The following is a 56,748-nucleotide window of genomic DNA, read 5'->3' on the forward strand; positions in this document are numbered from 1 at the left end:
ATCTCGGAGAACGGCACGTCCACATCCGTGTCGAAGCCGGCGAGCGATCCACTGCCATTCAGCGAGGCGGCCCAGGCATATGGGCTGACGATGACTGCCCATTCCCTCTCCGGCTCCATGCGCTCAGCATCGAAGTCAGCAGCCCTGCTCGGTGAAAACGCTATCGACGACATGCAAAACACGAGGCCGAACAAACTCATCGGCACGCAAGGCGAGAATCGAAGCATTCCTAGCCTCCGCTACGGGACGCCTCGCACCTTACTATCTGAAAGCGCAAATTCAAGGGACGCACGAACAGGTAGCCGGCACGAAAAAAGTCCCCCGCAACATTGCGCGGGAGACTTTCGATGCGTCGTTAGCCGAGTAGTCAGGCGGCGTGGGACATCCGGCCCGCGGCACCGCCAGTGGCAGCGCGCAGTCTGAAGTTGGCGAGCAATGTGCTCAGCTGCCGGCTTTCCTCGGCCAGCGTCTGGCTTGCAGCCGTAGTCTCTTCCACCATCGCGGCATTCTGCTGCGTCATCTGGTCCATGTGATTGACCGAGGTGTTGATCTCGTTGAGCCCCGTCGCCTGCTCGCGCGCCGCTGTGGCGATCGACGCGACATGGTTGTTGACGCGATTGACCAGTTCCTCGATTTCGAACAGGGCGTCGCCGGTGGAGCGCACCAGCATGACGCCGTTGCCGACCTCGCTTGCCGAGGTGCTGATCAGCACCTTGATCTCCTTTGCGGCATTGGCCGAGCGTTGCGCCAACTCACGCACTTCCTGTGCGACCACGGCGAAGCCGCGTCCCGCCTCGCCTGCACGCGCCGCCTCGACACCGGCATTGAGTGCGAGCAGGTTCGTCTGGAAGGCAATCTCGTCGATGACGCCGATGATCTGACCGATACGGTTGGACGAATCCTCGATCCGGTTCATCGCAGTTACCGCATTGCGGACAATCTCACCCGACTTGCCGGCGCTGGTCTTGGTTTCCGCTACCATCTCGCGAGCCTCCGCCGCGCGTTCCGACGCCGTCCGCACCGTCGCAGTAATTTCGTCAAGAGCCGCCGCTGTCTCTTCAAGGGCGGCCGCCTGCTGTTCGGTGCGCTTCGACAGATTGTTTGTTGCTCCGCTGATATTGCCGGCGCTGTCGTTGACGACACGCGTCGATTCCGCGATCGCCTGGATAACCCCATTCAGCGCGCCAACCGCGGAGTTGAAGTCGGATCGCAGCTTGGCATAGTCGTCGCCGAGATCGTCGATCGACACGGTCAGGTCGCCGACCGCCAGTTTCTCGAGGCCGGCACCGAGCGACTGGATGGCAAGGCTCTGACGATCCGCCGCCGAGCGCAAATTGGCCTCGTTGCCCCGACGCTCCTCCTCGATCTGCGACTGATGCCGGCCCTCGCGATCCCGCATGACCGCGCGCTCACGGACGGAATCCCGCAACACAAGCAGGGATTTCGCCATCGCGCCGATCTCGTCACGTCTGTCGTGATCGACGATGTCGACCGCATCATGCTCATCGGCAATGGCGTTCATCGCGCCCTTGAGCCGAGCGATCGGCGACGTCACGCTGCGCACAATGCCAAAGGCAACCGCGATGATGACAATCGCGCCGACAAGGCAGGCGCCGCCCGCCCAGATCGCATTCTGACGATAAAGGGCCGCAAGATCGTCGGCATAGACGCCTGTGCCGACGACCCAGCCCCAAGGTTCGAAGCCGACCACATGCGAGTATTTCAGCACCGGCTCTGCCGCACCCGGCTTCGGCCAGTAGTAGTCGACAAAGCCTTCGCCGCTCTTCTTCACGGTGTTGGCGAACTCAACGAAGATGAATTTCCCGGTCGGATCCTTGTTCTGGGACAGATCCGTTCCGTTCAGCTCCGGCTTGATCGGATGCATGATCATCGTCGGATGCATGTCATTGATCCAGAAGTAGCCATTGCCGCCGTAGCGCATGGCCGAGATCACGTCTTTCGCCGCAGTTTGCGCCTGCTCTCGCGTCATCGCGCCGGACTGTTCCAGCTTGTAGTATTTCTCGAAGATGGCGATCGCCGTCGCGTCCATCTGCGCAAGACCATGCTTGCGCTCGCTCTCCAGCTTGGCATGCGAATAGTTCAGGAAGAAGGTGATGGCGAGCACCAGAATAGTCAGCGCCAGCCCCACAAGAGAATAGAGGCGGGTGGAAATCTTGACGTTACGCATTGAGCCCCAGCAGTTCAGAATTTGATCATAGTCAAATACTGCTATGCGGGCCTTACTGGATGGTGAATTTTAATTAGATCTCACTGAATTGCCGCAAGGTGATGATTTTCTCAAATGTCTCGCATATTCGCGCAAGTCATTGATTTATATTGACCGCCCAACATTGCACCAAAGCACGCTAGGTAATATCTCATAGAACTATAGTCTGAGTTTGGGAGAGGGACGCCTCACCTCCAGACATCAGCGCGTTTCGCTTCCAGGGCATCTGCGCTAGGGTCCCTCGGAATCGTTGTCCGTTTTTCTTGAACAGGAGCCTTCCATGACCGACGCCAAGCCGAATGGCGCCCTGACCCTTCGCACCGTGGCCATGCCCGCCGACGCCAATCCGGCAGGCGACATTTTCGGCGGTTGGGTCATGGCACAGATGGACCTTGCGTCCGGCATTACGGCATCGGAACGCGCAAAGGGTCGCGTCGTCACCGCAGCGGTCAAGGAAATGGCATTCGCTCTGCCAGTGAAGATCGGCGACACTCTTTCAGTCTTCACCACGATCGAAGCTGTCGGCCGCACCTCAATCACGCTCTCGGTCGAGGCATGGGCTACCCGTGCCCGCTACAACAACATGGAACAAGTGACGGCGGCGACGTTCATCATGGTCGCGCTCGACGAGACCGGAAAGCCGAAGCCGGTTCCAGCGGAATAGGCCATGGAATCGGTCAGCTCGCCCGAGGTCTTTCTCCACATCAAGGTCGTGATGGGGATGGTGATCTCGCTCAGCCTTGCGCGGCTGCTGACGGGCATCGCCGGCATCATCCAGCATCCGGGAAAGGGCAAGCCCTATGCCGTCCATCTCGGCTGGGCGGCATCGATGTTCCTCTTCATCATCCACATCTGGTGGTGGGAGTATCGGCTGCAGGCCGTGCCGGTGCTGCATTTCGGCATCTACCTGTTTCTCGTCTCGTTCTGCTGCCTGTTCTTCATGCTCTGCGCGCTGCTCTTCCCAGCCTCGCTCGACGAGTATGGCGGCTACGAAGAGTATTTCTATTCGCGTCGGCGCTGGTTCTTCGGCACGCTCGCCCTCACCTATGCCGTCGACATCATCGATACCGCGATCAAGGGGGCAGACCATATCCAGTCTATCGGCTGGGAGTTTCCGGCGCGCAACATCGCCTATGTCATCCTCTGCGTCATCGCCGCATGGACGGCCAACCGCCGCTTCCACGCCGTCTTCGTCTGGCTCAATCTGCTCTATCAGGTCAGCTTCATTTTCCGCATCTATGACGTCCTGGGATAAATGCGCAACTTTTTGGTTGCTATTTCGCCGCCACCATGAGACAAAAGGCAACCAGGAGGTTGCCGATATGTCTGATCGCATCGAGAAAATCATCGAACTGAACGCTTCGGTCGAGCGCGTCTGGAAGGCCATCACCGATCATCGCGAATTCGGCGAATGGTTCCGCGTCCAGCTCGATGGACCCTTCGTGCCCGGCCAGAACTCGACTGGCCACATCACCCATCCCGGCTACGAACACATTCGCTGGCAGGCCACCGTCAAACGCATGGAGGAGCCCAAGCTTTTTTCCTTCACGTGGCATCCCTACGGCATCGATCCCAACGTCGACTATTCCAAGGAAGAGCCGACGCTCGTCGAGTTTCGTCTCGAGCCGACGTCGTCGGGTTCGCGCCTGACGGTCACGGAATCGGGTTTTGACAAAGTCCCGCCGCATCGCCGCGAGGAGGCATTCCGTATGAACGACGGGGGCTGGGCCGAACAGATGAAAAACATCAAGGAATACGTCGATAGATAACGTCGATTTCCACCGCGAGAACGCGGCAATCCTGTTCGCCGCCTTGGGAGACCCGACGCGCCTGTCACTGCTGACAACCCTCAGCGACGGGCGCGAACGCTCGATCGCAGGGCTTTCGGTCGGCACTGTCCTCACCCGGCAGGCGGTGACAAAGCATCTGCACGTGCTGGAACAGGCCGGCCTCGTTCGCTCCACCAAGGTTGGGCGGGAAAGCCATTACGCTTTCCAACCCGATCGGATCGGCGATATGCGTGCCTATCTCGACAGCGTCTCCCGGCAATGGGACGACGCGCTCGAACGCCTGCGCGCCTTCGTGGAGCGGTAGACACATCAGCTAGCGAATGGGCCTAGCCGCGAAAAATGAAGGATGCACCGATCGCGATCAGGGCAAAGCCGATCGCATGGTTCCACGTCAGGTTCTCGCCGAGCCAGAAGACCGAGAACCCGGAGAAGACGAGAAGCGTAATTACCTCCTGCATCGTCTTCAGCTGCGCCGTCGAATAGACAGCCGAGCCGATGCGATTCGCCGGCACGGCAAGGCAATATTCGAAAAAAGCGATCGCCCAGCTGACGACGATGGCGATGAACAGCGCCGCCCCCTTATGCTTCAGATGGCCGTACCAGGCGAAGGTCATAAAGATGTTCGACGCGAAAAGCATGACGACCGGCCAGACGGCGGCTGGGCTGAGGGCAAAAGGCATGGGTGATTCCCGGAAATTGAAACTGGCGGCAGCATGTATCGCCAAATTTCCGCTCTGCAAGGGCCCGTGCGGACTTGCAGCCGCCTCTACGTCCGCAATCGAGTGTAACACCTCAAAGGATCACTCATTCAGCAATCAGTGGTTGATGTTAATTTGTGTGAATTTCTCAAAGGCTGTGCGCCTAATAGGAAAGGCATCCGCAGATTGACAGTCCGATACGCTGCAGCGGAACGAATTGCCCGCAACATCGCCGCGCGTCGCCCGTCCGGATCGCCTTCACCAGTCGTCTACCGGAGGGGACGCGCCATGGACACGATCACAGATATAGGCAAAACCAGCTTGGCCGGAGTGCTCGCCGCTCTGGCGCAGGCAAAAATGAAGATCGGCTCGATTGTCGACGCCGGCGGCACCTATTCGGTCACCTACGATCTCGCGTCGTCTTCTTCGGACGGAGCTAGTCTCAACGAGACCCTGCCCAGCACGCCACCCGTCGCGAACATGGACAGCCCTGCCCCGCCGCCCGCCGGCGCGCATGGACCGTTCGTTCACGCTCGAGCAATCGCACCTAAAACGATCCTCTATACCGACGCGAGTGGCCGCGACGAAATCCGCGAAGGCGGATCACGCTCCTGGCGCAACTGCAACGCGGGGAATATCCGCAAGGGTGACTTCTCGATCAATTGTGGCGCCATCGGCGATGACGGCAGCTTTGCAATCTTCCCTGACGAGGATACCGGAAAGGCGGCCATCATCGCGCTGTTGCGAACGGCAACCTATATCAAGCTCACGCTCAAGCAGGCGATTTTCCGCTACGCTCCGCCGGAGGAGAACAAGTCAGCTGAGTACGCTCAGTTCATCCACGATAAGACAGGCGTTGCGCTGACTGCGGTTCTCGCCGACCTGAAAATGGACGATTTCCGAAAGATCGCCAGGTTCATTCAGGTCGTTGAAGGTTGGAAGCCCGGCACAATCAGACCGAACGCACCGCCTGCACCGCTGATGGGAGCGGCGATTGGCGTGGCATCCTCAGCGGCATCGGCAACGCAGGACTGGATGACCATCGCCCGCCGCGAAGCAGCCCTCCCGGCGCATGAACGTAGCCAGTGGCCGGATCCCGGCGAGAACCCCCGCATCCTCAATTACTTCAAGGTCTGCGCACCATGGTTCGAGGTTGCCGGCGGCGACGAGGTCGATTGGTGCGCCGCCTTCGTCAATTACTGCCTGGTCAGTAGCGGCCACATGGGCACCGATCATCCCGGCGCCCGTTCGTTCTTCTGGAACAAGAAGAACCAGTTCCTCGTGCTCAAGGAACCGAAACCGGGCGCGATCGCGGTTCGTCGCTATGCGCCCTTTACCGATCCGAGCTGGGCAACCGGCAACGGCCATGTCGGTTTCGTGGTCTCCTGGACCAATACGACCATCACACTGCTTGGTGGAAACCAGAGCAACACGGTTTGCGAGAAAACCTTCCCCCTAATCGAAAAGAACGGAAACACCAAAGAATCCGAGTTCGTCCGTTTCCTGATGCCCGTGATCGTCTGAACTCGAACGGTAAGCGGGCGCGGACACACCGCGCCCGCTTCCAGCGGTTCGTTTGGCCGATCATGCACGCAGACCGCGTGGCTCCTCGGCCTCCTCCGTTCCGAACCGCACATCCTTCTTCTCGTAACCAAAGCCGGCGAGCAGCGCGACGACGATGGCAACGACGGCCGCGACCATAAGCAGCGCGTACGCATAGTCGCCGTCCCAACGCTCGGCCAGTCCCGCCTGCAGCGTCGCATTGCCTGACGCGAGCAGATTGCCGAGCTGGTAGGCAAATCCCGGGAACGTGCCGCGTACCTCGTCTGGCGACAGCTCATTGAGATGCACCGGCACGATGCCCCAGGCGCCCTGCACGAAGAACTGCATCAGGAACGCACCGATCGCGAGCAGCACCGGTCCCGGCGCATAGACCCAAAGCGGCGCCACCGGCACGGCGATCAGCGATGCGATGACGATCGCCTTCTTGCGCCCGATCCGCTGCGAAAGCGCACCGAAGAAGAGACCACCGCAGATCGCGCCGATATTGTAGACGATGGCAATCGCGCCGGTCGTATAGCTATCGTAGTTGCGTTGGGTCTCCAGGAAGGTCGGATAGAGATCCTGCGTTCCGTGGCTGAAGAAGTTGAACGCTGTCATCAGCAGCACGGACCACAGGAACAGCGGCACGTTTTCACGTAGCACTGTATGGAACGGTCGGCGTCCCTGTTTCTGCCGCTTGAGAAACGCCGGGCTCTCCTCGACGCTGCGCCGGATGTAGAGCACCAGCAACGCCGGCAGCGCCCCGACGAAGAACATGCCCCGCCAGCCGATGACTGGGAAGAGCAGGAAAAAGACGATCGAGGCGAGCAGATAACCAGAGGGGTAACCGGCCTGCAGGATGCCGGAGACAATGCCACGGCTATCTTCAGGGACGGTTTCCATGACGAGTGACGCGCCGACGCCCCATTCGCCGCCCATGGCGATGCCGTAGAGCGCCCTGAGCATGATGAACATGGTCAGCCCCGTCGAGAAACCGGTCAGAAACTCGAACAGCGAATAGAGCGCCACATTCACCATCAGCGTGATACGGCGGCCATATTTGTCTGATGCGAGCCCGAAGAGCAGGGCGCCGAGCGGCCGCATCGCAAGCGTCAGGAAGATCGCGACCGACACGGCCGCGACGTCGGTGTGAAACTCATCTGCAATGTGCTTGAGAACGAAAACCAGAATGAAGAAATCGAAGGCATCGAGCGTCCAGCCGAGATAGCTGGCAATAACGGTGTTGCGCTGCTGCGAGGTGAGCGCGCGCAGGCTCTGCAATGCGGACATCATGTTCCTCCGTCCGAAAGCGGCGGCGAGGCGGGCAATGTCCGGATGCCGTCGAAGAGAGGGATCGCCCGGGGATGGGCGAGGTCGAAGCTGTGACAGGCAGCCTCGTTTAACGTCAGCATTGCTGCCCTTGTTCCCGGCTGCGACAGTTTGACCGTCGCTCAGCTTTCACCGGCAAGCTTTTCGCGAATGTGATCCGGCCCGCCGGTCATGCGCCTGGCAAAAGGCCGGTCGGGATCCACGACACGCCAGAACGGCGCGCTGCCCTCCTTGCTGATGTGCACCAGATGCCGCTGCACCGTGACGGGGCAGCAGGCATCCGCGCCGTATTTCGCCGCGAGCGCGCGCCGGATCTCCGCCAGATCCGACAGCTGCCCCGTCGGCGCGCTTTGCAACGCATCGACGACCATGCTTTCGCTCGGGATCAGCATGCGCTGCTCCTGAGCCCTGCCCTTTGGCCGCATCTTGATAACGGGAATATCGCTCATGGTATCCTCTGCAGATCGAGAGCCGCGCTCAGGTGAGGTTCCTGCGACGCTCTACCTCGGCAGCGGTCGGCTGTTCGAACTCGAACGAGCCAGTCACGATATCGCCGTCGCGAACATACTTGTTCACCGTGACGCCAGTGCCCGAAGTCCGCGAACTGATGAGCTTCAGCTTGCCCGGAGATGCTCCGTCGCCGAACAGCCGCTTGCCCTTGCCGAGCACGACAGGAAAGAACGAGACATACAGCTCATCGACCAGATCGTTCCGGAACAGCGTCTGCAGGAAGTGGGTCGATCCTTGCGTCAGCAGGTCAGGTCCAACGCTCGCTTTCAACGCCTTGAGCGCGCCGACGACGTCGGCTCCGAGCACTTGGCTGTTCTGCCAACCTGGCTTGAAGTCCGGATTGCGCGTGGCGACATATTTGGTGATCTTGTCGAACAGCGGCCCGATCGGATCGTCTGACGCAACGTAAGGCCAATGCGCGGCAAAGATGTCATAGGTCTTGCGGCCAAGCAGCAGATCGAAGGGATTGGCGAACATCTCGCCGACCGACTCTCCCATCGCCTCGTCGAAATAAGGCGCGGCCCAGCCGCCATAGCGGAAACCGCCGATCGGATCCTCATCCGGACCGCCCGGCGCCTGCATGACGCCGTCGAGACTGACGAATGCACCTGTCATGATCTTCCGCATCCTCATTTTCCTCCATGAAAACCTGCGTAGCTTGTGCACCAAGGACGTTCGCCCGCCGCCCGCGCCGACAATTGCATCCGACAAAATCCGCCGCCACTGTTTGCCAAATCCGAACGATTCTTTTGTTTCCCTTTTGTACTCTTTGCCCCTTCACTTTCGCGGTGACTCTCGCCATATTCCGGCCATGGCCAAAACTCCGAAGAAATCCCCCGCCCCTGTTGGCTTCGAGGAAGCCCCGCATTCGTCCTTCGAGGGCGCGCCCCTGTCCGGTTCCGTATCCGATTGGGTGAAGCAGCTGGAGGCCGATGCCGAGGCGTCAAGTGTCGAGACGCAGCGCCAGATCGCCTCGAAGGCCGGCAAGCACCGCAAGAAGGTGGAGATCGCCGCCTCCAAATCCGCGCGCGGTACCTCCATGGGCGGCTCGACCGACCCGAAAACCCGCGCCGCCGCCGGCCTCAACCCGGTCGCGGGCATGGACACGACGCTGGAGCAAGCCGCTTCGCTGCAGGCCGGCACCGCCGTCACCGCCACTGTCGAGGCCCTGTCGGCGCTGATCGAGAGCGGCAACCCGCTTCACAAGAACGGCAAGATCTGGACGCCGCACCGCCCCGCCCGGCCCGACAAGTCCGAAGGCGGCATCTCGATCCGCATGGACTCGGAATACCAGCCCGCCGGCGACCAGCCGACCGCCATCAAGGACCTCGTCGAGGGCCTCGAAAATGGCGACCGCAGCCAGGTTCTGCTCGGCGTCACCGGCTCCGGCAAGACCTTCACCATGGCCAAGGTGATCGAGGAAACCCAGCGCCCGGCCCTGATCCTGGCGCCGAACAAGACGCTCGCCGCCCAGCTCTATTCCGAGTTCAAGAACTTCTTCCCCGACAACGCGGTTGAGTACTTCGTCTCCTACTACGACTACTACCAGCCGGAAGCCTACGTGCCGCGCTCCGACACCTATATCGAGAAGGAATCCTCGATCAACGAGCAGATCGACCGCATGCGCCACTCGGCGACGCGCTCGCTGCTCGAGCGCGACGACTGCATCATCGTCGCCTCGGTCTCCTGCATCTACGGTATCGGCTCGGTCGAGACCTATACCGCCATGACCTTCCAGATGAATGTCGGCGACCGCCTCGACCAGCGCCAGCTGCTCGCCGACCTCGTCGCCCAGCAATACAAGCGCCGCGACATGGATTTCCAGCGCGGCTCCTTCCGCGTCCGCGGTGACACCATCGAAATCTTCCCTGCCCACCTGGAAGACGCGGCCTGGCGCATAAGCATGTTCGGCGACGAGATCGACGCGATCACCGAGTTCGACCCGCTGACCGGCGCCAAGACCGGCGACCTGAAATCGGTGAAGATCTACGCCAACTCGCACTACGTCACCCCGCGCCCGACGCTGAACGCCGCCATCAAGTCGATCAAGGAGGAGCTGAAGGGCCGCCTCGCCGAACTCGAAAAGGCCGGCCGCCTGCTGGAGGCCCAGCGCCTGGAACAGCGCACCCGCTACGATATCGAAATGCTCGAGGCCACAGGCTCCTGCCAGGGCATCGAGAACTATTCGCGTTATCTCACCGGCCGCGACCCCGGCGACCCGCCGCCGACGCTGTTCGAATATGTCCCCGACAACGCCATCGTCTTCATCGACGAAAGCCATGTCACCATCCCGCAGATCGGCGGCATGTACCGAGGCGACTTCCGCCGCAAGGCGACGCTCGCCGAATACGGCTTCCGCCTGCCCTCCTGCATGGACAACCGTCCCTTGCGCTTCGAGGAATGGGACGCCATGCGCCCGGACACGATCGCCGTCTCCGCCACCCCCGGCGGCTGGGAGATGGAACAGGCAGGCGGCGTCTTCGCCGAACAGGTCATCCGCCCGACCGGCCTGATCGACCCGCCGGTTGAGGTCCGCTCGGCCCGCAGCCAGGTCGACGACGTGCTCGGCGAAATCCGCGAGACCGCGGCCAAGGGCTACCGCACCCTCTGCACCGTGCTCACCAAGCGCATGGCCGAGGACCTGACCGAATACCTGCACGAACAGGGCGTCCGCGTCCGCTACATGCACAGCGACATCGACACGCTCGAGCGCATCGAGATCATCCGCGACCTCCGCCTCGGCGCCTTCGACGTGCTGGTCGGCATCAACCTTCTGCGCGAAGGCCTCGACATTCCCGAATGCGGCTTCGTCGCCATCCTCGATGCCGACAAGGAAGGCTTCCTGCGCTCCGAGACCTCGCTGATCCAGACCATCGGCCGCGCCGCACGTAATGTCGACGGCAAGGTCATCCTCTATGCCGACAACATCACCGGCTCGATGCAGCGCGCCATGGACGAGACCGCGCGCCGCCGCGAAAAGCAGGTGGCCTATAACGAGGAACACGGCATCACGCCGGAGAGCGTCAAGGCGAAGATCTCCGACATCCTCGACTCGGTCTACGAACGCGACCACGTCCGCGCCGACATTTCAGGCGCCTCGGGCAAGGGTTTTGCCGATGGCGGCAACCTCGTCGGCGGCAACCTGCAGACTCATCTCAACGCGCTGGAAAAGCAGATGCGCGACGCCGCCGCCGACCTCGACTTCGAAAAGGCCGCCCGCCTGCGCGACGAGATCAAGCGCCTCAAGGCCGCCGAACTCGCCGTCATGGACGACCCGATGGCGCGCGAGGAAGCACGCTCGCAGGAGGGCAGCGGCAAGAAGAGCGGCAAGCCGGCCGCTGGCGGAAGCTCCCTCTTCGCCAAGCCCGGCCTCAACGACATGGGCCCGGGCACCGACACCGAAACCCCGCTCTTCCGCAAGCCCGATCTCGATGAAATGGGCCGCGACGTCGCGGACCCCGCCGGCAAGAGCCTCTTCCGCCGCAACAGCCTCGACGAAATGACCGTCGGCCGCACCGAAAAACCGGTCGCCGGCCACCTGCCGGACAAGCCCGAGGCCGCCAAGGGCACGAAGCGCTTCTCACTGCTGCTGGAAGGCCAGCCGGAACGCGACGCCGTCAGGCCGCTGGTGCGCGGCAAGACCGGCGTCGGCAGCTACGAGGATGCGGTGGACCAGAAGCGCAAGGGTCGGACAAAGGGCAAGACGGGTCGGCCCGGAAGATAGAGGATGTCTCCTCTCGACCCAAAGCGGACTTATGGGCGTTCGCGTCCTTCGAGGAGGATGTCACGATCATCGCCTATGCGGTTTCCGATTCCAGCGGCAAGCCGCTCGTCTCCCACGTTCGCGGTAGCGCCGACCTGGTGCAGCACAAGCTGGCGGGCGGGGCGGCGCGCGCTAGGATGGACGGCCCTCAGGGCGCGGCCGGGATGGCGAAGGAGCGCAACGGTGCCGTTCCGGCACAGTTTCCCGAAACGGCACAACATCAGCTGTGAGTGCTTACGATTCGTCAAGTGTCTGAATCTTTGTCGATTCCCGTGTCGCAGAATCGCGTGCCACAATATTGCCGCTTGCCTTTTGCTTCGAATGCTGTCACCAAATGCGGCTCTCGGGCATTTGCATGCCGGTGACTGGACTGATGTGGTAAAGCTTTCCGGCAGGAAGGCGGCGTGGGGGACACCCGCGTACGTAGACGTTCTTTCCCCGTTCGTGAACTACTCGACTGACCCTTCGCGCGCTGAATTTTGATGAGGGGGCGCGAAAGCTAAAGCCGTCCGTTTCCTCTCGCGGGGGATGGATACCAAACAGACTAAGGGAAAAGGACTATCCCAATGGCCACCAAGGGCACCGTAAAATTCTTCAACCAGGACAAGGGTTTTGGTTTCATCACGCCAGAAGGCGGCGCGAAGGACGTTTTCGTCCACATCTCCGCGCTGCAGGCTTCCGGCATCCAGTCGCTGCGCGAAGGCCAGCAGGTTACCTTCGACACCGAGCCGGACCGCATGGGCAAGGGCCCGAAGGCCGTCAACATCTCGGCTAACTAATTCATTTTCTGCTTCGGCAGGAAAGAGGACGGCGCTCCGCAAGGGGCGCCGTTTTTCGTTTGCGGGATCGATCGGCTGCCCCGCGAAACGCTCGAGCGGCAATGCGGCTCGCCAGCCGAGCTCCGTTTCGTCGCGCGGCAGCGCTATGCGCCGACCGCTTCCCGCGCACCTTCGAAATCGACCGCAGCAAAGGCTGCGGCAATCACCTCGGGCCCGGCTCCTGCCTTGACGGCATCGGTCGACAGGATCTGCCGATAGCGCCGCGCGCCAGGCAACCCGGTAAACAGCCCGACCATATGCCGCGCCACCTGCTGCAGCCGCCCGCCATTGGCGACATGACGCTCGGCATAGGCCATCATCCGGTCGCGGATATCGCCCCAGTCTGCCGCCTCCGGCGCCGCGCCATAGAAGCGGCGGTCGACATCGGCGAGGACGCCGGCGTTCTGATAGGCCGCGCGTCCGAGCATGATGCCGTCGATATGGTCGAGATGCCCGGCCGCCTCGTCCAGCGTCTGGATGCCGCCGTTGATGCCGATGAAGACATCCGGCCGCGCCTGCTTCATGCGGTAGACGATCTCGTAGTCGAGCGGCGGGATCTCACGGTTCTCCTTCGGCGACAGGCCCTTCAGCCAGGCCTTGCGCGCATGGATCCAGATCGCATCGGCGCCGGCATCGAGCACGCGGTCGAGAAGGCCGGGCAGCGCCGCATCAGGATCCTGCTCGTCGACGCCGATCCGGCATTTCACCGTCACAGGCACGTCGGCCACCGCCTTCATCGCCGCCACGCAGGCCGCCACGGTCTCGGGCGTCAGCATCAGGCAGGCGCCGAAGGTGCCCGATTGCACTCGGTCCGAGGGACAGCCGACATTGAGGTTGATCTCGTCATAGCCATAGGGTGCCGCGATCCTGACCGCCTCGGCAAGCTTCGCCGGATCCGATCCGCCGAGTTGCAGCGCCACAGGATGCTCCGCCGTATCGAAGGATAGTAGCCGTTCGCGAGGCCCATGGATGATCGCATCGGCCACGACCATTTCCGTGTAGAGCAGCGCATTGCGGCTGATCTGCCGGTGGAAATAGCGGCAATGGCGATCGGTCCAGTCGATCATCGGCGCAACGGCAAAGATCGGCTGAGCTGACTTCAGGGCATCGGCGTAGAAATTGGATGTAGTCATGCCGCGCTCATAGCGCAAAGACGGGTGAAATGCCAGTTTGCGGCGCGCAAGGCAGCAATGCGGCGATGCACGGCAGCCACTAATCGGCGAACCGCACTTTCCCCCCCGCTTCCTTTCCGTCTAAGATGCCGGGACTCACAAATAGCACGAGCCTGCAATGTCCCTTCCCGCAACTGTCATCCCCCTTCACCAACCCGTCCTGCTTCCCGTCGAAGGCACCGCTGACGCATTTCCCGTGCGTCGCGTCTACTGTGTCGGGCGCAACTATGCCGACCACGCGATCGAGATGGGCCATGACCCGAGCCGCGAGCCGCCCTTCTTCTTCCAGAAGAACGCCGAAAACCTGGTGGCTGAGGGCAAGAATTTCCCTTACCCGCCGCTTTCAAGCGATGTGCATTTCGAAGTCGAGTGCGTTCTGGCGCTGAAGGCCGGCGGCCAGGATATTCCCGCTGAGAAGGCGCTTGATTGCATCTACGGCTATGCCGTCGGTATCGACTTCACGCGTCGCGACCTGCAGGCGGAGGCGAAGAAGCTCGGTCGTCCCTGGGAGGTCGCCAAAGCCTTCGAATATTCCGCACCCGTATCGCCGATCGTCCCGGCGGCCAAGCTCGGGCATCCCTTGGCGGGTCGTATCTGGCTGGAACTGAACGGCAAGCGCGTCCAGGATGGCGACCTCAACCAGATGATCTGGAAGGTGCCAGAGATCATCGCCGAACTATCGAAACTCTTCATCCTGGCGCCGGGCGACGTCATCATGACCGGCACGCCAGCCGGTGTCGGCGCCGTGACGAGGGGCGACCACGTCAAGTGCGGCATCGACGGTATCGCCACACTGTCGGTGAAGGTGGCCTGAGAGGAGACGTCCATGCCTGTCTACGCGCTCGGCGGACTGACGCCGGATCTACCGGCACCCGGCACCTACTGGATCGCGCCTGATGCCCATGTCATCGGCCAGGTTTCGCTTGGTGTCGATGTCGGCATCTGGTTTGGGGCAGTGCTGCGCGGCGACAATGAGCCGATTCTGGTCGGGGCGGCGACGAATATCCAGGAAGGTGCGATGCTGCATACCGATCCAGGCTTTCCCGTAACGATCGGTGAAGGCTGCACCATCGGTCATCACGCCATCGTCCACGGCTGCACGATCGGCAACAATTCGCTGATCGGCATGGGCGCCACGGTCCTGAACGGCGCGAAGATAGGCAGCAACTGCCTGGTCGGCGCCAATGCGCTGATCACCGAGGGCAAGGAGTTTCCCGACAACTCCCTGATCGTCGGCTCGCCCGCGCGCGTGGTCCGCACGCTCGACGAGGCGGCGATCGAAAAGCTCCGCCGTTCCGCCGAGAAATATGTCGGCAACTGGCAGCGCTTTGCGCGGGATCTTCGTCCCCTCTGACCGTCAGAACAGCAGGCCTACCCCGGTCACGTTCTTGACAGCCGTTTTCACGAGGTCGAAGACGGCATTCAGGATCTTCTGCGCGGCGGCGTAAAGGAGGAATTCGAACTCGGCCAGCGCGCTGTTGAGATTGAGTTCGAGCAGATGCAGCGTCAGGTCCGCGGCCTTCACGGTGATCGTCTTGGCCGCCAGTTGCGCCATGACCTTGGCGGTCTTTTGCGCGATGAAGCCCAGCTGATATGTCATCTCGTCGCGAATGGCGGTCCATTGGCCTTTTGCCGTCGCCGCAGCGACGGACAGCAGTCCTTCAAGCAGCTCCCCGGCAGATTTTGGTGCGAAAGTCGCGTCAACAGGCATGGATGTTTCTCCTACTTCAATGAGCCTTCCATCGTCCTGGCAATGCCGCAGGTGTTCCGAACGATGGAGATGTTGTCTGCTTCGTTGGGCTGCTGACCATTCTCTTCGAAGGCGGCTCGCGATAGTTCGATTGACTGCCGGCAGCGTTCGATGTTGTCTGCCAATAGTTGGGCGGCACGCGCCGAAGGTTTTCCCTGGAGATATGCCGGGCGTTGCCCGGCGATCTCGCCCGCGTCCTTCACCATCGCGAGAGCCTCGATGTAATATGGCTCCACGTCACGATAACGCGTGCGTTGCGGCGCCTTCGTCCCCAGCGCGGTTTCGATCTTGGTCAGACTGGAGTGTGCACCCTCAAGCTTCGTATAGACGGCCTCGTTGTAAGCAGGCGCAAAGATTGCGCATCCGTCGAGCGGAATCGTCACGGCCAGCAAGAGTAGATAATGTTTCGGCATATGCGCGGTCCCCAGTCCCTGCCGCACATCATAATTCAACCTGAAATACAATCAATAATTACATATAGAAAAATACACAATCAATGCGAGATATTGGTTGCAAGCTGGCGTTAGCCTAAGCGGCACACGCCTCACACAGACCGCGGATCTCGATTGTCGTCTTCTCCGCCTTGAATTTCTTCCCGCGCGTCCAGTCCATGAGGCGGTGATCGACCTCGTGGTCGTGGAATTCCATCACGTGGCCGCAGCTCTCGCAGATGGCGAAGGCGACGATGCCGTGACTATGGCAGTTCTGGTCCGGGTGCGCGCAGGCCACGAAGGCGTTGATGCTTTCGAGCCGGTGCACGACGCCATACTCAAGCAGCTTCTCAAGCGCACGGTAGACCTGCAGCGGCGCGCGAAAACCGTGATCGCGCAGCTTGTCGAGGATCGTATAGGCACTGAGCGGTCCGTCCGCCTTTTCGAGAACCTCAAAAACGAGAGCCTGGTTCTTGGTCAAAGCAGGTGCATTCATCAACGTTGTCCTTCCGGGACCTGCCCGCGTCCACGCTTCGGCAGCAGGCTCAGAATGAAGAGGATCAGGGCTGCGACAACGATCGACGGGCCGGAGGGCGTGTCGTAGGTCAGCGAGCCGAACAACCCGCCGACCACGGCGACAGCGCCGATCAGCGAGGCGAAGATGGCCATCACCTCGGGCGTCGAGGCAAAACGGCGCGCTGCGGCCGCCGGAATGATCAGCAGCGAGGTGATCAGCATGATTCCAACGATCTTCATGGCGATGGCAATGACGACGGCCATCAGCAGCATGAAGAAGAGCCGCGCCCGCTCAGGCTGCAGCCCTTCGGCCTCTGCAAGCTCTGGATTGACGGTGGAGGCCAGAAGCGGCCGCCAGAGCCAGGCGATCGCCGCCAGCACGAGAATGCCGCCGCCCCAGATCATGACGATATCCGTCTTCGAGACCGCGAGGATGTCGCCGAACAGGAAGGCAATGAGATCGATGCGCACCCAGCTCATGAAGGCGACCATGACGAGGCCGATCGCCAGCGTCGCATGCGAGAGAATGCCGAGCAGCGCATCAGCCGACAGCGCCTGGCGTTTCTGCAGGAACAGCAGGAGGATCGAAACCGTCGCCGCTACCAGGAACACCGCAAGTGTCAGGTTGAACTGCAGCAACAGCGACAGCGCGACACCAAGCAGTGCGGAATGGGCGATCGTATCGCCGAAATAGGCCATGCGCCGCCAGATGATGAAGCAGCCGAGCGGGCCGGTTGTCAGCGCCAGGCCAACGCCGGCGAGGATGGCGCGGACGAAGAAATCGTCAAACATGGCGCTCTCCTGCGGGCTGCTTGTGATCGTGGCCGTCATCGTGATTATGACCGACGCTGGCACGGCTGTGGTCGTGGCTATGGCCGGCGTGGTCGTGATGGGCGTGGTCGTGCCCGTCATCGCCATGATGGTGGCCATCGTCGGGGTGGCAGTGATCGGTGACGGAACCGTCGGAATGCAGCACCCGGCCATCCGGCAGATGCGTGTGGTCGTGGTGATGGCTATAGACCGCGAGCGCCTGCGCCGCACGGCTGCCGAACAGGCGGACATATTCCGCGCTCTGAGTCACCGCCTGCGGCGTACCGCGGCAGCAGACATGGCCGTTGAGGCAGATCACGGTGTCCGTCGCCGCCATGACCACATGCAGGTCGTGCGAGATCAGCAGGATACCGCAGCCGGTCGTGTTGCGGATCGACTGGATCAGGTCGTAAATCGCGATCTCTCCGGAAAAATCGACACCCTGCACAGGTTCGTCGAGCACCAACAGATCGGGCTTGCGGGCGATGGCGCGCGCCATCAAAGCCCGCTGAAATTCGCCGCCGGACAAATGCTGCACTTCGGCACCGAGCATGTGCGACAGTCCAACCGCGTCGAGAGCAGCCGCCATATCGGCGTCGGAGAGAGGCCCGGTCAGCGTCATCAGCCGGCGCACGGTAAGCGGCAACGTCCAGTCGATCGCCAGCTTCTGCGGCACATAACCGACCTTGAGGCCGCCAGCACGCTCCACCCTGCCCTCGTCGGGCTTCAACACGCCAATCGCCGTCTTCACCGTCGTCGACTTGCCAGAGCCGTTAGGGCCGATCAGCGTGACGATCTCGCCGCGCGAGACGGAGAAATCCACACCGCGGACGAGCCAGCGGTCGTTTCTGCGAACGCCAACATTGGAAAGCGAGACCAATGGCTTCGCTTCGGAATTTGCAGGAGAGAACATCATTTTTCCGAATGTGCTGTTGCGACTTGCTATCGCACACGTTATAGCATAACGCAATTGATGTAATAACATAACAATTGCAATTCAAGCGGAGTACGCCGATGAAATTCGCGATGGCCCTTACCCTCGCAATCCCTGCCATCTTCTTTGCCGAGGCGGGCAGAACGGCGGATGCGCCTGTCGTGGTCACCTCGATCAAGCCGGTACACTCGCTGGTATCGGCGATCATGCAGGGCGTCGGCACACCGGAACTGATCGTTGATGGCGCGGCCTCGCCGCATACCTACAACATGAAGCCGTCGAACGCGCGGGCGCTGCAGAACGCCAAAGTAGTGTTCTGGGTCGGCCCCGGGCTCGAAGCATTTCTGGAGAAGCCTCTGGAAGCGATCGGGTCAGACGCCGGCGTCGCCGAGCTCGACAAGGCGCCGGGCCTCACAAAGCTCAAGTTCCGCGAAGGCGGCGCCTTCGAGCCGCACGATGACGGCGAAGATCATCATGATGGCGATGGACACGACCATGCTCATGCAGACGCCGATCATGGCCACGATCATGGGGTATTCGACACCCATCTCTGGCTTGATCCGCAGAATGCCAAGGCAATGGCTGCCGAGATCACCACCACCCTCGTCGCAGCCGACCCCGCCAATGCCCTCACCTACCAGGCCAACGCCAAGACGCTGGACGACCGGCTCGACGCGCTGGACAAGGAAATTTCAAGCATCGTATCACCAGTCAAGGACAAGCCATTCATCGTTTTCCACGACGCCTACCAGTATTTCGAAAACCGCTATCACGTGCGGGTCGCTGGCTCGATCACCGTCAGCCCTGAAACGATCCCCGGCGCCGAACGCATTGCCGAGATCCACAAGAAGGTCGGTGAACTCGGCGCCACCTGCGTCTTCGCCGAACCGCAGTTCCAGCCACGATTGGTCGATGTGGTGATCGAGGGAACGAAAGCGAAAGCCGGCGTCCTCGATCCCGAGGCCGCCACGCTCGACGCCGGGCCGGACCTCTATTTCAACCTCATGCACGGCATCGCCAACAGCATGAAGGAGTGCCTTTCGCGAGAAAGCTGAGATGGCAAGGGCGGTTGCAGGACCCGCCCTGCACCAGTCTGCCCACGAGTACAGCGTCCTACTCCGATTGAATCAGAAGGGCGGCATTTAAGCCGCCCTTCACATGGTGACGTCAGCGCTTAGCGAATGACGATATTCGCGACCACGCCGTTGACCGAGCCGATGAGCAGGAAGTCATTATCGACCTGTACCCAACGATAGCCGCGCGGCGGAGCCGACAGGCGGTAGCGATGATAGTCGCGTACGTCGCGCATATGGCGGCGCTCCGCCTGCGTCATGCGATGGCCGCGCGACCACTTGTACTTCGTGACGTGAACATCGCGCTCCACAACAACCGGCCGACGATGATCCTGGGCGCTTGCTTCGGTCGTTGCCAGCAGCGGAGCGGCAATCACAGTCGCGGCGAGAAGGAGGGTGGTGATCTTTTTCATTGGGAGGTTCCTCGTGTTGAACACGCCCCGAACCTAGGCCCAAAAAGATGAACCGAAACTGAAACTTAGATTAAACTTCTGTAATCATAACACATACTTAAAAGCATATGCTAAATTACAAGATGCGATATCGCCCGGGTTTTCCGGGCGATATCGGACCGCTCGATCAAAGTTCGTCGTAGTTGAACCAGTCGAAATCTGCCGTCTTTGCGCGCCCCGACGTATCGAAGGCGAAGACCCCGGCGAAGGCGCCGGTAAACGAGCCGTGCTCGCCTCGCCCGCCTTCGTCGGAGACGACACCGGCATCGAGGACCGGACCGATCGGCTGCCACGCCCCCTTACCCTCCGTCTGCCAGAAGAACTGCAGGTCGTTGTCCCGGATCTCCATGGAAAGCTGCACGCGTCCCTCCGCCGGAATGGCGACGGCGCTGCCTGCCGGGAAGCTCAGGCGGCTGTTCGGGTAGTCGCCATCACAGGAGAAGATCGTGACGCAGCGCCCCAGCTTCTCGTGCAGGGTCACGCCGATCGCATGGAACTTGTGCCTGTTGTAGTAGTGGGTCAGGCCGGCGACCTGCTGGTAGGTGTCGGGGTCGAACTCAACCACCGTCTCCGCCCGGAAGCTGTGATGCTCCTGCCGCCGCGCGACCAGGGCCTGCTCGAACCAGGAGCTGATGCTCTCGCGCGCAATCAGTCTCAAGTGCCCTGCCCGGTCGGTGAGGTTGAATATGCGCTCCGGCTTCGGGGTGCGAAGCCACTGGAAGTCGGCGGGCAGGCTGCCGCCATCGAAACTGTATTCGCTGCGCATGGGCTTCTCGGCAGGCACGGCACCAGCCAGTCCAGGCACTGTGACATCGGGAACAGTGGTGCCGTTTTCGAGATAGAGCCAACCGTCATCCTTCCAAACGCATTTCTGCAGGCTGGTTTCGCGCCCGAGCGTGCAGCGGCGTTTCGGCGGCATCGGCCGGCCGCAGAGATGCGTGTGATAGACCTGCCCGTCAGGCGTTTCGACATACTGGCCGTGCCCTGCCCGCTGCAGAACGGCTTCCGGATGATCCTTCGAGGTGATGAGGTGCTTGTTCGGATGCATCTCATAGGGACCGTCGATGGTGCGTGAGCGCGCCATCGTCACGGCATGATCGTAGCCGGTACCGCCCTCGGCAGTTGTCAGGTAGTAGTAGCCGTTGCGCTTGAAGAGATGCGGTCCTTCGACCAGGCCGAGCGGGCTGCCGGCGAAGATGTTCTTGATCGGCCCCTTCAACGATTTCGTGGCCGCGTCCCACTCCTGCATGAGGATGCCATCGAAGGCCGGCGACTTCGGTGCGCCGCCGAAGCTCTCGGTACGGTGGTTCCACTGCATGTTCAGGAACCACTTGCGACCGTCATCGTCATGGAACAGCGACGGGTCGAAACCGGAGGAATTCACGTAGACCGGCTCGGACCAGTCGCCCTCGATCGTTGGCGACGTCACGATGTAGTTATGCGCGTCCTTGAAGTTGCCGTCGAAGCGCTTGACGTCGGTATAAACCAGCCAGAACAGCCCATCGGCATAGGAAAGACAGGGAGCCCAGACGCCGCAGCTATCAGGATTACCGCGCATGTCGAGCTGCGACTGACGCTCGAGCGGACGGCGCACCATCGTCCAGTTCACGAGATCGCGCGAATGATGGATCTGGACGCCGGGATACCATTCGAATGTAGAGGTGGCGATGTAGTAGTCATCCCCGACACGGCAGATCGATGGGTCGGGGTTGAAGCCCGGCAGAATAGGGTTGCGGATCATGGTGAAGTCTCCTCCCTGAAATACGCGCGCAGCTTGCGGCACGTACATCAAAATTCAATAGAAAAACGCCCGGAAGGTTGTTCCGGGCGCTTCGGTTTACTCGCGTTCTGCTGACTTTGCCCAGAGATTGATGTCGGCCTCGCGGGCGTAGCCATCGATCTCCGTAAGCTCGTCCGCGGTGAAGTCGAGATTGTCGAGCGCCTTCACGCAGTCGACGATCTGCGACGAGCGGCTGGCGCCGATCAGCGCTGAGGTCACGCGGCCGCCGCGCAGCACCCAGGCGATCGCCATCTGCGCCAGCGTCTGGCCGCGGCGTTCCGCGATCTCGTTGAGCTTGCGGATGTTATCGATGATCTGAGGACGGATGAAGTCCTTCTTGAGGAAGTGGTTCTGCGCCGCACGGCTATCGCCAGGAATGCCGCCGAGATACTTCGTGGTCAGCATGCCCTGCGCCAGCGGCGAGAACACGATCGAGCCCATGCCGACCTCATCGAGCGTATCGAGCAGCTTGTCGTCCTCGACCCAGCGGTTGAGCATGGAATAGCTCGGCTGGTGGATCAGGCAGGGCGTGCCGAGGTCCTTCAAGATAGCTGCTGCCTCGCGGGTGCGCTGTGAATTGTAGGACGAGATGCCGACATACAGCGCACGGCCGGAGCGAACGATATGATCGAGCGCACCGCAGGTTTCCTCGAGCGGCGTATCCGGATCGAAGCGGTGCGAATAGAAGATATCGACATAGTCGAGACCCATGCGCTTCAGGCTCTGGTCGCAGGAAGCGATCAGATACTTGCGGCTGCCCCACTCGCCATAGGGACCCGGCCACATGTCGTAGCCGGCCTTGGACGAGATGATCAGTTCGTCGCGCAGGCCGGCAAATTCCGTGCGCAGGATTTCGCCGAAGGCGGTTTCGGCGCTGCCGGGAGGCGGGCCGTAGTTGTTGGCGAGGTCGAAATGCGTGATGCCGAGATCGAAGGCCGTGCGGCACATGTCGATCTTGCGGTCATGCGGCGTGTCGCCGCCGAAATTATGCCAGAGGCCGAGCGAAACGGCCGGCAGCTTCAGGCCAGAACGGCCCGTGCGATTGTACTTCATCTTTGAATAGCGGTCGGAAGCCGGTTGCCAGCTCATAGTATTCATCCCTCGTATAGAAACGGCGCGGGCTCGTCGCCCGCGCCGGACCATAGACCTTTAGGCACTTACTTCAAGAGCGCCTGCGCCTCTTCGATGCCGAGTGCGGCCGGCTGCGTGCAGGTCGTCGTCAGCTCGATGAAGCGGCCCTCTTCGCCCGATTTCAGGATGGACGTCATGACGTCGACGCCGTGCAGCGTGCGATCGAGCGAGCAACGCGCATCGCGGCCCTCGATGATCCCCATCGCCATGTCGGCAAGACCTGCGGTGCGATAGTTGGCGCGCGGTCCCTGCTGGCTCTCCTGGTTGTTGATGCCGAAGGGGTGCTCCCAACCGTCGAGCGGCTTGATGTCCTTGTCCTTGCCGCTGGCCTCTACGACGCCGCCGAAGAAGTTCGGATCCGGCACGTAGATGGAGCCCTCGGTGCCGTAGAGTTCCATGTTGGCGTGGCGGTGAGACCAGACATCCCAGCTTGCCGTCAGCGTGACGGTCGCACCGCTGACGAATTCCAGGATCGCCTGGATCGTCGTCGGCGTCTTCACCGGGATCACCTCGCCGTTGCGCGGCTCGCTGGTGATCGTACGGGTCGGAGAAGCCATGGAGGTCATGGCGCCGACGCGCTTCACCGGTCCGATCAGGTTGATCAGGTTGGCGATGTAGTAAGGACCGAGATCGAGGATCGGCCCCCCGCCGGGCAGGAAGAAGAAGTCCGGGTTCGGATGCCACATCTCCATGCCCGGGCTCATGACATAGCACGCACCCGAGGTAACGCGGCCGATGCCGCCGTCGTCGATGAACTTGCGGGCCAGCTGGTGTGCGCCGCCGAGGAAGGTATCCGGCGCGCAACCGACGGAGAGGTTCTTCTCCTTGGCGATACGGCGCAGTTCCTCACCCTGCTCGAGGGTGAGAACCAGCGGCTTTTCCGAGTAGACGTGCTTGCCGGCTTCAAGGATCGACTTCGAAACCGGGAAATGCGCATCCGGGATGGTCAGGTTGACGACGACGTCAACCTCGTCATTGGCGAGAAGCTCGTCGATCGTCTGCGCCTTGACGCCGTATTCCTCGGCGCGGGCCTCGGCCGCCTGCATATTGAGGTCGGCGCAGGCGACGATCTTGAGGCCCTTGAAGAGCGGAGCGAGCGAGAAGTAGGTGGTGGAGATGTTGCCGCATCCGATGATGCCGACGCCAAGTTCCTTGGTCATGATTTGCCTCAGTAGGTCTTGAAGGATGCGATCGAGCGGGTGATCAGGCGATCGACATCTGCCGGATTGTCATGCTCGACGACGTAGTGCTTGGTCTTGGTGCCCTTGAGAGCTGCAATAAGCTTTGCCCAAGGCAGCGTGCCGTGGCCGACGTCTGCCCAGCCATCCTCGTTCTTGTTCTCTCCTGCGGGCGCGATGTCCTTGACGTGTGCTGACGTGATGCGCGAGCCGAGCTTCTCGATCCATGCAAACGGATCCGCGCCGCCGCGAACGACCCAGGCGATGTCCGCTTCCCAGGAAATGTCAGGCGCGCCTTCAAAGATGCGCTCGATCGGCAGCGAACCGTCAGCGAGCTTCACGAATTCGAAGTCGTGGTTATGCCAGCCGAACTCATAGCCCGCATCCTTGTAGGGCTTGCTCATTTCCTGCAGGCGCTTGCCGAATGCCAGCCAGCCGGCACCATCGGTCGGGCGCTGTTCGGCTGCCAGATGCGGCGCATAGATCGAGTCCATGCCAAGGATCTTGGCGATGTTCAGCGACTTCTTGACTTCACCGTCGAGGAAATCGGGGCTGAAATGGCCGCTTGCCATCGTCAAGCCGTTCTTGTCGAGTTCTGCGCGCAGGCTGTTCAGGCCGGCATCGTCGAGATCGGCGTAGATGCCACCGAAGCCTTCGACTTCCTGATAGCCGGCCTTGCCGAGCTTTTCAAAGATCGCCGAATAGGGCTGGAAGTTGCGGGCGCTGTAAAGCTGGAAACTCAGTTTCGTCATCATTCCTCCTCGGGCCTCGTGCCCATTACATTTCAGTCAGGATCAATCCACGGACTGACAGGATTGCAGGTCGTAGAAACGGAAATCCGGTAGTGCGCCGCCCTCGAGCGGCGTTGCCGGGGTGAAGGTGATGCGGCGCGTCTCGCCCGCCGCCAGATCGAAGGCATTGTCGGAATACTTGCCGTCGGTGTCGGTCTCGATCATCACGAAGAGAGCAAGTCCCTTCGCGGTGACGTTGAGGCAGACGGAGCCGTCTTCCTCGACATATTCGTGCGTGACCATCAGGCCCGCCGGCTCGAGCTCCAGCGCCTTGTAGGTGCCGTGAACGTAGTGCCCCTCGCCGCCCATGCCATTCGATGCCGTGAAGCGCCAGGCAAGCAGCGTGCCTGCGGGGATCTCCGAGACGTCGATGCTGGTGGCCGTCACGGCTGCGTCAGGGGTGCAGACCGCCTGCACATCCTTCAGGTGCTTGCGTTCGCCCTTCATGTCGATAACGGAGATCGACAGGTCGACGCTGACTTCTGCGAGCGTGTCGTTGACCAGCGAGAAACGGATCTGCTTGCCGTCTTCCGATGGGATGGCGGCAACCGCCACCGGCTGGAAGAAGCGCTTGACGAGATAGTGCATTGCCTTCCAGCGCCCGCCGTAATCGAGGCTCGACCACGAGGCCACCGGCCAGGTGTCGTTGAGCTGCCAGTAGATCGTGCCCATGCAATGCGGCTTCAGCGACCGCCAGTATTCCACCGCCGTCTTGATCGCTAGACCCTGCTGGATCTGGCTGAGATAGACGAAGTTCGGGAAATCCTTCGGGAAGCGGAAGTAGCGGAACATGGTGCCAGCAATGCGCTCGTTGCCGCCCGCATTCTTCTGGTGCAGTTCCATGACGGGCGACGCGACGTTCATGTCCTTGGCATTGGCATAGGTCTTGATGACGGGCAGCGAGGTATAGGACTGGAAGCCGAATTCCGAGCAGAAGCGCGGCCGCACCGAGCGATAATTGTCGAACGACTTGTTCTCGTGCCAGACCGACCAGTAATGCATGTCGCCGGAGCCGTCGGCATGCCAGGCATCGCCGAAATCGAGATAGCCGGATGCCGGGCTCGACGGCCACCAGATCGCATCCGGGGCTGCCTTCTTCATCGCTTGCTCGATCACGCGGTTCAGGCGATCGTAGGAGACTAGATAGCGGTCGCGGTCCTTGCGCGATTCCTCGAACCAGGTCAGCGCCCCCACGAGTTCGTTGTCACCGCACCAGAGCGCGATCGACGGATGCGAGTTCAGGCGGCGGACCTGATAATCGACCTCGAGCGAAACGTTGTCGAGGAAGTCTTCGGTCGAGGGATAGAGATTGCAGGCGAACATGAAGTCCTGCCAGACCATGAGGCCGAGCCGGTCGCAGAGATCGTAGAAATGATCGTGCTCGTAGAAGCCGCCACCCCAGACACGGATCATATTCATGTTGGCCGATTTGGCCGACTGCAAGAGATCCTCGGTCTTTTCGGGCGACGAGAGCGAAAACAGCGCATCGGCCGGGATCCAGTTGGCGCCGCGGCAGAAGATTTCGCGGCCATTCACCTTCAGCGCAAAACGGGCGCCAGCAGCATCCGGCGTCGTGATCAGTTCGACGGTGCGAAGACCGATCTGCTTGGTGACGGCATCCGATGGCAAATCAACCGTCAGCGCATAAAGCGCCTGCTCGCCGCTGCCCGACGGCCACCAGAGCCGCGGCTTCTCGATTTCGAAGACATGATTGACGACCGTTTCGCCGGCTCCGACACCAACGTCGAGACGAACACGCTCGCCATCGAGCGAGAAATGCACAGGCACGATGCCCGGATTCTTGGCAAACAGGGTCGCGGTAACCTGGAGGTTTACGGAGCCGTTGAGGTTATGAACCTGCCGCGTCGTGACGTGCTCGATGCGAGCCGTTTCTAGCTTGCGCAGTGCGATCGTCCCGTAGAGGCCGAGTGGAGCGATGGCAATGTTCCAGTCCCAGCCGAAATGGCACTGCGGCTTGCGCAGCATGTTGCCGTTGGGGATCGGCGAGTTGCCCGTCGAATAGGGAATATAGAAAGGCTGCCTGGCCTGCCGGTCGGCGCCCGCCGCGATGCTTGAATGCAGGACAATGCGAATAACGTTGTCGCCGGCCTTCAGCTGGCCGCCGACATCAGGTCGATAGCGCCGGAAGCTGTTATCCGCGAGCAAGACCGGCGAGCCGTTGATGAAGACAGCGGCCACCGTATCGAGGTAGTCGATGTCGAGATACCAGTCGCCATCCGGCTCCGACAGCGTGAAACTGCGCTCAAGAACCCAGTCGCGATGCGCCACCCACTGGATGACTTCCTCGTTACGGCCAAAATAGGGATCCGGAATAAGCTCGGCGGCATGCAGCGCAGTGTGCACATCACCCGGCAGTGTAATCGCCGTCGTAACTTCGCCATCGGTTGAGCTGAGAGTCCACGATCCGGAAAGGTCGAGGTTGAACCCGTTTGTCGGCAAGGATGTCATAGCATTATCCTGATCGAGCCGCGCTTGGGAATGCCCGCACACGCGAGCCGCAGCCGAACTTGGTGGCCAGATGGCCGATTGGACGAACGGGCGGAACCAGAGCTCCGCCCGCATTGCGGTTTCTAAAGGCGCAGCTCGGTCTCGGCATCGAAGATTGACGCCAAGGACATATCGAAACCGAGCTTGACGGCCGTGCCGGGATTGAAGCGGCGCGCGCCATTGATACGCACCGACATCGTGTGGCCGGCGTGCTTCAGCCAGAGCAGGTTGTCGGCGCCCATCGGCTCTTCGATGTCGACGGTCGCATCGTGAACCTCGGCACCGAGGTTCTCGTTGACCTTCACATGTTCTGGACGAACGCCGAGGATGACCTTGCGACCAGCCTGCAGCGTCTCCGGCGTATCGTACTCGGCGACAGAGAAATTAACGCCATTGGCGGTGAAGAACGTCTGATCTCCCTGCCTGGTGATCTCTCCGCGCAGGAAGTTCATCGACGGCGAACCGATGAAGCCGGCAACGAAGAGATTGCGTGGCTTGTTGTAGATCGTCGTCGGATCGGCGAGCTGCTGGATGATGCCGTTCTTCATGATCGCGATGCGGTCGGCGAGCGTCAGTGCCTCGATCTGGTCGTGGGTGACGTAGATCATCGTGTTCTTCAGCGACTGGTGCAGGCGCTTGATCTCGACGCGCAACTCCGAACGCAGCTTGGCGTCGAGGTTCGACAGCGGTTCGTCGAAGAGGAACACGTCCACATCGCGCACCAGTGCACGGCCGATCGCCACGCGCTGGCGCTGGCCGCCAGAAAGCTCGGCCGGCTTGCGCTTCAAGAGCGGCTGGATCTGTAGGATCTCGGAGGCGCGTGCCACGCGCTTGTCGATCTCCTGCTGCGACACCTTGGCCACCTGCAGGCCGAAGGAGAGGTTCTTCTCGACCGTCATCTGCGGGTAGAGCGCATAGGACTGGAACACCATGCCGATGCCTCGGTCCTTGGGTTCTTCCCAAGTGACGTTCTTGCCCTTGATGAAGATCTGGCCGTCGGAGGCGTCGAGCAGGCCGGCGATGCAGTTGAGCAAGGTCGACTTGCCACAACCGGACGAGCCGAGCAGCACGAGGAATTCGCCGTCGTTGATTTCGAGATTAAGGTCCTTGAGAACGCTGACCGCGCCGAAATTCAAAGACAGATCGCGGATGGAAACACTTGAATTCATGGATCAGCCTTTCACTGCGCCGGCGGCGATGCCACGGACGAACAGACGTCCCGATACGAAGTAAACAACGAGCGGCACCAGACCCGTGAGGATCGTTGCGGCCATGTTGACGTTGTATTCCTTCACGCCCTGGACGGAATTGACGATGTTGTTGAGCTGCACGGTCATCGGGTAGTACTCCGGCCGCGTGAAGACCACGCCGAACAGGAAGTCGTTCCAGATGCCCGTGACCTGCAGGATCATGGCGACGACGAAGATCGGCAGCGACATGGGCAGCATGATCTTGAAGAAGATCTGCCAGAACCCCGCCCCGTCGATGCGCGCCGCCTTGAAGAGTTCCTGCGGCAGTGATGCGAAGTAGTTGCGGAACAGCAGCGTCAGGATCGGCATGCCGAAAATGCTGTGCACGATGATGAGGCCGGTCAGCGTCCCGTAGATCCCCATTTCGCGCAACACGATAACGATCGGATAAATCATCACCTGATAGGGAATGAACGCACCGACGACGAGGATCGCGAAGAACAGTTCGGATCCCTTGAAGCGCCAGTTGGCGAGCGCATAGCCGTTCACAGAGGCAATTGCGATAGAGACAACCACTGACGGAACGGTGATGCGCACCGAATTCCAGAAGCCGCGCGAGAGACCGTCACAGTTGAGACCCGTGCAGGCCGTCGCCCAGGCCTTCACCCACGGCTCGAAGGTGATTTCGACGGGCGGCGAGAAGATGTTCCCGAGCCGGATTTCAGGCATCCCCTTCAGTGACGTGACAATCATCACGTAAAGCGGAAGCAGGTAATATGCGGCGGCAACGAAGAGCGTGCCGTAGAGCATGATGTTGCGCGGAGAAATGACCCGCTTCGGCTTCGGACCGCTGGGGCCGGACACGGACTTGCCGGACGCGGCAGTGTTGAGAGCAATAGCATCAGGCACGTTTACGCCCTCCGAATTCCAGATAGGCCCAGGGGATGATGATGATCGCAACGGTGATCAGCATCATGGTCGAGGCGGCGAAGCCCTGCCCCAGATTCTGCGCCTGGAACATGTAGTCGTAGACGTATTTGGCGGGAACTTCCGACGCGATACCGGGACCGCCCGATGTCTGCGCCACCACGAGGTCGTAGACCTTGACGATGCCGCTCGCGATGATCACGAGCGTCGTGATGAACACCGGCCGCATCATCGGAATGACAATGAAGAGATAGGTCTTCCACATCGGGATGCCGTCGACGCGCGCAGCCTTCCAGATGTCTTCGTCGATGCCGCGCAGACCGGCCAGCATCAGGCACATGACAAGTCCGGTGCCCTGCCAGAGAGCAGCAATCAGGATGCCGTAGATGACGATGCTTGGCGTATAGAGCGGATCGAAGGTGAAGCTCGACCAGCCGAGCGCACGGACAACGGACTGGATGCCGAACTCCGGATTGAGCACCCACTGCCAGACGAGGCCCGTCACGATGAACGAGAGAGCAAAGGGGTACAGAAAGATCGTGCGGAACGTGTTCTCGAACCGGATCTTCTGATCCATCAGGGCCGCGAGCACGAAGCCGATCACAAGGCTGAAGATAAGGGAGAGAACGCCGTAGACGGCAAGGTTCTCGATGGAAACGATCCAGCGTGGAGCGGCCCAAAGGCGCTTGTACTGATCGAAACCGACGAAGCTCAACCGCGGAAGGAGCTTCGAATTGGTGAATGAATAGAACACCGTCCACGCCGTGCCGCCGAGAAAAATGACCAGCGCGGTCAGGATCATGGGGATGGATGCAATCTTCGAATTCAGATTGCGCAGTAGTTGATTTGGCCGGCCTGCTTTCGCTTGACCCGTCATTGTAATTCCTCCTGAATCGCAATTCCTCTGTGATCCAGAGCGGCGAACGTCTGCCGGTCGCCTCCTCTTCTCACTCCCATATCGAGACCGACCGTGTATCAGCACGAGTCAGTCCCGAGCGCTGCTACCACCCGGATCACGATGGGAGTTCCGGGCAAATCCGGCCCCGTCGAGCGGAGCCGGATCGCAACAGCATCGGAATGCTACGATCAGTCAGCAGAACCGATGATTTCAGCGAAGCGCTTCTGAGCGGCTTCCGGCGTCATCGACGGATTTGCGAAGAACTCGGAGAAGAGGTCTTCCTTCTGCTTCTGGCTGTCTGCAGAGAGGAGCTGGTCCGTGCCCTGGATGACATTGCCCTTGGCGAGGATGTCCAGACCCTTCTTCATGCAGTCGTTGGCAGCAGCGAGATCAACGTCGCCGCGAACCGGCAGCGAGCCCTTCTTCAGGTTGAAGGCAACCTGAGTCTTGGGGTCGAGCAGCGTCTTGGCGAGAACGTCCTGCGCCTTCGACTTGTCAGCGTCCTTGAGCTTCGGGAAGTAGAACGCGTCGCCGCCAGTGGAGATGATCTCGTTCACGCCGAGGCCCGGAAGGCAGGTGTAGTCGCTACCGGCCTTCTGACCAGCCAACTGGAACTCACCCTGCGCCCAGTCGCCCATGATCTGCCCGCCGGCCTTGCCGGTAATGACAAGATTGGTTGCCTGGTTCCAGTCCTGAACGTTGCTGCCCTTCGACATCTTGCGAGCGTCGTCGGCAGCCTTGAAGACCTTCGCAATCTCCGGACCGGCAGCCGCTTCGGCATCCTTGTCCTTGAACACCTTCAGGAAGGTGTCCTTGCCGGCGATCGCCACCATCAGCACGTCGAACGCGCCAGCGGCCTGCCACGGCTGACCACCAACGGCGAGCGGCACGATGCCGGCCTTTTCAAGCGCCGGAGCCGAGGCGACGAATTCGTCCCAGTTCTTCGGCACTTCGACGCCAGCCTTCTTGAAGGCTGCATTCGAGAGCCACAGCCACTGCCAGGAGTGGATATTGACCGGGGCGCAATAGATCTTGCCGTCGATCGTGCAGGAATCGAGCAGGCTCGACGGACGGATGATGTCCTTCCAATGCTCGGCGGTTGCGACGTCGGTCAGGTCCCGCATCAGGCCAGCCTGGACCAGTTCTTCCGCCTGGCGACCATGGTTGAACTGCGTGGCACCCATCGGGTCGCCGCCGGTGATGCGGCTGATCATGATCGGACGTGCGGTACCACCGGAACCGGCGATTGCGCCGTCGACCCACTTGTTGCCGGTCGCATCGAATGCCTTGGCGAGTTCAGCCACGGCAGCAGCTTCGCCGCCGGACGTCCACCAATGCGTGACTTCAAGATCGGTCGCGTTCGCCGCACCGAGCGGCAGCACGACGGAAGCGGCGAGCGCAGCCGCCATCAAACGAAAATTCATGAGTTCTCCTCCCTCACTGAAACGTTGCCGGAAAAACTTAGTTCAATCGATATTTGGGTGCAACAGCCATACGCGAAATTTTTCCCGTTGCCGGCCATTTGCTACCATTGCCTGTCAAACTGCCTCGTATTTCGACAGTGTGCTACAGGGACAGGTGGCGAATCTCGCGCTTGCACAATTCGCGTATTTATATGATTTTTATATATATTTATGAATCGTCTTAAGATCCTTGCGCTCACCCGCGCTCGCACCTGCAAAAAATCCGGGCAAAAATCCTAGTTTCAACCAATGAGAGTACACGTCGCGCGTTTCTGAAAAAAGACACTCGACATTTGAACTGTATCGTTACAGATTTTGCTTCTTCAGAGGGGAGGAGCAGCTTTTGCGCTCATTGTGCTTACAGCGCTTCGAAAAGACACTATAAGCGGACCAAAATCGCGCAGGACGGCCTAGAGGGATGGAAAATAAAGCAAATTTTGCAGGGGCGGCGTCCGAGGCAACTCGAGAACGACCGACACTCAAGACGATTGCCTTCATGACGGGCCTTGGCGTCACGACCGTGTCGCGGGCGCTCAAGGATGCTCCTGATATCGGCGCGGAGACCAAGGAGCGCGTTCGTATGGTCGCCCGCCAACTCGGCTACCAGCCGAACAGGGCGGGCGTGCGCCTGCGAACCGGCAAGACCAATGTCATTGCGCTGGTCCTCAGCATCGATGAAGAAATCATGGGCTTCAGCAGCCAGATGGTGTTCGGCATCTCGGAAGTGCTGACCGGCACGCCGTATCACATCGTCGTTACGCCGCACTCCCACAGCAAGGATCCGATGCTGCCGGTGCGCTACATCCTGGAAACGGGGTCCGCCGACGGGGTCATCATCTCGCGCATCGAGCCCGACGATCCGCGCGTCCGCCTGCTCGCCGAGCACAACATGCCGTTTGCGACGCATGGGCGCACCGATGCCGGCCTCACCCATCCCTTTCACGACTTCGACAACGAGGCGTTTGCTCATCAGGCGGTTGAAAAGCTCGTCGGCAGGGGCCGCAAGCGCATTGCGCTCCTTCAACCGCCGAGCAAGCTGACCTACTACACACATACCCGCATCGGCTTTCAGACCGGACTGCACGACTACGGGGCCGAGGAAGTACCGCTGCGCGTCACGATCGATAACCCGCTGGAGGAAATCCGCAACGCCGTCGAGGCGATGATGCGCGCGCCCAATGCGCCGGACGGAATCGTCTGCTCGGCCGGAAGCGCTGCCATCGCCGTCAACGCCGGCATTGAAGCCGCCGGCAAGCGGCTTGGCGTGGACGTGGATATGGTCTCAAAGGAATCGGCGCCGATCCTCAACTGGATCCGCCCGGAGATCATCACCGCCTATGAGGATGTTCGCCATGCCGGTCGGGAGATGGCGAAGGCTGTCATCGCGCGCATTGACGGGATTGAGCCAGAACTGCTGCAAAGTATCAGCCAGCCGGTCTGGTCGCGAGAGGGCAAATAGCTCATCGTCAAGGCAACGCTATCTGCTGGCGCTAGAATACGAGCAATCACGGTGGAGATTCACTGGACATGACCACGGCACTGCTGATCATTGACGTTCAAAACGCCATTCTTGCGGGAAAGAGCAGTCCCGACCGTCAACCCATCATCGATGCAGCGCTGAACGAAACCGTTTCACGCCTGCAGTCGTTGCGTGCCGAAGCCCACCGAGTCGGCGCACCCGTTGTCCTCGTGCAGCACGACGGCGATCCCGGCCATCGGCTGGCTGTCGGCACTGACGGCTGGGCGATCCGACCAGAACTTTCGCCAGTCAATGGCGACATGGTTGTTCACAAGAAGAGCTCGGACTCGTTTTTCGAAACGGATCTCGCCGACAGGTTGGCAGAGCGAAACGTCACGCATCTCATCGTCGGCGGCTGCATGACCCAGTTCTGCGTGGACACGACGGTCAGGCGTGCGGTGTCGCTGGGCTACAATGTCACGCTTGTTGCCGATGGGCACACGACAGCCGACTCGGACACGCTGAACTTCGCCGACATCGTCGCGCACCATAACGAAACCCTAGACGATTTCGATGCTGGCAGCGCCCGTATCCTGGTTCGTCCGATCGAGGACATCCGCTTCTGATGCGATTGCCAGCCGGGCGATCCCGGCTGGCAACTCTCAGCAAACTTAGAATGTGGCCGCACCACTGCCCCATGGGCCGTGGTGGAAGTCCTTGCCGTCGAGGCGGTCGAAGCCATGGGCGCCGAAGAAGTCGCGCTGTGCCTGGATCAGGTTGGCGGTGCCGCGGCCCTGGCGATAGGCATCGAAGTAGGTCAAAGCCGAGGTCAGCGCCGGAACCGGCAGCCCAGCCTGCAGAGCAGCACCGACCACACGCCGCAGGGCCGGCAGCGATTCCTTCACCATCTCGGAGAAGGCCGGCGTCACGATCAGGTTGGCCGCATCCGGAGCCTTGGTGAAGGCCGAGGTGATCTCGTCGAGGAACTGCGAGCGGATGATGCAGCCGGCACGCCAGATCTTGGCGATGACAGGCATCGGCAGCGACCAGTTGAACTCGCGCGAGGCTTCCGCCATCACCGCAAAGCCCTGCGCGTAGGCACCGATCTTGGCGGCGAAAAGCGCCAATTCGAGATCCTTGTCGAGGTCCGGACCGTAGGCGATCGGGAACTTGTATTCCGGCTTGCCGAAGATCTTCTCGGCCGCCTCGCGCTCGGTCTTCATCGATGACAGGCTGCGAGCGGCGACAGCCGCTTCGATTGCGGTGGCCGGGATGCCCATATTCTGGGCTTCGATGGCCGACCATTTGCCGGTACCCTTCTGACCCGCCTTGTCGAGGATCATGTCGACCATCGGGCCGCCGGAGACCGGATCGCTGGCGGCCAGCACCTTCTCGGAGATCTCGATCAGGTAGGAGTTCAGGCGACCCTTGTTCCATTCGCCGAAGATACCACTGATGTCCTTGGCGCTCTTGCCAAGCCCGTCGCGCAGGATGCCGTAGATTTCAGCGATCATCTGCATATCGGCATATTCGATGCCGTTGTGGATCGTCTTGACGAAGTGGCCGGCACCGTCATTGCCGAGCCAGGCGACGCACGGATCATCATTGTACTTGGCGGCAATCGAGGTCAGCACCTTCTCGACGCGCTTCCAGGAGTCTTCGGTGCCGCCGACCATGATTGAAGGACCATGACGCGCACCTTCCTCGCCACCCGAGACGCCCATGCCAATGAAGGTCAGGTCGGTGTTCTTCAGGCGATCGAAACGGGCGATCGTGTCGCGGAAATTGGCGTTGCCGGCATCGATCATGATGTCGCCCTTGGTAAGGTGCGGCCGCAGCGCCTCCATCTGCTGGTCGACGGCCTCGCCGGCCTTGATCATGATGATGATCGGGCGTGGCGGGCGGATCGCCTCGACGAACTCTTCGATCGTCTTGCAGGGAATGATCTGCTTCTTCAGATCGCCGGCGCTTTCGTAGAACTCATCCGTTTTCTCAGGAGTACGGTTGAAAACAGCAATCTTGTTGCCTTTTTCCGCAATGTTGAGCGCCAGGTTGGAACCCATGACGGCAAGGCCGATCAGCCCGATTTCTGCCTTTTCCACGATACACCTCCGATGAGTCAATTTGGACCGGTGTTGTGGCACTCTCTGGCTCAAACGGCAAGTTCGATTCGCCTTCGAATTGGCCTCGTATTGCCGGCATTCCAAACTAAGCCATATTCCCTCGTAGCATCACAGGAATGGGAACGATGAGCCGCACAGCAGCACAGGAGGCCGCCGTTTTGGCGTCACGCGCCGGTTGGTATAGGGAGTATGCGCCGACGCCCGTGCTTGCAGCTCATTTTCACTGCCTGTGGTCACACGATATCCACGACGGCCCCGAGCACAGGATTGCCATTGTGCCGGACGGCTACTGCGACATCGTCTGGATGGGTGGCAGACTTGTGGTCGCGGGGCCTGACCGGAGTAGTGCCTTCCCATCGATTGCCGGCGGAGAAAGGATCGTGGGGGCTCGGTTCGCCCCGGGCGCAGCCGCCGACTGGCTCCGGGTGCCACTCTGCGAGATTGTCGGCCAATCCATTCCTCTGGAGAATTTTTGGGGCGCAGCGGCGCTACGATTGAATGAACGGCTGGGAGGCTGTGCGGAACCGTACGAACGCCTGCTGCAGTTGAAGACCGCACTTGAGCAGGCGGCCACCAGACATACGGCACCAGCCAGTGACATGGCATCGGTATTTACGCGAGCGAGCGACCTGTCACAATCAGGGAGCCTCGCCGATGCGATGCTCGACGAACTCTCGATCGGCGCCCGCCAGCTTCGCCGGCGCTGCCATACCCATTTCGGCTATGGGCCGAAAATGCTCGCTCGAATTCGCCGCTTTCAGGGAATGCTCGGTCTATGTCGAAGTCCGAAGGCCCTCCCACTCGCGGAACTGGCCGCAGCGGCTGGCTATGCGGATCAGGCTCACATGACCCGCGATGCGCGCGAAATTTCGACACTGACGCCAATGCAGCTCCAGCAGCAATTGGCCGGTTGAACGTCCGTTTTCTTCAATACGAAAACGGACATTCTGCTATTTCCATTTAGAACCACGCAGGAAAGCGCCATGTCTACGATGACCGCAAAGATCGTCCACCGCTCCATCGACCGGAACTGGCGTGATGTCTATGCCTTCGCCGCGGCCCCTGAAAACATGCCGCTGTGGGCGTCGGGCTTGGCGTCCGGGCTCGAACTCAGTGGAGATGACTGGATTGCGACCGGCACACTCGGTGCAGTCAACGTCAGTTTCGTCCCGCACAACGAGTTCGGCGTCATCGATCATACCGTGACGATCGAGAGCGGCTTGCGGGTCTACAACGCGCTCCGCATCGTGCCGAATGGCGACGGCTGCGAGATCATGTTCACGTTGTTACGCATCCCTGGCATGACCGATGAGCAGTTCGAGGCCGATGCCGCCCATATCGCGAAAGATCTGGCGGCACTGAAGGCATTGATGGAAGCATAGGGGGAAATCATGGCCACACCAACGGACAACCGACGCATCGATTACGTCGAATTCAATGTCAACAACATCGAGGCTTCGAAAGCGTTCTACGGCAAGGCTTTCGGCTGGTCCTTTACCGACTACGGCTCGGAATACTGCGAATTCGATGATGGACGGCTCAAAGGCGGCTTTACGACATTGGGCACTCCGCGGCCCGGTGGAGCTCTCATCGTCCTCTATGCTGACGATCTTGAAGCCGCCCTTTCAAGTGTGGAAAGCGCCGGCGGAACCATAGTGAAGCCGATCACCGGATTCCCCGGCGGACGCCGGTTTCACTTCAGTGATCCGGATGGGTATGAACTCGCCGTCTGGACGAAGAGCTGATCACGCCGCGACGGTGGACGCTGTCGCTCCAGCGTGCTGTAGAACGATCAGAGCTCCAATGACGCTTCCCGACGAATCGCGAAGCGGTGACATACGGCAACGAACAGTCCTCATGGTGGCGCCGTCGCGACGCTCGTACGCATAATCGCTGCCACGTCCGGCGAAACATTCGTCGAGCTTCGCCTTCGGCCCCTCGTAGAAGCGCTTTTCGCCGATGAACTCGATCAGATGACGCCCAATCATGTCGATCGGCTTCCGGCCGAGATATGCCGAGTTCACGGTGTTGGAATAGAGGTAGCGATAGTCTCGCGTCAGCACGGCGACGCGGTCCGGCATTGCATCGAGGATTGCAGCGTTCAAGAAGTTGCCGTTGTCGACATTCGGCGTAAATGCGAAGGGATCGGCGACAGGCAGCCGTTCCACCGGAGGCATCCGCCACCGCGGCGTCGCACTACCGAAATACTTGTCCATCAAGGACGAGAGCAATCCGACATAGCCGCGCACGGACTCGCTGTCTTCGGCATACTGCTCGATAAGGCAGCCAACAAATTCGAGCTGCATGTGAACTTCGAGAACTGTAGTTGCGGGATGCGCAAGGATCGCATCGACAAGTGGCTCGACCGAGCAATCGAGTACGCTTACGCGCAGATCATCCCCCGCAGCGATGGCCGCGTCGATTTGCGCACAACACAACGAAAACGCCCGAAAAAGTCCCAGCAAGACGCCTCCAAATACATCCTCTAAAAGAATGCCACCGAGATCGGCCGAGCTTTGCATCACGCAAGTTGAAGCCGCCGGTGTCCGGCCACTCGCCTTGATGGAAATTGGTAACATGACGCTCGTTCACATTCAATGAACGCATATCACTGTTTTTCAATGACAAGATGTAGGGATCGCCAGAGCGTTTACTTCAGGACGTCGTGCTTTATCTTCCAGCGGTCGTGATACCAAAGCCATTGCTCAGGATATTCTCGAACCCAGCTTTCCACCTTGTCGTTCAGGAGCTGCGCAGTCGCGACCATGTCGAGATTGCCGTTGGCATCCCGCGGCATCTCAAGCTTCGGCTCTATCTCCAGCCGATAGCGATTTCCCGGAAGCCGAATGCAGCGTGCCGGATAAACGTCGCAGTTGAACTGCCGGACCAGCTTTCCAAGCAGCGGATTGGTCTTTACGTCGAGGCCGAAGAACTTTGTATTCAGTCCCTTGCCGAACTTCTGGTCAACCAGCACGCCGACGCCCTGCCCCGCTTCAAGCTGCCGGGCCAGCGCAAACGACGAACCAGCGTGAGATGGGACCAGCTTGCCCATGCGGGCGCTGCGAAAGTCGAAGACTTTCTGCGCGACATAGGGATTGTTCGGTGGCCGGAAAAGGACGGACACATAGAGACCGAACGCCGCACCGGCCACCGGCAAGAGTTCGAAATTGCCGGTATGCCCCGTGAATACGATAAAGGGACGCGGATTTTCGAGTAGGTCGATGAAGATCGGTATCCCCGAGACTTCAACCCGGCCTGGCTCTTCGCGTTGATACTCGAAATCAAACAGTCGGTCGAGGAACACGTACTCTGCAGCAAGCCGCCCCATGTTGCCCCAGCTCGCTAAGGCAATCTCCTCAATCTCAGCATCGCCCTTTTCGGGAAAGGCATTGCGGAGATTGGTCAGCATCAGCCGGTGACGTTTCGTGCGCGGACCGAGCTTGCGGGTCAGCCAATCCGCGAAGTTGATCGCACCGTCAGCCGGGAACAGCTTCAGGAAGTTCAGGAAACCGAACATCGCCTGGGCGATCAACCACTGGCGAAAGTGGATGAGAGCCAGCACGATCTTAGTGATGAAGAGCTTCAAGGGCTCAATCCATCTTGAGGATGATCTTGCCGAAGATCTGACGCGATTCCATGCGCTCCAATGCCCGATCGATGTCATCGAATCGGACTTCAGTATCGATGACAGGATGCACCAGTCCGCGCCCCATTTTTTGCATGGCGTTCGCCATGTTCTCCATGCGGCAACCGAACGAGCCGAGCAGCTTCAGCTGCTGCTGGAAGAGCATCATCAGGTTCATGTCGGTGGAAACGCCGGACGTCGAGCCGCAGGTCACGAGGCGGCCGCCGCGCTTCATCGACAGCATTGAGCCTGCCCAGGTGTCCTTGCCGACGTGCTCGAAAACGACGTCGACGCCCTTCTTCTTGGTCAGCTTGCGAACGACGCCTTCGAAGCGGTCCGTGCGGTAGTTGATGACGTGATCCGCGCCGAGTGCCTTGGCCTTCTCGATCTTGTCGTCGGAGCCGACAGTCGTGATGACAGTGCAGCCGATCTTCTTGGCGAGCTGAATCGCCGCCGTGCCAATGCCGGAACCACCCGCATGAACTAGGATGGTTTCGCCCGGCTCCAGCTTGGCGTTGTCGAACAGCATGTGCTCAACCGTTCCGAAGGTTACCGGAGCGAGTGCGGCGCCAATCGCGTCAACGCCCGGAGGAGCAGGAACCAGCAGGCGCGCCGGCAGGTTCACCTTTTCCTGGGCGAATCCGTCAAGGTGGAAGCCGTGAACGCCGGAGACATGCTCACAGAGATTGTCGCGTCCCTCGCTGCACGGACGGCAGAGACCGCAGGTGCGGGCGCCATAGATCGATACAAGCTGGCCTGGCAGGACGTTGGCAACGCCAGGCCCGATCGTTTCCACAACGCCTGCAGCTTCCGCGCCGATCACCAGCGGCATCTTGCGCTTAGCAAACGCCATGCCGCGCCAGCCCCAGACATCGATGTGATTGAGGGCAACGGCCTTGACACGCAGCGTAACCTCGCCCGGGCCGGGCGCATCCGGTTCCGGAAGGTCGGTGATCTCAAGCTTGCGATCGTCAATCAGTTGCAAAGCGCGCATGGCAAAGTCCTTCGCCGCGAAGGCGTTCTATCTCGATGTTTTGTCGGGAACCGATTAAGCCGGTTCGAGCGCCATGACAAGGCTGGCATTCTGCCCGCCGAAGCCGAAGGAGTTGGAAAGCACGGCGTTGACCTGGCTTTCCCGCTTCTTGTTTGGCACCACGTCGATAACGATCGATGGATCGGGGTTTGTGTAGTTGATCGTCGGCGGTAGCGTGCCGGTCAGCATCGTCTGGAGCGAGAACACCGCTTCCACCGCGCCTGCAGCCGTCAGAGTGTGGCCGATCATCGACTTGTTCGACGACAACGGAATGGACGCCATCCGCTCGCCGAACACAGCCAGCATGGAGGCATATTCCATCTTGTCGTTCTCTGGTGTCGAAGTGCCGTGGGCGTTGATGTAGCCGATGTCGCCCTCACCCATGCCAGCGTCGGCCAGCGCCGCGCGGATCGTCGCGATCGCGGGTCCGCCATCAGGCGATGAACGTGTACGATGGAAGGAGTCGGCCTTTTCGCCGGCCCCCTTCATGATGCCGAGAATCTTGGCGCCACGCGCTACCGCCGCCTCCAGCGACTCCAGCACCAGCGTAGCAGCACCTTCGGCGATGACGAAGCCGTCGCGATCCTTGCTGAAGGGCTTGGAAGCCTTGGTCGGCGGATCGTTCTGGGTGGAGAGCGCCGAAAGCAGCGAGAAGCGGATCAGTGCCTCTGCGCTTACAGAACCATCGGTCGCGACCGCAAGCGCCCGCGACGTGCGCCCTTGGCGGATCGCTTCTATTCCGAGCTGGATGGCAGTCGCGCCAGACGCGCAGGCCGTCGACAGTGTGACCGGCAGGCCGCGTGTGCCGAAGCGGTCGGCCAGGCGCTCGGAAATCGCTCCGAACAACGATGCCTCGTGGAAAGCCGCATCCGGACGCTGGCGCATGGCAGCCAGGAACCGGTCGTAGGCATCCCCGGCATGATCGGCCGGCGGCGAACGGTCGGCGAGATCGAAGCGTGCGCTCCATTCCGGTTCGATCGGCGGCGCCGCGAGAAATAGCGGACCGTCGAAATCGCCACTGATGCCAGCATCGGCCAGCGCTTCGATCGTCGTTTCACGCGCGAATGCGTAAGACCGCTCCACGGCATTGGCGACCGGAATGTCGATAAAGTCGACGGTGCCGGCGATGCGGGTCGACAGTCCCTCGGTCGGAAAGCGCTCGATGGCGTGAATGCCGGAGGTACCGGCGGTGAGTGCCGCCCAGTTGTCCTTCAGGCCCTGCCCCAGCGAAGTAATGATACCGACACCCGTCACTGCGACGATCGGACGGCCGAGGTGATCCTTGTAAGCCGAATCTTTCATTTGCACACTCCTCACGCTTCCGCGGAAAGAACCGCGACGCCTTCGCCGCGTTGGTGACCGACGGTGGTAACGATCGCTGCCTTGGTCGCGGCTGCCATCGGCTTCTCGTGGCTCGGATCAAAGACCGGAACCTTCGCCTTGCTATCGACGGCCAATGCTCCCAGCGCCAAGCCAAGCGTGAAATGCGCCTCAAGGCCGTGGCCAGTGATACCGCCGAAACCGCGGACAGCGGCACCCGGCAGATGACGCTCGAGGACGGATCGCTCGCGGGTGGCCAGATCGGGAATACCGGTCGAGCCTGAGAAGATCGCTGTGCTTTCCGGCGACAGGCCGGACGCGTTTTCAAGCAAGCGCTCGAGGCGTTTCTCGAGGTTACCGGCATTGCGGTTGCCGCGGTCGCCTTCGATCGACGTGATCGACGCGTAGATGCGCGCGCCGCGTGCTTCGGCATGCGCGCGCGACTCAAGCACCAGAAACGCACCCAGCGAACCGGAAATGACGCCGCCATGATCGCGAGACCAGAGTGGCTGCCATTCGTCGCGGCAGTAGACGTTGATGGCTTCGAACAGGAGCACCATATCCAGGCGCTCGGCTGAATAGGCGCCGCCCACCAGCGCGTGGGTCGATTCACCCGACCTGATGCGATGGAAGGCTGTCTCGACGGCGGAAATGCCGGCGGACTCCTCGCCCATGAAGGTTCTCGAGGAACCGGTGACCTTGTGGACGATGGAAATGTTGCCTGCGAGCAGGTTCGAAAGCTGGGCCAGAAACAGGGTCGGCCGCAGTTCCGTCGTCAACTTCTCGTTCAGGAGAGCTTCGCGGTCATTACGCTTCAGGCCCTCGTCTACGATCAACGTATCGACATTGATGTCGCGCTCGCCACCACCGGCAGCGACGATCATGTCCATGGTGCCGCAGGCGTCCGCATTATCCTTGAAGCCGGCATCATCCAGCGCGAGGCCGGCTGCAAAAACACCGATCCGCTGCCAGTTTTCCATCTGCCGCTGATCGCCACGCTTGGCGATCTGTTGCGACCAGTCGATCTCCGGCAAAGGATGGACCGGGTAAGGCCTGAATTTATCAAGCTCGACAATCGTCTGCGGCGCGCCTTCGGCGTTGAGCAACGCAACATGCGGCTCCTTGCCGACGCCCTGGCAGGTGACAATGCCGACGCCTGTAATCACGACATCATTCTGAGCCTTACTCATCCATTCACTCCCTGCGCAGCGATCGCATCCATCAGGCCGACTTCACCGGCACGCTTCTTGACGATATCTCCCAGCGGAACCTCGCTGAAAGGCATGGTCCGCAACTTCAATTGCGCATCGCAAACCTTTTTGCCGGCGCTTGTGATCTTCGCCTTGGTTACGGCAAATCCCGAGCCGTCGTGCTCCAAAAGCGCCTCGATATCAAGCACAGCTTCCGGCTCCACGAAGGTACGCATCTTGGCGCCGTCGACGGACATCAGGAAAGGCATGGCAGCAAAATCAGTGGCTGCGAGCACGAGCATGCCCGATGCTTGCGCCATCGTTTCGATCAGCAGCACGCCGGGAACCAGGGGCATACCGGGAAAATGACCTTCGAAGACCGGGCTCTTCGCCGGCACGACGGAGCGCGCCCTCAGCGTCCCCTTCTGAAGGTCGACCGCCTCGATGCGGTCAATCATCTGGAAGTATTCCAGTAGCATCGAATCCTCCGGCCACAAGGACACCTTGCCCCGCGGCTAGACCTACTTAGGAACAAAACCGCCCGGCCGCCATGGTTAACAGCGGCAGGGCGGGAGAAAAAGATGACGGTGCCGAATCAGGCCTTGGCGGCGCGCAGCTCGTCGATCTTGGCACAGAGGTTCTTCAGCACGAAATATTCTTCCGTGGAAACCTTGCCTTCGTTGACTTCCTGCGTCCACTTCTCGAGCGGGATCTTGATGCCGAATTCCTTGTCGATGGCGAAGACGATATCGAGGAAGTCGAGGCTGTCGATACCGAGGTCGTCGATCGTATGGCTCTCCGGCTTGATCGTATCGCGATCGATCTCGCTGGTTTCTGCAATGATGTCGGCAACTTTATCGAATGTAGCGGTCACGCCTTTACCTCTTGAAATGACGATTTAACCCTCCTCATAGGCAAATCCATTTCAAAAAGCCAATGCTTTCCGCCGTCCCGGCACGCAATTTGCAGGACCAGTGTTGCTTAAACAGCAAAGCATAACGAGCCGCTTGCCACCAAGCGCGTTGGCAACACAGCTTGCCTGCGCCTAGAGCAGCAGGAGGAAAAGAACTAGGGCCGCCCCAGCAAGCATTGAACAGCTGGCATAGAAGACAGAGATGCCATCCTCGATATCGGCGACAGTTGCCGTTTCACGCCCACTGCCGTTGATCATCGGCTCCATGACAACGATGCCGGAGTAAACTCGTGGCCCGGCAAGCTGTACATCCAGCGCGCCGGCCATTGCTGCTTCCGGTCGCCCGGAATTCGGCGAGCGGTGGAGGCCACCGTCGCGCGCAGCAATGCGAAGGGCCTCCTGGCAGGCGGTTCGCCCTCGCCGCAACCAGGCCCCGGCTGCGATAAGGAGAATCGAAAAGCGTGCCGCCGGCCAATTGGCGAAATCGTCCAGACGCGCCGCAGCCCAACCGAAATCGGCGTATCGCTCGGACTTGTGGCCGATCATCGAATCCGCCGTGTTCAGCATCTTGTAGGCAAATAGGCCGGGCAAGCCGAACACGGCATACCACAAAGCAGGCGCAACGACGCCATCCGAGAAATTCTCCGCCAGACTCTCGATCGCGGCGCGGCAGACGGCGGGCTCGTCCAATGTTTCCGGGTCACGCCCGACAATTCGCGAAACCGCCTGCCGGCCACCATCCAGGCCACCGTTTTTCAGACCGGCCGCAACAGCTCCCACGTGGTCGGCAAGGCTTTTTTGCGCCATGAAGACGGCAACGCACATAACCTCCAAAAGTATCCCGGCCACACCGAACAGCGAGAAGACCCAGTGCAACACGGCGCCGGCAACGGCACTCACGCTCAGGAGGCCGACAATCGACCAGACCCCATTACGCCGGCGCACGCGTTTGTGAAGCTCTTCCCGATTGAACATCCGGTCGATGCGCGAGATCGCATTTCCAAACAGCACGACTGGATGCTGCAGCCGCATCCACAGCGCATCCGGATCACCGACGATCCGGTCAAGCAAAAGGGCCAGAACCAGCACGAGGAGATTATGGTCAAGCGTCATGGTCTGAAACTCTGCAGTGCATTGGACAGCCGCTGGTCGCCAGCTACATCGGCGGCAAGACCGAAGCGCAACCATCGCGGCTCATAGTCGAATTTGCGGACCAGAATGTGATTCCGGCAAAGATGCTGGTGCAACTCGCCTGCCTGCTCATCGTCGACAAGCGCAAACAGATCGGTCCCGCCGATGACCTGTAGGCCGCCTTCTTCGAGAGTTCTGCGCAACACGCCGGCCCTTTCCGACAGCCGACGCTGTATTGCGGTGACATCCGATGCAAACAACTCTGTTGCGATCGAAAGCGCGGGCCCCGATACCGCCCAGGGCCCTTGCAGTTCTTCGAGCCGTCGCAGAATTGGCACCACGGCCACGACAAATCCCAGGCGCAATCCCGCCAGCCCGAAAAACTTGCCGAACGAACGACAGATGAGAACATTCGGTAGCTGTGCCACAAAGGGCACCAAGCTCAGCTCGGGGCATGTGTCGCCGAAGGCTTCATCCAGGACGACAAAAGCTCCCCTAGCGTGCACTTCCTTGCTGAATGCGACAAGTTCCTCCGGAGCATAGGCACGACCGGTGGGATTGTTCGGATTGGCGATGACGATAACTGCGTGCTCGGTTTCGACGTCATCCAAGCGGGTGACCAAATCAACGGAGCAGCCCGCCATCCTGAAGGCGCGCTCATATTCACCGTAGGTCGGCCCGAGAATCGCGACCCTCCCGGCAACCTCGAGGAGCCGCGGCAACAGCTGGATCACCGATTGCGTGCCCGGAACGGGGAGCGGCAAAATCTCGCCGCTGCGATAATAGCTCCGCGCCGCAGCGCGCGCCCGATCGACTAGATACCTGTCCGGCAGACGATGCCATGCGCGCATCGGGACATCGGGCAGCGGAACGGGGCACGGGTTAATCCCTGTGGAGAGATCGAGCCACTGCTCCAACTCGCCGCCATACATGACAGCTGCAGCCGTTATCCCGCCCCCGTGAACGATCGGGGTGTTCATCTTGTCCCCTCGGCAACGTCGATGAGATGCATATAGGATCCAGCAATCTGGCCACGCTGGAGGCCTGCTTGCCCGAGGTCGTTGCCCAAGGCATCCGTCACCTGGAAAAGCCGATCGGCCTTGCCTTCGGAAACCACGGCCGAATAGTGAAACTCGTGCGCCGTCATGGCTTTTTCGAAGTAGGGCGAGTTCAACGGCGTCACGCGTCGATAGCCGAGGTGCCGCTTGCGCTCCTCGTAGCTTGTGACGACTGGCAGGAGGCCGAGCATCTCGTGGCGCTTGCCGGCTCCGTCTATCAAGCCTTCGCCGAGAACCATGTATCCGCCGCACTCGCCGTAGATCCGCACGTCCTTAGCCGCGGCATCGAGAAGCCTTGCCCGGAAATTGCGCGCAGCGGCGATCCGCCCGGGATGCAGTTCGGGATAGCCGCCCGGAAGATAGATTGCGTCAGTCGTCGGATCCGGCCCCTCATCGGCAAGCGGTGAGAAGAATGAGATCTCCGCGCCGCGTCGGCGCCAGCCGAGCAACATATGTTCATAAGAGAAGGCAAAGGCGATGTCGCGGGCGACCGCAATCTTACTACCGAGCGGCGGTAGCCGCGCAATGTTCGCGGTGGATGGACGGTTCAGGCCTTGCCGCGCAATGCGCAGCAGAAACTCGAAATTGCATTCTTCCGATACGGCATCCGCCGCATGCTCTATGAAGCTCTCGAGCGTCTGGTGCTCTCCCGCCTGAACAAGCCCGAGATGTCTCTCAGGCAGGGCGATCTCATTGTCCCGGCGGACGACGGCAACGATCGGCATACGGATCGCTTCGAGCGCCCCGCGAAGCATCATCTCGTGACGATCGCCACCAACCTTGTTGAGGATCACGCCTGCGATGCGGACATCGGCGCGGAAACCCGCAAATCCTGTCACCAGCGCCGCCACCGACTGCGACATATGCGAGGCATCGACGACAAGCACGACGGAAAGGCCGAGCATGGCTGCGAGATCGGCCGCGGTCCCCTTGCCGTCGGTCGCACCATCGAAGAGCCCCATCATCGCTTCGATGATGAGAATGCGGTCTCCGGAGCGATGCAGGGTCGCATTGGCGGAGATCAATTCCGGCCGCATCGCCCACGGATCGAAGTTGAGACAGGCAACACCACTTGCCGCAGCGTGAAACGCCGGGTCGATATAATCTGGGCCCGCCTTGCCGGGCGCGATCGCAACACCGCGTTTGCGAAGCGCGCGCAGCAACCCCAGCGTCACCGTCGTCTTCCCCGATCCGGAGGAAGGAGCCGCAATCAACAAACCGCTCATGCCGTCTCCCTGCTGTTCGAGTCCCGAAACGGATCAGGGCGCAACCTGCGTCCTGCGAGTGCACCCAGCCAATCAAGCGACTGCCGCAGCCGCACGACCTCCCCGACAACGACGATCGCCGGTGGCTCAAGGCCGGAGGCAGCAACAGCCGAAGGAGCCTCAGCAAGTATGGTTTCAAGCACCTGCTGGTCACCGGTCGACGCGTTGCAGACGAAAGCGACCGGCTCTGTCGGAGAACGCCCCGCGGCAATCAGGTTCCTGCTGATCTGAGCGATATGCTTCATCGCCATGTACATGACGATCACCGGCGAGCCTTTTCCGATCGCTTCCCAATTGATGGCGTCCGGCACGATCCCCGAGGAGTCGTGCCCTGTCAGGAATGTCACCGCATGGTTGACATCGCGGTGGGTGACCGGAATGCCGGCATAAGCCAGCCCGCCGATCCCGGCGGTGATGCCCGGAACGATGCGAAACGGAATGTTGTGCTCGACCAGCGTCAGCGCTTCCTCGCCGCCACGACCGAAGACAAAGGGATCGCCGCCCTTGAGACGGAGGACGCGCTTACCGGCACGGGCGAGTTCGACAAGCCGAAGCGAAATATCGCGCTGCTTGGCAGACGGCTTGCCACCTCGCTTTCCCGCATATTCCAGCAAGGCGTCTGGCCTAGCGAGCTTGAGGCAGTCGGCGTTCACTAGTGCATCGTGGACCACGACGTCCGCCTCCGCCAAGCCCTTGGCCGCGAGAAGCGTCAGCAGCCCAGGCTCGCCCGGCCCTGCACCAACAAGCCAGACGCTGCCCGGCTCAAGAGCCGGCAGATGTGAAAACGCAGCTTCGATCATTGGCATGATCTATGCCCCACCGCTGGCAAGGTCAACGCCGCTGATCGGGCAGGCGCGAGATGTGAGCGCACACCTGCTCCGACCGTTCCATCGCGGGCAATCTTTATTTGCGATTCGCGCTCGGAAGCCCGCGTGACGAGAGCCAATCCTCAGGTCCGCAGCAGGGTATCGCGTATCAGACCGATGACCTTCTCAGATTCGATGCCGGTGCAGACCACCTGGCTTGGCAGGCCATCCCAATCACCCGGCGGGAAGCGGCGACCGTCCGGCTTCACGATCGTCTGTCCGTCGGCAATCCCGCCGCAGACAACCCGAACGGGACCGCTGACGATCGAGAACAGCTCGGGCGCGACGACGTAGACGCATGCGCAGCTGTCGTGAACCATCATGCCGTCTTCGACCGCATGCTTGTAAAAGTCGATGTAATCCTGCGAGAGGTCGTTCAGCAGCTTGACGGCGCCGTCGCCCTTGGCCGCAATGTCGGCAAGGTAGCCGCGGCTCATCGTCGTGATCGCGGTTACGTCGAGGCCAATGACGGCAACCTTCCAGGGTGCCGTCAGAACGATGTCGGCGGCCTCGGGATCGCCGTGGATGTTGGCTTCGGCGACCGGCGACACATTGCCGGGGACATAGAAGTTGCCGCCCATGATGACGACATCCTTCACGAGGCCGGCGATCTCCGGATCTTCCTTGATCGCCATCGCGAGGTTGGTCATGCGACCGACGGCAACCAGCCTGACCTCGCCGGGATTGGCGCGGACCGTATCAATGATGAAGCGATGAGCAGGCCGTGGGTCGAGCGGCAGATCGACGGTTTCAGGCACCTCGATGTTTCCGAGGCCGTTCTCGCCATGCACGAAGGTCGGCCACGCCCTTTCCTCGCGCGTCGGATCCACGGTCACGCTGGCCCCCTTGGCGACCGGCGCCGGAATGTTCCATTCGCGCTTGAGGAACAGCGCGTTGCGCGTCGTCGTCTCAACCGATGCGTTGCCGAAGACGGTGGTGATTCCGATCAGATCGATCTCGGGATGGCGGTGCAGGAAGAGCAGAGCCATTGCATCATCGACGCCCGGATCCGTGTCATAAATGACCTTGTGCATGAGTGTGCCTCTTTTCGTTATTGTCGCAGGGCAGCCGGACGGCGCCGCGAAGTCGGCGGTCACCATAACGTCCGCTAATCTTTCTGCAACAGGGCGCACGCAATCGCTGCCGTTGCGCGCGGCGACTTGATCTTCGGAACAACAAGCTCCCCGTTCGGTCCGATCGCCGCAAGCGCAGCGGATTCGGCGACCCCGTGGCACCCCACCCTGGCAAAAACAATCGCTGAAGGATTTTTCAGCCTCGGCGTTTCCTCCTCGAGCCGCACCGCAGCGAAGGTCAGAAACGGGACTGCGAGGTCATGGGCTATTTCACGGATCGCGCGCTCGTTGCCACGCGTATCAATGGAGGCAACGGCTGCCAATTCACCCGGGCCGATGCCCGCCGACGCCAGCGCGGCATTGGCAAGCTCAGTCACCTCGTCTACCGGTGTTCCACGCTCGCAGCCGAGACCGAGCACATACCGGCGCGACCCGTCGAATACATTTCCAGTCACGTGCGACAATGAAACCTGCCCCTGTGTCCACCAAGCCATTGCAGCACAGAGCCGGAAATGCAACATGCGCCGCATACCGTAGTCCAGAGTTTCCTCCTTGTCCGATCTTGCCCCTCATCTCGTCTTCATGCTGGCCGCAGCCGGGTTTTTCGCTGGCTTTGTCGATTCCATCGCCGGTGGCGGAGGCTTGATTACCGTCCCGGCGATGTTGATCGCAGGCATCCCACCGCTGCAGACGTTGGGCACCAACAAGGTGCAGTCGGTATTTGGGGCAGCTTCCGCGACGATCGCCTATGCCCGGAAGGGACATGTTCACCTGCGCACGCAGCTGCCGATGGCGCTGATGGCGGTTCTCGGCGGCTCGCTCGGCGCCGCCTTGGCAACAATTGTACCGGGAGATGTCCTTCGAGCGATCATGCCGGTCCTTCTGGTGGCAATCGCGCTCTATTTTGCGTTGAAGCCGAACCTCGGTGATGTCGACAAGCACCGCCGCATCTCGCCCTTTGTGTTCGGTCTGACGCTGGTGCCGGCCATTGGATTCTACGACGGTGTCTTTGGTCCGGGCACCGGATCGTTCTTCATGCTGTCCTTCGTGTCTCTTGCCGGCTTCGGCATGCTAAAGGCAACGGCGCACACCAAACTCCTGAACTTCGGCTCCAATGTCGGCGCCCTCGTTGTCTTTATTTCCTTCGGGGCGATCATCTGGAAGATCGGGCTGATGATGGGCGTCTGCCAGTTCCTGGGCGCGCAGCTAGGCTCGCGGCTCGCGATGCGCACTGGCGCGCGTCTGATCAAGCCTCTGCTGGTTCTTGTCTGCATCGCCTTCACGATCAAGCTTCTCGCCGATCCGGCCAATCCAATCCGCGTTTGGCTTGAAATCTGACGCCGCGTCCGATTACCTCCGGCGTAATTGAAGGGGCGCCGTCGCTTCTCCATGATCGCGATGCCTGGACGAACCGGGCGTCAACAGGAGATGATGCAATGACCGATGCGAACACCCTAGCCCAACGCTACATCGCGATCTGGAACGAGACGGAGGCGGCCCGCCGCAGCGCGTTGATCACGGAAAGCTGGCATGAGGCCGGCACCTACATCGATCCCTTGATGCGCGGCGTAGGCCACGACCAGATCAGCGCGCTTGTTGAAGCCGTGCATGCACGCTTCCCGGGTTTCCGGTTTGAACTTCTCGGTGCGGCCGATGGGTATGGCGACAATCTACGTTTTTCATGGGGCCTCGGACCGACGGGCGCCGAGCACCTCATAAAAGGCACTGATTTTGCAGTGCTCGAAGGTGGGCGGCTGAAGACCGTACACGGCTTCATCGATCAGCTTCCGGAAGCCGCGTGATGATGACACCCGCCCGCTCCCTTGGAGACTATCTCCGCGACTGGCGGCAGAAGCGCCGAATGAGCCAGCTCGACCTCGCGCTCGAGGCCGAAATCTCGCAGAGACATCTGAGCTTCATCGAGAGCGGGCGGTCGATCCCCAGCCGGGACATGCTGCTGCATCTGGCCGAACGGCTCGGCGTGCCGCTGCGCGATCGCAATCCAATGCTGCTTGCCGCCGGTTTTGCGCCGCTGTTTTCCGAGCGCTCGCTCGATGATCCGGCGCTCAAACCGGCGCGGCAGGCAGTCGACATGCTCCTCAAGGCACACGAGCCCTATCCCGCCCTTGCGATCGACCGCCACTGGACGTTGATTGCCGCCAATGACGCCATCGCCCCGCTTCTTGCCGGCATCGCAAATCGTACTTTGCTGGACGGCCCCATCAACGTCCTCCGTCTCAGCTTGCATCCCGACGGCTTGGCCCCGAAGATCGCCAACCTGCTGGAATGGCGGGCCCATCTCCTCGAGCGCCTGCACCAGCAGATTTCGGTTACAGGTGATCCAATCCTCGGCGAATTGCTGAAGGAATTATCCGCTTACCCGGTCTGCTGCGGCCGCGCGGAGATGAGCAGGAACGCCGACTATGCCGGTATCGCCGTCCCGCTCGAACTGGAAACAGAAGCAGGTTTGCTCTCGCTCCTGTCGACAACCACCGTTTTCGGCACGCCCGTGGACGTGACGCTCTCCGAACTTGCGATCGAATCCTTCTTCCCCGCCAACGAGCAGACGGCGACGATACTCATGCAAATTGCAAAGAGCGCAAGCTCCCAGGCGCTTTGATCAGAACTCGACGCCCGGTTGCCCCTTGATACCCGAGCGGAACGGATGCTTGATCAGCTCCATCTCGGTCACGAGATCAGCGATCTCGATCAGTTCGTCCTTGGCGTTGCGGCCGGTCAGGACGACATGAGTCATATACGGCTTCTCGTTCTTCAGGAATTCCACCACCTCATTGATGTCGAGGTAATCATATCGAAGTGCGATGTTGATCTCGTCGAGCAGCACCATGGAATTGCGCTCGTCGCGGATCAACTCTTTCGCCTTCTCCCAGGCGGCACCGGCCGCTGCCACATCGCGGGCGCGATCCTGCGTCTCCCAAGTGAAGCCCTCGCCCATGGTGTGGAACTGGCAGATGTCGGAGAAGTGCTTTTCGATCAGGTCGCGCTCGCCAGTCCACATCGCACCCTTGATGAACTGCACGACGGCCGAAGGCTTGCCATGCGCGATGTGCCGGAAGATCATCCCGAAGGCGGACGAAGACTTGCCCTTGCCCTTGCCGGTATGGACAATGATAAGGCCCTTCTCATCGGTCTTTGAGGCCATGATCTTGTCGCGGGCAGCCTTCTTCTTCGCCATCTTCTCGGCGTGGCGGGCGTCGTCGTGGCCAGCGGCTTCGGTGGTTTCGTCGGTCATCTCAATGTTCCCCGGATACAAGCTTGCCCTGATGCAAGCCGAATGTGTCTGAAAGGTCGAACCGCGCGGAATTGCTGCGCGGCGTCCAGAGGCGGCGATCGATCGCTTCCAGCAGCCGCTCCTTCATGTCGGCGAAGGCGGCGGGATTCTTCTCGATCATGAAATCGCGGACCTCAGCATCCACCACGAAAGCCTGGTACACGGCTTCGAAGTGATGGTTGCCAACGGCGCCCGTGGTTGCCGCAAAGGCAAAGAGGTAATCGACGGTCGCGGCAATCTCGAAGGCACCCTTGTAGCCATGGCGCATGACGCCATCGATCCACTTCGGATTGACGACGCGGCCACGCACGACGCGACCGATCTCTTCCTCCAGCGAACGGATCACCGGCTTCTCCGGCCTCGAATGGTCGTTGTGATAGATCGATGGCCGATCGCCCGCCAGCGTTTCGGCCGCAGCCGCCATCCCGCCCTCGAACTGGTAATAATCGTCGCTGTCGAGAAGGTCGTGTTCGCGATTGTCCTGGTTCTGCACGACTGCCTGGATCGAGCGCAGCCGTTCTTCGAAGACACCGCGCTCCGCCCGACCCTCTTCGCCAGCGCCATAAGCGTAGCTTCCCCAGACAAGGTAGGCCTCGGCCAGATCGGCGCGACGCTCCCATCCCTTTTCGTCGATCAGCGCCTGCAGACCGGCACCGTAAGCGCCTGGCTTCGAGCCGAAAATTCGATAGCCGGCCCGGCGGTCAGCCTGCGCTGCATCCAGTCCAGCGGCTTCAAGTCGGGCTGCTTCACCGCGCATGCGCTCGGCAATCGGATTGTCCGCAGCATCTTCTTCCAGCGCCCCGACGGCGCGGATTGCCTTATCGAACAGCGCGATCTGTTCTGGAAAGGCGTCCCGGAAGAAGCCGGAGATACGCAGCGTCACATCGACACGCGGCCGACGCAGCAGCGCCGGCGGAATGATTTCATAGCCGGTGACGCGCCGCGAGGTCATGTCCCACACCGGCTTCACACCGATCAGGGCGAGCGCCTGGGCGATATCGTCGCCGCCAGTGCGCATGTTCGAGGTGCCCCAGGCCGTCAGGCCGAAGGAGACCGGCCATTCGCCGTGATCCTGCACGTAACGGCGGACCAGCAGTTCCGCGGACTTTTTCCCGAGCTCATAGGCCGCCGGCGTCGGCACGGCCCGGCTGTCGACCGAGTAGAAATTTCGTCCGGTCGGCAGCACGTCCGGTCGGCCCCGCGTCGGAGCCCCGGATGGTCCCGGCGCCACGAAACGGCCGTCGAGCCCTCGAAGCAGGCCTTCGATCTCAGCCGTCCCGCAGGCGAGAACGGCAGGCTTGAGCCGCGTTTCGATCTCCGCGAGAACCGTGCGGGTGGCCTCCCAACTTTCCAGGCAACCAAACTCGCCGGCGACCAGCCGTGCCGCAAGCAGTTCGATCCGCTCGACGGTGTCGCCGTTCGTCCGCCATGTGGCATCCGTGACTCTTGCAAGAATACCGGGCAGTGGCCCGCTCCAAACTCCGGCCATGTCGCAGTCGAGCGGGTCGAACTCCAAGCACAGATCCGCGGCAATCGCACGCTGAAGGCTGCGGTCACCGCCCTGCCCGAGCCCGCGCGGAACCCTGGCCAGCGCCACCGTCAAATCCGTCAGCAGCCGGCCCTGCGGCGAGACGCCGAAGACATGCAGGCCGTCGCGGATCTGCAACTCCTTGAGATCGCAGAGATAGGCATCGAGCTTCTTCAATGCCGCGGTCTCGCTCTCTCCCTTGTCGATGCCGGCATCGCGATCGAGGCCGATATCCGCCACTAGTTCGAGGATCTGCTTGCTGAGAAGCCGAATGCGGCGCGGATCGCCGCCCGACGCCTCGTAATATTCGTCGACCAGCGCCTCCAGATCCTTCAGCGGTCCATAGCTCTCGGCGCGCGTTAGCGGCGGCGTCAGATGATCGATGATGACCGCGCCGGCGCGGCGCTTCGCCTGCGTTCCCTCGCCGGGATCGTTGACGATGAAGGGATAGAGATGCGGCATGGGGCCGAGGATGGCTTCCGGGTAGCATTCCTCTGACAGCGCCAGAGCCTTGCCGGGCAGCCATTCCAGATTGCCGTGCTTGCCCATGTGAATGACGGCGTGAGCGCCGAACTCATGGCGAAGGAAGGCATAGAAGGCGAGATAACCGTGCGGTGGGACGAGATCCGGAGAATGGTAGCTTTCCTTCGGATCGATGTTGTAGCCGCGCGCCGGCTGGATACCGACCAGCACCTGGCCAAGCCGCATGAACGGCAGCGCAAAGGCGCCATCCACGACATAGGGATCGGCCTCCGGTGCACCCCAGCGGGCGCCGATTTCATCCTGAATCTTTTTCGGAAGATTTTCGAAGAAAGCTTTGTAACGACTCAAGGAAAGCGATTCGCGGATAAGCTTGCCGTCGCTGCCGGAGTTCGTCGGCCCTTCCATGAGACGCCGGATCAGCGCGTCGCCATCGTCAGGCACGTCTGCAACCGAATAGCCGGCTGCGCACATGGCTTTGAGCACCTCAACGGTGCCTGCGGGGGTGTCCAGCCCGACCCCATTGCCGAGCCTGCCGTCACGGTTTGGATAATTCGCAAGGACAAGCGCGATGCGCCGCTCGCCGGCGGCCGTGGTGCGCAGCTGCGCCCAATTGGCCGCAAGTCGAGCGGTATAGCGCATCCGCTCGAGGTCGGGCTCGCTGCCGACGATGTTGACCTCGACCCTCGCATCGTAGCGGGCGGCTGATTTGAAGGAGACGGCACGCGACAGCACGCGGCCGTCCACCTCGGGCAGCGCGACGTTCATGCCGAGATCGCGCGCCGAAAGCCCCTGCGAAGACGCGGCCCAGGCCTCACGTGACGAGGCCGAAAAGATCGCCTGCAGCACGACGGCGTCGTTGGCCTCGAGAACGGTCGGCTCGCGATCCGCGCCCGGCGCCGACACGGCGAAACCAGTCGTGTTGATCACCACCTCGGGCTTGATGACATCAAACACGCTCTTCAGAATGCCCTTCGACACAGGATCCTTCAGACTGTAGGCGAATACCGGCAGCGGCCGGATACCTTCCGCCAGCAGCGTGTCGACCAGGGCCTCGACCGGTCGTGTCTCACCGCTCTGCACGAGCGCGCGATAGAAACTGATAGCTACAGTAGGGGCTCCGCTTTCCCAAGCAGCGCCAAGCCGCTCGTCGCAAGCCGCTGTCCAGTCGTCGACGCCAAGCACGCCCTTGCCCGGCCACCAGATGCCGGCCTTCATCAGCGGCGATGCCGCTTCCGGTTTCTCCGCTCCTGCCAACATCGCACCGGCATAGGCGAGAAACGCCCGAGAATTGCCGTCGCCACCCTCGATCAGGTAGGCCCAAAGCGCATTCAGATCCTCAAGCGGAACATTCGAAAACGGCGTCAAACCCGCATCCGGCTTAGAATCTCCCGGTAAAACCGCAATCAGCGCGCCGGATCGCGCCGCCGCGGCATGAAGCGCCTCCAGCGCATAGTGAAAGTAGCTGGCGCCACCCAGCGCCCTCACGACGATCAGCTTCGCATGCCGGGCCGTCCGCTCGATGTAGGCATCGACCGACATCGGATGCTTGAGGCTCATCAGGCTTGCCAGCCGCAGCGAGAAGCCGGCCGCCGCTTCGTCATAAGCGGCGGCGATCGCGGCAAGCTCGGTATCGGCGGCTGACAGGAACAGGACGTCGCCGGGAGACTGACCGAGATCGATCGCCTCCTCGCCGTCGCTGATCGTTCCCTGCTGTGCCAGAAGCAGATGCATTAGACTGCCTTATGCCAGCGCTTCGATCGCCTTGCGCACCGCTGCCTCGTCCATTTCGTGCAGACCGATGACAACAAGACGGGTGCCGCGCGCTTCGCCAGGCGCCCAGGCGCGATCGAAATAGTGGTCGATACGGCTGCCGACTGCCTGCAACTGCAGACGCATCGGCTTGCCGGGGACATCGACGAATCCCTTGAGCCGCAGCACGTCATGCTCGCCGATGATGCCTTTCAGGGCATCTACGAAGGCTGCCGGATCGGCAATAGCGCCGAGTTCCACCACGAAGCTGTCGAACTCATCGTGATCGTGGGGAACGCCATCCTCATGCTCGAGCTCATGATGAGACTTGCGATTGACCACATCGCCTTCGGTGCCAACGCCGAGCCCGAGCAGCACGCTCGCGGGAACCTCGCCGTTGCGCGCCTCGATCATGACGGGCTTGCGGGCAATGCGCGACGCGACCTCATCGCGCACGCGGCCAAGACCGTCGGCATCGAGAAGATCGGTCTTGTTGAGCACGATCAGATCGGCGCAGGTCAGCTGGTCCTCGAAAAGCTCCTCGATCGGGCTCTCGTGGTCGAGCGACTCGTCTTCCACGCGGCGAGCCTCGACGGCATCGTGATCATCGGCAAAGCGGCCGGCGGCAACGGCGGCGCTGTCGACGACAGTAATCACGCCATCGACAGTGACCTGCGTGCGGATATCAGGCCAGTTGAAGGCGGCAACGAGCGGCTGCGGCAGCGCCAGGCCGGAAGTTTCGATGACGATGTGGTCGGGGCGCTGCTCGCGCTCCAGAAGCTTGGTCATCGTCGGAATGAAGTCGTCGGCCACCGTGCAGCAGATGCAGCCGTTGGTCAGCTCGATAATGTCATCCTCGGTGCAGTTCTCCGCGCCGCAGCCCTTCAGCACGTCGCCGTCGACGCCGAGATCGCCGAACTCGTTGATGATAAGCGCGATCTTCTTGCCGTTCGTGTTGG

General features: G+C 61.1%; 56 protein-coding genes and 1 pseudogene (1 of these 57 only partly in view). 18 read left to right on the forward strand and 39 right to left on the reverse strand.

All coding sequences use genetic code 11. The annotated features are described in order from the left end of the window. Together FHT76_RS28520 and FHT76_RS28525 are read right to left on the reverse strand one after the other, a co-directional pair. Positions 1-227, reverse strand: a pseudogene (locus FHT76_RS28520) (hypothetical protein); the annotation flags it as partial. 140 nt (positions 228-367) lie between these two features. Further along, the gene (locus FHT76_RS28525) at positions 368-2,188 is read right to left on the reverse strand and encodes a methyl-accepting chemotaxis protein (RefSeq protein WP_259186141.1); all 1,821 of its coding nucleotides are present in this window, start codon (positions 2,186-2,188) and stop codon (positions 368-370) included. A gap of 319 nt (positions 2,189-2,507) precedes the next feature. On the opposite strand from FHT76_RS28525, the gene FHT76_RS28530 reads away from it, so the two are divergent. The 4 genes from FHT76_RS28530 (at position 2,508) to FHT76_RS28545 (ending at position 4,321) form a co-directional block, all read left to right on the forward strand. Continuing rightward, on the forward strand, positions 2,508-2,891 hold the full coding sequence (locus FHT76_RS28530; protein WP_016554248.1) for an acyl-CoA thioesterase: 384 nt from the start codon (positions 2,508-2,510) through the stop codon (positions 2,889-2,891). Positions 2,892-2,894: 3 nt separating this feature from the next. Beyond that, positions 2,895-3,482, forward strand: a complete 588-nt coding sequence (locus tag FHT76_RS28535) for a hypothetical protein (RefSeq protein ID WP_183756347.1) — start codon at positions 2,895-2,897, stop codon at positions 3,480-3,482. 67 nt (positions 3,483-3,549) lie between these two features. Then, positions 3,550-3,996, forward strand: a complete 447-nt coding sequence (locus FHT76_RS28540; RefSeq protein ID WP_183862784.1) for an SRPBCC family protein — start codon at positions 3,550-3,552, stop codon at positions 3,994-3,996. Next, positions 3,989-4,321 carry a helix-turn-helix transcriptional regulator gene (locus FHT76_RS28545; protein WP_259128571.1) on the forward strand — a complete coding sequence of 111 codons (333 nt, stop codon included), beginning with the start codon at positions 3,989-3,991 and terminating at the stop codon, positions 4,319-4,321. The genes FHT76_RS28540 and FHT76_RS28545 overlap by 8 nt, the downstream gene beginning before the upstream one ends. Positions 4,322-4,343: 22 nt before the next feature. On the opposite strand, the gene FHT76_RS28550 is transcribed toward FHT76_RS28545, so the two are convergent. Further along, complete coding sequence (locus tag FHT76_RS28550; RefSeq protein WP_183862786.1) at positions 4,344-4,697, reverse strand: DMT family protein; 354 nt, start codon at positions 4,695-4,697, stop codon at positions 4,344-4,346. A gap of 306 nt (positions 4,698-5,003) precedes the next feature. Here FHT76_RS28550 and FHT76_RS28555 point away from each other — a divergent pair, with 306 nt between their 5' ends. Further along, a complete protein-coding gene (locus FHT76_RS28555; protein ID WP_183862788.1) occupies positions 5,004-6,239 on the forward strand; it encodes a TIGR02594 family protein in 1,236 nt (411 codons plus the stop codon). Positions 6,240-6,299: 60 nt separating this feature from the next. On the opposite strand, the gene FHT76_RS28560 is transcribed toward FHT76_RS28555, so the two are convergent. The 3 genes from FHT76_RS28560 to FHT76_RS28570 form a co-directional block, all read right to left on the reverse strand. Then, positions 6,300-7,547, reverse strand: a complete 1,248-nt coding sequence (locus FHT76_RS28560) for an MFS transporter (RefSeq protein ID WP_183863022.1) — start codon at positions 7,545-7,547, stop codon at positions 6,300-6,302. Positions 7,548-7,708: 161 nt separating this feature from the next. Then, positions 7,709-8,035 (reverse strand): hypothetical protein, encoded by a 327-nt coding sequence (locus FHT76_RS28565; protein ID WP_183862789.1) that lies wholly within the window; start codon positions 8,033-8,035, stop codon positions 7,709-7,711. A gap of 28 nt (positions 8,036-8,063) precedes the next feature. Further along, a complete protein-coding gene (locus FHT76_RS28570; RefSeq protein WP_183862791.1) occupies positions 8,064-8,723 on the reverse strand; it encodes a dihydrofolate reductase family protein in 660 nt (219 codons plus the stop codon). 184 nt (positions 8,724-8,907) lie between these two features. Between FHT76_RS28570 and uvrB the strand changes: the two genes are divergently transcribed. Next, positions 8,908-11,820, forward strand: coding sequence for an excinuclease ABC subunit UvrB (gene uvrB, locus FHT76_RS28575; protein ID WP_259186156.1), 2,913 nt, complete (start codon positions 8,908-8,910; stop codon positions 11,818-11,820). Positions 11,821-12,425: 605 nt separating this feature from the next. Continuing rightward, complete coding sequence (locus FHT76_RS28580; protein ID WP_007533154.1) at positions 12,426-12,638, forward strand: cold-shock protein; 213 nt, start codon at positions 12,426-12,428, stop codon at positions 12,636-12,638. Between the two features lie 143 nt (positions 12,639-12,781). Here the strand turns inward: FHT76_RS28580 and dusA are convergent, their stop codons facing one another. After that, the gene (gene dusA / locus FHT76_RS28585; RefSeq protein ID WP_405049276.1) at positions 12,782-13,810 is read right to left on the reverse strand and encodes a tRNA dihydrouridine(20/20a) synthase DusA; all 1,029 of its coding nucleotides are present in this window, start codon (positions 13,808-13,810) and stop codon (positions 12,782-12,784) included. 157 nt (positions 13,811-13,967) lie between these two features. Here dusA and FHT76_RS28590 point away from each other — a divergent pair, with 157 nt between their 5' ends. Together FHT76_RS28590 and FHT76_RS28595 are read left to right on the forward strand one after the other, a co-directional pair. Next, complete coding sequence (locus FHT76_RS28590) at positions 13,968-14,663, forward strand: fumarylacetoacetate hydrolase family protein (protein ID WP_183862793.1); 696 nt, start codon at positions 13,968-13,970, stop codon at positions 14,661-14,663. 12 nt (positions 14,664-14,675) lie between these two features. After that, positions 14,676-15,203 (forward strand): gamma carbonic anhydrase family protein, encoded by a 528-nt coding sequence (locus FHT76_RS28595; protein ID WP_183862795.1) that lies wholly within the window; start codon positions 14,676-14,678, stop codon positions 15,201-15,203. A gap of 3 nt (positions 15,204-15,206) precedes the next feature. Here FHT76_RS28595 and FHT76_RS28600 read toward each other — a convergent pair whose 3' ends face one another. The 5 genes from FHT76_RS28600 to FHT76_RS28620 all read right to left on the reverse strand — a co-directional run bounded on the left by FHT76_RS28600 (position 15,207) and on the right by FHT76_RS28620 (position 18,269). After that, positions 15,207-15,560, reverse strand: coding sequence for a hypothetical protein (locus FHT76_RS28600; RefSeq protein WP_183862797.1), 354 nt, complete (start codon positions 15,558-15,560; stop codon positions 15,207-15,209). An 11-nt stretch (positions 15,561-15,571) separates the two neighbouring features. Beyond that, positions 15,572-16,012, reverse strand: a complete 441-nt coding sequence (locus FHT76_RS28605; RefSeq protein ID WP_183862799.1) for a hypothetical protein — start codon at positions 16,010-16,012, stop codon at positions 15,572-15,574. 115 nt (positions 16,013-16,127) lie between these two features. Beyond that, positions 16,128-16,526 carry a Fur family transcriptional regulator gene (locus FHT76_RS28610; RefSeq protein ID WP_016554263.1) on the reverse strand — a complete coding sequence of 133 codons (399 nt, stop codon included), beginning with the start codon at positions 16,524-16,526 and terminating at the stop codon, positions 16,128-16,130. Continuing rightward, a complete protein-coding gene (znuB, locus tag FHT76_RS28615; protein ID WP_183756334.1) occupies positions 16,526-17,338 on the reverse strand; it encodes a zinc ABC transporter permease subunit ZnuB in 813 nt (270 codons plus the stop codon). Before znuB ends, FHT76_RS28610 begins: the two co-directional genes overlap by 1 nt. Continuing rightward, on the reverse strand, positions 17,331-18,269 hold the full coding sequence (locus FHT76_RS28620; protein ID WP_183862801.1) for a metal ABC transporter ATP-binding protein: 939 nt from the start codon (positions 18,267-18,269) through the stop codon (positions 17,331-17,333). Before FHT76_RS28620 ends, znuB begins: the two co-directional genes overlap by 8 nt. 101 nt (positions 18,270-18,370) lie before the next feature. Between FHT76_RS28620 and znuA the strand changes: the two genes are divergently transcribed. Further along, positions 18,371-19,345 (forward strand): zinc ABC transporter substrate-binding protein ZnuA, encoded by a 975-nt coding sequence (znuA, locus tag FHT76_RS28625; RefSeq protein ID WP_183862802.1) that lies wholly within the window; start codon positions 18,371-18,373, stop codon positions 19,343-19,345. Positions 19,346-19,464: 119 nt separating this feature from the next. Here the strand turns inward: znuA and FHT76_RS28630 are convergent, their stop codons facing one another. The 10 genes from FHT76_RS28630 to FHT76_RS28675 form a co-directional block, all read right to left on the reverse strand. Then, a complete protein-coding gene (locus FHT76_RS28630; protein WP_183756331.1) occupies positions 19,465-19,776 on the reverse strand; it encodes an RcnB family protein in 312 nt (103 codons plus the stop codon). A gap of 166 nt (positions 19,777-19,942) precedes the next feature. Next, complete coding sequence (locus FHT76_RS28635) at positions 19,943-21,556, reverse strand: glycoside hydrolase family 43 protein (protein ID WP_259186145.1); 1,614 nt, start codon at positions 21,554-21,556, stop codon at positions 19,943-19,945. Positions 21,557-21,652: 96 nt separating this feature from the next. Continuing rightward, complete coding sequence (gene mgrA, locus FHT76_RS28640) at positions 21,653-22,684, reverse strand: L-glyceraldehyde 3-phosphate reductase (protein ID WP_183862806.1); 1,032 nt, start codon at positions 22,682-22,684, stop codon at positions 21,653-21,655. Between the two features lie 68 nt (positions 22,685-22,752). After that, positions 22,753-23,886, reverse strand: coding sequence for a Gfo/Idh/MocA family protein (locus FHT76_RS28645; RefSeq protein WP_183862808.1), 1,134 nt, complete (start codon positions 23,884-23,886; stop codon positions 22,753-22,755). 8 nt (positions 23,887-23,894) lie between these two features. Then, positions 23,895-24,656, reverse strand: coding sequence for a sugar phosphate isomerase/epimerase (locus FHT76_RS28650; RefSeq protein ID WP_183862810.1), 762 nt, complete (start codon positions 24,654-24,656; stop codon positions 23,895-23,897). Between the two features lie 42 nt (positions 24,657-24,698). Next, positions 24,699-27,164, reverse strand: a complete 2,466-nt coding sequence (locus FHT76_RS28655) for a glycoside hydrolase family 2 protein (protein WP_259128293.1) — start codon at positions 27,162-27,164, stop codon at positions 24,699-24,701. A gap of 122 nt (positions 27,165-27,286) precedes the next feature. Then, on the reverse strand, positions 27,287-28,372 hold the full coding sequence (locus FHT76_RS28660; RefSeq protein WP_183862814.1) for an ABC transporter ATP-binding protein: 1,086 nt from the start codon (positions 28,370-28,372) through the stop codon (positions 27,287-27,289). A gap of 3 nt (positions 28,373-28,375) precedes the next feature. Further along, positions 28,376-29,302 (reverse strand): carbohydrate ABC transporter permease, encoded by a 927-nt coding sequence (locus FHT76_RS28665; RefSeq protein ID WP_183756324.1) that lies wholly within the window; start codon positions 29,300-29,302, stop codon positions 28,376-28,378. Further along, entirely contained in the window at positions 29,295-30,197 is a 903-nt protein-coding gene (locus FHT76_RS28670; protein WP_183756323.1) for a carbohydrate ABC transporter permease, read from the reverse strand. The genes FHT76_RS28665 and FHT76_RS28670 overlap by 8 nt, the downstream gene beginning before the upstream one ends. 209 nt (positions 30,198-30,406) lie before the next feature. After that, positions 30,407-31,642 (reverse strand): ABC transporter substrate-binding protein, encoded by a 1,236-nt coding sequence (locus tag FHT76_RS28675; protein WP_183862816.1) that lies wholly within the window; start codon positions 31,640-31,642, stop codon positions 30,407-30,409. Between the two features lie 457 nt (positions 31,643-32,099). Between FHT76_RS28675 and FHT76_RS28680 the strand changes: the two genes are divergently transcribed. Next, positions 32,100-33,140 carry a LacI family transcriptional regulator gene (locus tag FHT76_RS28680; RefSeq protein WP_183862818.1) on the forward strand — a complete coding sequence of 347 codons (1,041 nt, stop codon included), beginning with the start codon at positions 32,100-32,102 and terminating at the stop codon, positions 33,138-33,140. A gap of 68 nt (positions 33,141-33,208) precedes the next feature. Next, a complete protein-coding gene (locus FHT76_RS28685) occupies positions 33,209-33,766 on the forward strand; it encodes a cysteine hydrolase family protein (protein ID WP_183862820.1) in 558 nt (185 codons plus the stop codon). A gap of 45 nt (positions 33,767-33,811) precedes the next feature. Here FHT76_RS28685 and gndA read toward each other — a convergent pair whose 3' ends face one another. Next, the gene (gene gndA, locus FHT76_RS28690) at positions 33,812-35,242 is read right to left on the reverse strand and encodes an NADP-dependent phosphogluconate dehydrogenase (RefSeq protein WP_183862822.1); all 1,431 of its coding nucleotides are present in this window, start codon (positions 35,240-35,242) and stop codon (positions 33,812-33,814) included. 146 nt (positions 35,243-35,388) lie between these two features. Here gndA and FHT76_RS28695 point away from each other — a divergent pair, with 146 nt between their 5' ends. The 3 genes from FHT76_RS28695 (at position 35,389) to FHT76_RS28705 (ending at position 37,008) form a co-directional block, all read left to right on the forward strand. Then, a complete protein-coding gene (locus tag FHT76_RS28695) occupies positions 35,389-36,177 on the forward strand; it encodes a DUF6597 domain-containing transcriptional factor (protein ID WP_183862825.1) in 789 nt (262 codons plus the stop codon). A gap of 69 nt (positions 36,178-36,246) precedes the next feature. Next, a complete protein-coding gene (locus FHT76_RS28700; protein WP_183862827.1) occupies positions 36,247-36,645 on the forward strand; it encodes an SRPBCC family protein in 399 nt (132 codons plus the stop codon). A gap of 9 nt (positions 36,646-36,654) precedes the next feature. Further along, the gene (locus FHT76_RS28705; protein ID WP_183862829.1) at positions 36,655-37,008 is read left to right on the forward strand and encodes a VOC family protein; all 354 of its coding nucleotides are present in this window, start codon (positions 36,655-36,657) and stop codon (positions 37,006-37,008) included. Here the strand turns inward: FHT76_RS28705 and FHT76_RS28710 are convergent, their stop codons facing one another. The 13 genes from FHT76_RS28710 to FHT76_RS28770 form a co-directional block, all read right to left on the reverse strand. After that, positions 37,009-37,728 (reverse strand): PAS domain-containing protein, encoded by a 720-nt coding sequence (locus FHT76_RS28710; protein WP_183862831.1) that lies wholly within the window; start codon positions 37,726-37,728, stop codon positions 37,009-37,011. Between the two features lie 185 nt (positions 37,729-37,913). Next, positions 37,914-38,849 (reverse strand): lipid A biosynthesis lauroyl acyltransferase, encoded by a 936-nt coding sequence (locus FHT76_RS28715; protein WP_183862833.1) that lies wholly within the window; start codon positions 38,847-38,849, stop codon positions 37,914-37,916. Between the two features lie 4 nt (positions 38,850-38,853). Continuing rightward, on the reverse strand, positions 38,854-39,882 hold the full coding sequence (locus FHT76_RS28720) for a zinc-binding dehydrogenase (protein WP_183756313.1): 1,029 nt from the start codon (positions 39,880-39,882) through the stop codon (positions 38,854-38,856). A gap of 54 nt (positions 39,883-39,936) precedes the next feature. After that, positions 39,937-41,223 carry a beta-ketoacyl-ACP synthase gene (locus FHT76_RS28725; protein ID WP_114712928.1) on the reverse strand — a complete coding sequence of 429 codons (1,287 nt, stop codon included), beginning with the start codon at positions 41,221-41,223 and terminating at the stop codon, positions 39,937-39,939. Positions 41,224-41,234: 11 nt separating this feature from the next. After that, positions 41,235-42,431, reverse strand: a complete 1,197-nt coding sequence (locus FHT76_RS28730) for a beta-ketoacyl-ACP synthase (protein WP_183862835.1) — start codon at positions 42,429-42,431, stop codon at positions 41,235-41,237. Continuing rightward, the gene (locus FHT76_RS28735) at positions 42,428-42,910 is read right to left on the reverse strand and encodes a 3-hydroxyacyl-ACP dehydratase FabZ family protein (RefSeq protein WP_183756311.1); all 483 of its coding nucleotides are present in this window, start codon (positions 42,908-42,910) and stop codon (positions 42,428-42,430) included. The genes FHT76_RS28730 and FHT76_RS28735 overlap by 4 nt, the downstream gene beginning before the upstream one ends. A gap of 116 nt (positions 42,911-43,026) precedes the next feature. After that, positions 43,027-43,305: an acyl carrier protein gene (locus tag FHT76_RS28740; RefSeq protein ID WP_007533215.1), complete on the reverse strand. Its 279-nt coding sequence runs from the start codon at positions 43,303-43,305 to the stop codon at positions 43,027-43,029. 171 nt (positions 43,306-43,476) lie between these two features. Next, complete coding sequence (gene cbiB, locus FHT76_RS28745) at positions 43,477-44,457, reverse strand: adenosylcobinamide-phosphate synthase CbiB (protein WP_183862837.1); 981 nt, start codon at positions 44,455-44,457, stop codon at positions 43,477-43,479. Then, complete coding sequence (gene cobD, locus FHT76_RS28750) at positions 44,454-45,455, reverse strand: threonine-phosphate decarboxylase CobD (protein ID WP_183862839.1); 1,002 nt, start codon at positions 45,453-45,455, stop codon at positions 44,454-44,456. The genes cbiB and cobD overlap by 4 nt, the downstream gene beginning before the upstream one ends. Next, positions 45,452-46,759, reverse strand: coding sequence for a cobyrinate a,c-diamide synthase (locus FHT76_RS28755; protein ID WP_183862841.1), 1,308 nt, complete (start codon positions 46,757-46,759; stop codon positions 45,452-45,454). The genes cobD and FHT76_RS28755 overlap by 4 nt, the downstream gene beginning before the upstream one ends. After that, positions 46,756-47,598, reverse strand: a complete 843-nt coding sequence (gene cobA / locus FHT76_RS28760; RefSeq protein WP_183863028.1) for a uroporphyrinogen-III C-methyltransferase — start codon at positions 47,596-47,598, stop codon at positions 46,756-46,758. The genes FHT76_RS28755 and cobA overlap by 4 nt, the downstream gene beginning before the upstream one ends. A 149-nt stretch (positions 47,599-47,747) precedes the next feature. Further along, complete coding sequence (locus FHT76_RS28765; RefSeq protein ID WP_183862843.1) at positions 47,748-48,698, reverse strand: nucleoside hydrolase; 951 nt, start codon at positions 48,696-48,698, stop codon at positions 47,748-47,750. A gap of 74 nt (positions 48,699-48,772) precedes the next feature. After that, complete coding sequence (locus FHT76_RS28770) at positions 48,773-49,231, reverse strand: cobalamin biosynthesis protein (protein WP_210296704.1); 459 nt, start codon at positions 49,229-49,231, stop codon at positions 48,773-48,775. Between the two features lie 58 nt (positions 49,232-49,289). Between FHT76_RS28770 and FHT76_RS28775 the strand changes: the two genes are divergently transcribed. The 3 genes from FHT76_RS28775 (at position 49,290) to FHT76_RS28785 (ending at position 51,357) form a co-directional block, all read left to right on the forward strand. Then, on the forward strand, positions 49,290-50,075 hold the full coding sequence (locus tag FHT76_RS28775; protein WP_183862845.1) for a TSUP family transporter: 786 nt from the start codon (positions 49,290-49,292) through the stop codon (positions 50,073-50,075). Positions 50,076-50,173: 98 nt separating this feature from the next. Next, positions 50,174-50,539 (forward strand): nuclear transport factor 2 family protein, encoded by a 366-nt coding sequence (locus FHT76_RS28780; protein WP_183862848.1) that lies wholly within the window; start codon positions 50,174-50,176, stop codon positions 50,537-50,539. Between the two features lie 2 nt (positions 50,540-50,541). Continuing rightward, positions 50,542-51,357 carry a helix-turn-helix domain-containing protein gene (locus FHT76_RS28785; RefSeq protein ID WP_183863032.1) on the forward strand — a complete coding sequence of 272 codons (816 nt, stop codon included), beginning with the start codon at positions 50,542-50,544 and terminating at the stop codon, positions 51,355-51,357. Here the strand turns inward: FHT76_RS28785 and cobO are convergent, their stop codons facing one another. The 3 genes in view from cobO to cobW are tightly spaced (at most 9 nt apart) and all read right to left on the reverse strand, a layout consistent with a single transcriptional unit that may run on beyond the window. Then, positions 51,358-51,990 (reverse strand): cob(I)yrinic acid a,c-diamide adenosyltransferase, encoded by a 633-nt coding sequence (gene cobO, locus FHT76_RS28790; RefSeq protein ID WP_113363901.1) that lies wholly within the window; start codon positions 51,988-51,990, stop codon positions 51,358-51,360. 1 nt (position 51,991) lies between these two features. Continuing rightward, positions 51,992-55,771, reverse strand: coding sequence for a cobaltochelatase subunit CobN (gene cobN, locus FHT76_RS28795; protein ID WP_183862850.1), 3,780 nt, complete (start codon positions 55,769-55,771; stop codon positions 51,992-51,994). 9 nt (positions 55,772-55,780) lie between these two features. After that, positions 55,781-56,748, reverse strand: partial view of a cobalamin biosynthesis protein CobW gene (gene cobW, locus FHT76_RS28800; protein WP_259128227.1) — the 3' portion only. The gene runs 82 nt beyond the window's last position; only the last 968 of its 1,050 coding nucleotides appear in the window; its start codon lies off the right edge, out of view; the stop codon is at positions 55,781-55,783.

Source organism: Rhizobium sp. BK176, from assembly GCF_024808055.1.

Bases quoted from the DNA above. Each gene is read 5' to 3' on its own strand.
- dusA (WP_405049276.1), bottom strand. From the start codon at position 13,810: ATGACTACATCCAATTTCTACGCCGATGCCCTGAAGTCAGCTCAGCCG.
- FHT76_RS28780 (WP_183862848.1), top strand. From the start codon at position 50,174: ATGACCGATGCGAACACCCTAGCCCAACGCTACATCGCGATCTGGAAC.
- FHT76_RS28670 (WP_183756323.1), bottom strand. From the start codon at position 30,197: ATGACGGGTCAAGCGAAAGCAGGCCGGCCAAATCAACTACTGCGCAAT.
- FHT76_RS28700 (WP_183862827.1), top strand. From the start codon at position 36,247: ATGTCTACGATGACCGCAAAGATCGTCCACCGCTCCATCGACCGGAAC.
- FHT76_RS28530 (WP_016554248.1), top strand. From the start codon at position 2,508: ATGACCGACGCCAAGCCGAATGGCGCCCTGACCCTTCGCACCGTGGCC.
- FHT76_RS28720 (WP_183756313.1), bottom strand. From the start codon at position 39,882: ATGCGCGCTTTGCAACTGATTGACGATCGCAAGCTTGAGATCACCGAC.
- FHT76_RS28765 (WP_183862843.1), bottom strand. From the start codon at position 48,698: ATGCACAAGGTCATTTATGACACGGATCCGGGCGTCGATGATGCAATG.
- FHT76_RS28645 (WP_183862808.1), bottom strand. From the start codon at position 23,886: ATGACCAAGGAACTTGGCGTCGGCATCATCGGATGCGGCAACATCTCC.
- FHT76_RS28730 (WP_183862835.1), bottom strand. From the start codon at position 42,431: ATGAGTAAGGCTCAGAATGATGTCGTGATTACAGGCGTCGGCATTGTC.
- FHT76_RS28735 (WP_183756311.1), bottom strand. From the start codon at position 42,910: ATGCTACTGGAATACTTCCAGATGATTGACCGCATCGAGGCGGTCGAC.
- FHT76_RS28755 (WP_183862841.1), bottom strand. From the start codon at position 46,759: ATGAGCGGTTTGTTGATTGCGGCTCCTTCCTCCGGATCGGGGAAGACG.
- FHT76_RS28620 (WP_183862801.1), bottom strand. From the start codon at position 18,269: ATGTTCTCTCCTGCAAATTCCGAAGCGAAGCCATTGGTCTCGCTTTCC.
- FHT76_RS28685 (WP_183862820.1), top strand. From the start codon at position 33,209: ATGACCACGGCACTGCTGATCATTGACGTTCAAAACGCCATTCTTGCG.
- cbiB (WP_183862837.1), bottom strand. From the start codon at position 44,457: ATGACGCTTGACCATAATCTCCTCGTGCTGGTTCTGGCCCTTTTGCTT.
- FHT76_RS28675 (WP_183862816.1), bottom strand. From the start codon at position 31,642: ATGAATTTTCGTTTGATGGCGGCTGCGCTCGCCGCTTCCGTCGTGCTG.
- FHT76_RS28770 (WP_210296704.1), bottom strand. From the start codon at position 49,231: ATGGCTTGGTGGACACAGGGGCAGGTTTCATTGTCGCACGTGACTGGA.
- cobA (WP_183863028.1), bottom strand. From the start codon at position 47,598: ATGATCGAAGCTGCGTTTTCACATCTGCCGGCTCTTGAGCCGGGCAGC.
- FHT76_RS28705 (WP_183862829.1), top strand. From the start codon at position 36,655: ATGGCCACACCAACGGACAACCGACGCATCGATTACGTCGAATTCAAT.
- cobD (WP_183862839.1), bottom strand. From the start codon at position 45,455: ATGAACACCCCGATCGTTCACGGGGGCGGGATAACGGCTGCAGCTGTC.
- FHT76_RS28785 (WP_183863032.1), top strand. From the start codon at position 50,542: ATGACACCCGCCCGCTCCCTTGGAGACTATCTCCGCGACTGGCGGCAG.
- FHT76_RS28560 (WP_183863022.1), bottom strand. From the start codon at position 7,547: ATGTCCGCATTGCAGAGCCTGCGCGCGCTCACCTCGCAGCAGCGCAAC.
- cobO (WP_113363901.1), bottom strand. From the start codon at position 51,990: ATGACCGACGAAACCACCGAAGCCGCTGGCCACGACGACGCCCGCCAC.
- FHT76_RS28650 (WP_183862810.1), bottom strand. From the start codon at position 24,656: ATGACGAAACTGAGTTTCCAGCTTTACAGCGCCCGCAACTTCCAGCCC.
- FHT76_RS28580 (WP_007533154.1), top strand. From the start codon at position 12,426: ATGGCCACCAAGGGCACCGTAAAATTCTTCAACCAGGACAAGGGTTTT.
- FHT76_RS28635 (WP_259186145.1), bottom strand. From the start codon at position 21,556: ATGATCCGCAACCCTATTCTGCCGGGCTTCAACCCCGACCCATCGATC.
- FHT76_RS28725 (WP_114712928.1), bottom strand. From the start codon at position 41,223: ATGAAAGATTCGGCTTACAAGGATCACCTCGGCCGTCCGATCGTCGCA.
- FHT76_RS28680 (WP_183862818.1), top strand. From the start codon at position 32,100: ATGGAAAATAAAGCAAATTTTGCAGGGGCGGCGTCCGAGGCAACTCGA.
- FHT76_RS28535 (WP_183756347.1), top strand. From the start codon at position 2,895: ATGGAATCGGTCAGCTCGCCCGAGGTCTTTCTCCACATCAAGGTCGTG.
- FHT76_RS28555 (WP_183862788.1), top strand. From the start codon at position 5,004: ATGGACACGATCACAGATATAGGCAAAACCAGCTTGGCCGGAGTGCTC.
- FHT76_RS28525 (WP_259186141.1), bottom strand. From the start codon at position 2,188: ATGCGTAACGTCAAGATTTCCACCCGCCTCTATTCTCTTGTGGGGCTG.
- FHT76_RS28610 (WP_016554263.1), bottom strand. From the start codon at position 16,526: ATGAATGCACCTGCTTTGACCAAGAACCAGGCTCTCGTTTTTGAGGTT.
- mgrA (WP_183862806.1), bottom strand. From the start codon at position 22,684: ATGAGCTGGCAACCGGCTTCCGACCGCTATTCAAAGATGAAGTACAAT.
- FHT76_RS28595 (WP_183862795.1), top strand. From the start codon at position 14,676: ATGCCTGTCTACGCGCTCGGCGGACTGACGCCGGATCTACCGGCACCC.
- uvrB (WP_259186156.1), top strand. From the start codon at position 8,908: ATGGCCAAAACTCCGAAGAAATCCCCCGCCCCTGTTGGCTTCGAGGAA.
- cobN (WP_183862850.1), bottom strand. From the start codon at position 55,771: ATGCATCTGCTTCTGGCACAGCAGGGAACGATCAGCGACGGCGAGGAG.
- znuA (WP_183862802.1), top strand. From the start codon at position 18,371: ATGAAATTCGCGATGGCCCTTACCCTCGCAATCCCTGCCATCTTCTTT.
- FHT76_RS28565 (WP_183862789.1), bottom strand. From the start codon at position 8,035: ATGAGCGATATTCCCGTTATCAAGATGCGGCCAAAGGGCAGGGCTCAG.
- FHT76_RS28695 (WP_183862825.1), top strand. From the start codon at position 35,389: ATGAGCCGCACAGCAGCACAGGAGGCCGCCGTTTTGGCGTCACGCGCC.
- FHT76_RS28550 (WP_183862786.1), bottom strand. From the start codon at position 4,697: ATGCCTTTTGCCCTCAGCCCAGCCGCCGTCTGGCCGGTCGTCATGCTT.
- FHT76_RS28590 (WP_183862793.1), top strand. From the start codon at position 13,968: ATGTCCCTTCCCGCAACTGTCATCCCCCTTCACCAACCCGTCCTGCTT.
- znuB (WP_183756334.1), bottom strand. From the start codon at position 17,338: ATGTTTGACGATTTCTTCGTCCGCGCCATCCTCGCCGGCGTTGGCCTG.
- FHT76_RS28600 (WP_183862797.1), bottom strand. From the start codon at position 15,560: ATGCCTGTTGACGCGACTTTCGCACCAAAATCTGCCGGGGAGCTGCTT.
- FHT76_RS28630 (WP_183756331.1), bottom strand. From the start codon at position 19,776: ATGAAAAAGATCACCACCCTCCTTCTCGCCGCGACTGTGATTGCCGCT.
- FHT76_RS28540 (WP_183862784.1), top strand. From the start codon at position 3,550: ATGTCTGATCGCATCGAGAAAATCATCGAACTGAACGCTTCGGTCGAG.
- FHT76_RS28605 (WP_183862799.1), bottom strand. From the start codon at position 16,012: ATGCCGAAACATTATCTACTCTTGCTGGCCGTGACGATTCCGCTCGAC.
- FHT76_RS28570 (WP_183862791.1), bottom strand. From the start codon at position 8,723: ATGCGGAAGATCATGACAGGTGCATTCGTCAGTCTCGACGGCGTCATG.
- FHT76_RS28655 (WP_259128293.1), bottom strand. From the start codon at position 27,164: ATGACATCCTTGCCGACAAACGGGTTCAACCTCGACCTTTCCGGATCG.
- FHT76_RS28660 (WP_183862814.1), bottom strand. From the start codon at position 28,372: ATGAATTCAAGTGTTTCCATCCGCGATCTGTCTTTGAATTTCGGCGCG.